The organism is Pseudomonas sp. 10S5 (genome assembly GCF_035019745.1).
Taxonomy (GTDB): domain Bacteria; phylum Pseudomonadota; class Gammaproteobacteria; order Pseudomonadales; family Pseudomonadaceae; genus Aquipseudomonas.
The window spans coordinates 1-57671 of record NZ_JASJVL010000009.1; the positions used below are offsets into that span (position 1 = coordinate 1).

Here is a 57671-nt window from a genome sequence, read left to right on the forward strand (position 1 = left end):
GAGTTGCTGAGGGGTTTTTTCTTTTGGTCGATTCGCCAGACATACCCGGCAGGAATTGGGGTCGTGTTTTTCCACAAGCGGTACTCCTGAATAACTTCGCGGACATTAGTCGTTTTAGATTGCGCAACTATTTGCGCGCTTGCTGCTTAAAATGGCGCACTCAAGACGAATGAAACCGCTATAGGCGCAACTATCCCAGCACCTAAGTCGAGGCAGTCAGTGCATAGATACATATGTACTAATAATTTGGTTGCGAAAAAATACGACGGTTAAGTGTTTATAACAAGCGAATTTATGCCATTTAAAAAGCTCCAATTTCCGTTATTTATGTGGGATATTGTCCTACGGACAACAGCGAGTTTCGAGTGTTAGGAGTATCTGTAAGAAAGTTTCGATTGTATTGTCAGATTAAGCCGACATTGAAAAGTAATAAATCCTATATGATGAATGTCGCTCTTATTGCTGGCCTAAAATCCGAGGATACCCAGAATGACATACGATAAGTGCAACCGATTTAAAGTAATTCCAACCAGCCTTATTGATACAATCCCGCCAAATGCTGATGCACTTTGGCATCGCCGCGCCTAATCAAATCGTCTCTACATCGGATGACTTATCAAGCGAACGGTATCGAACTGGTCTAGTAGGTTTTCCCGTCAGGCCGCGCTGGCCTTTGCGTTGAGCATAGCTAGCTGTGGGCGCATGCTCGGGGCGCGTGTGCCCTGAGCAAATCAGCAAACGTCCGGGCAATATACTGCCGATACAGGAGCCAAAGGCGAGGGCCTTGACGGGACAGTTGTCAATAAAAGCCCTGCATTTGCAGGGCTTTTGATGTAGCACGAAGGCCTTACAGGCGCGGGTAGTCGATGTAGCCGACTGGGCCTTTGGCGTAGAAGGTGGCTGGAACCGGCGCGTTCAGTGGTGCGTCTTGTTGCAGGCGCTCGAACAGGTCCGGGTTGGCGATGTACGGCACGCCGAACGCGACAGCATCAGCCTTGCCGCTGGACAGCCACGCATTGGCGCTGTCTTTGGTGAAGCTTTCGTTGGCAATGTAGTTGCCACCGAAGGCTTTTTTCAATTGCGGGCCGAGGCTGTCGCCGGCTTCTTTTTCCCGGGAGCAGATAAATGCGATACCGCGTTTGCCCAGTTCGCGAGCCACGTAGGTGAAGGTCTCGGAAAGGTTTTCATCGCCCATGTCATGAATGTCAGCCCGCGGTGACAAGTGCATGCCCACACGACCCGCGCCCCAGACTTCAACCACTGCATCGGTTACTTCCAGCATCAGACGCGCACGATTTTCCACGGAGCCACCGTATTCGTCAGTGCGTTGGTTGGTGCCGCTTTGCAGGAATTGGTCAAGCAGGTAACCGTTAGCGCCATGGATTTCAACGCCGTCGAAACCGGCAGCCTTGGCGTTTTCTGCGCCTTGACGGTAAGCATCGACCACATCGGCGATCTCAGCAGATTCCAGCGCACGAGGAATTGGGTAATCGGCCAGCGGACGAACCAGGCTGACGTGGCCGGCTGCGGCGATGGCGCTTGGTGCAACCGGTGCATCGCCGTTGAGGTACGAAGTGTGGGAGATACGGCCTACGTGCCACAGTTGCAGCACGATACGGCCACCCGCCGCATGCACGGCTTTAGTGATGTTGCTCCAGCCGCGGACTTGAGCGTCGGACCAAATGCCAGGCGTATCCGGATACCCGACGCCCATTGGGGTGACCGCGGTCGCTTCGCTGATGATCAGGCCAGCCGAGGCACGTTGAACGTAGTACTCAGCCATTAAGGCGTTAGGAACCCGACCTTCGTCGGCACGGCAGCGGGTCAATGGCGCCATGATGATGCGGTTTGGCAATTGCAGGTCGCCCAAAGTGATCGGGTCAAAAATGGTCGTCATGATGAATCCTCAGTGGGTAGCGGTTGCCACGTCGGGGTTAACCGATTGGCGGAACGTAAGAAAGGTCAATAGCAGTGCCATCACGGCCAGCGCTGCGGCGGCTAGCGGTACGCTGTTTAAGCCCAAGCCGTGGGCGATTACGCTGCCGCCGATCCAGGCGCCCAGTGCGTTACCGACGTTGAAGGCGCCGATATTCAGGGTCGAAATTAAATTCGGTGCGGCTGCGCCGAAGGTCATCACGTTGATTTGCAGCGCGGGGACGGCCGCGAATCCGGCGGTGGCCCAGATGAACAAGGTGATTTCAGTCGGGATCAAGGAGGCGCTGGTCCACGACAGTACAGTGGAGACCACTGCCAGGGTAATGAACACGCCAATCAACGTGCGGGGCATATTGCGATCTGCAAGCTTGCCGCCAATGACATTCCCGAGGGTCAAGCCCAGGCCGATCAGCAGTAATGTCCAGGTCACGCCGTGCGGTGTAACACCAGTGACTTCACCCAGCAGTGGCGCCATGTAGGTAAACAGTGCAAATACCGAGGCGGAAAACATTACGGTCATGCTCAGCGATAACCAGACCCCGGCACCGTTAAGGGCGGCCAGTTCGGCCCGCATGTCGAGCTTTTCTTCATCGTGTTTGGCCGGTAAAAAACGGAGCAGGCCAATCAGTGAAATTACACCGATTACGGTCACTGCGAAGAAGGTCGAGCGCCAACCAGCGTACTGACCCAGCGCTGTTCCTAGTGGTACGCCCAACACGTTTGCCAAGGTCAGGCCGGTAAACATCATCGCGACAGCCGAAGCCCGACGGTTAGGTGCAACCAAGTTGGCAGCGACGACCGAACCAATCCCGAAGAACGCGCCGTGGCAAAGTGCCGTGACGATTCGGGCAAACATAAGCACGTTGTAGTCACTGGCCAAAGCACACAGCAAGTTGCCGATGATGAAGATCACCATCAATGCCACCAGTGCGGCTTTGCGTGGAAGTTTTGCGGTCACAATGGCCATGAATGGGGCGCCGATGGCGACGCCTAAGGCGTATCCGGTGACCAGCCAGCCAGCACCGGGAATTGAAACACCCAAATCTGCTGCGACCTCGGGCAACAGTCCCATAATCACAAATTCGGTGGTGCCGATGGCGAAAGCGCTCAGGGCTAGCATAAGCAGCGAAAGGGGCACGAAGCGTCTCCTTGGAGAATTTAAAAAGTCAGAGCTGTTTGCTTAAAGCTTCGAGGAACGCTTGGATAGTTTCGTCGTTGCGCCTGAAAAAATGCCACTGGCCGACCTTTTTGGTGGTGATCAGCCCCGCACGTTGCAAGGTCGCCAAATGTGCAGAAATCGTTGATTGGGAAAGTCCGGCACGTTGGTCTATTTGCCCTGCACACACACCATGTTCTAGCGAGTGTTCCTGGGCAGGAAAAAAGTGCGCCGAATCTTTGAGCCACACGAGAATTTCGCGCCGCACAGGGTGGGCCAAGGCTTTTATTATTTCGTCGAGGTCGATAGGCATGTCGTTCTCAGATCGTGGGATAACGCTGTATCGCGATGGACCGAACTATATATCTGTATTTCGCGATATACAAATACACAGATCGACTAAGCATCTACAAAACCGGTATATCGGGTTATATCGATATAGACCTTGGGTTGATTAGGCGTAAGCTCCACCTTATGAACTACCTTGCACACCTTCATTTGGGCGGCGAACGCCCGGCGCAATTGCTCGGCAGCCTGTATGGCGATTTCGTCAAAGGACCGCTGCCGGGCCGCTTCACCCCTGAACTGGAAGCTGCCATTCAGTTACACCGCAGCATTGATACCTTCACCGACAGCCATCCTTTGGTCAAAGAGGCGATATCACGCTTTCCCGTTGCGCGACGCCGCTACGCGGGCATCGTGCTCGATGTGTTTTTCGATCATTGCCTGGCCCGGGATTGGGCGCTCTACGCGGCGCAGCCGCTGGATAAGTTCACCCGGCGGGTATACCGCGTGTTAGCGGCCGAGTCCGCATTGCCGGAACGTTTGGCACTGATTGCGCCGCACATGGAGGCGCAGGATTGGCTGGGGTCATATCGGGAGTTTGAGGTATTGGGGCCAGTGCTTAATGGTATTTCCCGGCGTCTGTCGCGGCCTGAAGGGCTGGCCGGCGCTCTCCAAGAATTGCAGGCGCTGTACCGGCCCTTGAGCGCAGATTTCGCTGAATTTTATCCTCTGCTACAGGATTTTGCTCAGGCGGCTTTGGCCGAGCGCGTTTCTTTCACCTGATCGGGCTTGGTAATGTCGCCAAACAGCGCCCGCTGCACGGCTTGTTGCGCTTGGAACGCCAAGGCGGCGCGTTCTTGCTGTTGGCTGGCGATAGGTGCTAGCAACTGGATGTGGACCTCACCCTGCTCGTTGGCGAATAAGCGGCGCAAGTGTGAGAGCAAATCGTCATCGCCAATAAATGGTGCGATGGGGCAAGTCTTTCCGTCACGCAGATAACGAATTGCCACCGGCTGCAAAGGAACACCTGCGTCGATGGCGCTGGCCAGCATCCTCCCATGGAAGGTGCGCAGGCTACGACCGTCTGTGGTGGTGCCTTCTGGAAAGATCATCAGTGCATCCTTGCCTTGCAAATGCTCGGTCATTTTTCCCAGAACCAAACGGCTATCGCCTGATCCTCGACGTATAAACAGGGTGCCGGCTTTGAGCGCCAACCAACCTGCGACGGGCCAGTTACGAACTTCAGCTTTTGACAGGAACGACAGCGGTGCGAGCATGCCAAGAAGAGGGATATCGGTCCACGACACATGGTTGCTGACCCATAGCATTGGCTCTTTTGGCAACTCGCCGCTGACTGTCACGCGAAATGGCAACGCTGCGCTCAGTCGTGCCATAAACCAGCGTGACCAGCGCTGTCGCCGTGCCATTGAGTCGCCGATGCCCAAGCGTTCGAGAATGCCAAAAACGCTCGCAATCGTCAGCCCTAAGGCGAGCACCCACAACACTCTAATCACTCGGGCATAACCGCGAACCCGGCTCATCACATGGCAGCCTTAAAGTGGCGAGCATAACGTGGGCAAAGATCGTCGCGCTTTAGCAGGATAAATACGTCGGCGACTTGGAAGTCTTCGTCCCAGCAGGGCTCGCCGCAAATTTTTGCACCCAGGCGCATATAGGCCTTGAGCAGGGGTGGCATCTCACAGATGACATTATTAGGCAGGTCCAAGGTCGGCAGCGGCTTTTTTGGTTCGGCACGCAGGTGTTCATTGCACAGGTATCGCTCGCGCAAGCGTTGCATGATCGCGTGCGCTTGAATGCCCCCGTCTTGCATCGGAATACTGGCACAACCCATTAAGTAGCTATAGCTGCCTTCGTTCAAAATTTCCGCCAACTCACTCCACAACACAGCGATGGTGCCGCCGTTGCGATAAGCCGGATCGACGCAGGTGCGGCCCAATTCTAGAATTGGTCCTTGCAGATGACTTAATCCATGCAGGCTGAACTCTTCTTCGCTGTAGTAATTGCCCAGCGAGGTAGCTGCGGTGTGATCCAATAACCGGGTGGTCGCCACGAGGCGCCCGTTGGACAGGTCGCGAACGCCAATGTGCGAGCAATGCTCGTCGTATTCGTCGATATCCAGGCCAAGTTCAGCGCCTTTAAGTTTGGCGTTGAACTCACCACTGAAGACGCTGTAGCGCAAAGCCTGGGCTTCCTGCAGCGCCTGCGCGCCGATCAAACGTTCTGCCTGAAGGCGGCGTTCGACGCGGGTGTCGCGAGTACGGGCAATCTGAGTCATGCGGCGTCTCCGTAAGCCAGCCAGGAATGCGGCCGGTGGTGTTCTATCGCATTGGGGTACAGGTCAAGGCTAGGGAGGCACGATGTCATCACCATTAAGCTTTGGTGATGCTTGTATGACAGCGACTCAAAGCCATGCAGGCCAAATTCAGGGAGGCACTAGCAGGTTGGCGGGGCTGCTCTTGGGTACACCGACTGGCCAACGAGATAGCTACAGAGGAGGGCTGACTCGTTAGAAGAGAATTCATTGCGAAAGGGGTCACACGGTTGACCCCAATAGCCGCCCGCTTGATGGAAACAATTCGTTGCTACGGTTATGCGGCCACCCGCTAGAGGACTTTCGATGAAATCACCGTGCATGCTAACTCTCATCCTGTGGCTTGTTGCTACCCAGGCATCTGGGCAAAACTGGCCGGGTGAGCGCTGGTCAGTTGCCCCCGCTATGCCAAGTCCGGCGTTGCAAGCACTCGACGATTACGCTTTTCCTCTGCGTGATGACGTTACCCGCAAAGGTATCCGCACCGACGCCTTGTTGGTGATTCAAGATGGGCAACTGGTCTACGAGCGTTATGCGGGCGTCACCACCGCCGACACGCCGCACCTGACGTGGTCGGTCAGCAAGAGCGTGATGGCCTGTGTACTGGGCGTGGCGTTTGCCGAGGGGCGTTTTCAGTGGACTGACCTGGTGGCAAAATTCTATCCGCCGTTCAAAACGCATTCCGCCGTTCGGTTGGAGGATCTGCTGCACTGGGCCTCGGGACTGGATTGGCAGGAAGACTATGAGTACGCACCCCTAAACTCGTCCGTGGTCGCCATGCTTTACACCCGAGGGCGCGCGGATATGGCGACGTTTACAGCGGCACACGGCGTTGCGAGTAAGCCGGGGACAACTTACCGCTACTCCAGCGGTGACAGCAACGTATTGTCTGCCGCATTGAAAACGATGGTCGGTGAACAGGCTTATCCAAATTATCCCTGGACCGCGTTGTTTGAGCCGCTGGCCATTCACAGCGCGGTGTGGGAAACCGACCGCAGCGGCACGTTCGTTGGTTCGTCCTACGCCTACATGACTGCGCGGGACTTGGCGCGCATCGGTCTACTGATGCAGCGCGGCGGTCGCTGGGGCGATAAACAGTTATTGCCTAAGGCGTGGGTTGAATTCAGCTTGGCGCCATTTGCTCATCTGCAAACAGCCGCAGTCAATGAAGTGCCTGGCGCGCAGTGGTGGTTGAATCGTTTGCCCGCCAGGGAGTCTGATGCCGCCAACCGTCCTTGGCCTGACGCGCCGCAGGACGCGTTTGCCGCGCTTGGCCACTGGGGTCAGGCGATGTATGTCGTCCCCAGTGCCAATCTGGTCATCGTGCGTTACGCCGATGATCGCGACGGCAGTTACCGTCATGATCAGTTGCTAAAGCGAGTGCTGGCGGCGTTCTCGGGGGAGGGTGCCCGATGAGCAATCGCAAGCCGTTCGTCCGACGTAGACCGTTTAGCAGTGCGCTGCTCTTGGCGGCGCTGCTGATGGTCGTTTTCGTATGGCAATACCGAACTGCGTTGCAGGCATTCCCGAGCATCATCAGCGCCTACACAGCTAAGGAATACTGTTCGTGCCGCTATGTAGAGGGCAACCCAGCCGACTTTTGCGCAAATTACGTAAAGCAGTGGGTGCCCAGCACTCTGTCCGATGACCCTGTACAAAAACGTGTGACCTCCGCTGGTATGGGTCGCAGCAGTAGCGCAGTTTGGAAAGGCTTACGTCAGGGTTGTCAGTTATTACCGTAGAAGTTTGCAACCTCCTATTACAGCCAGTTAAGGTTGGCGCCAACCGCGCCTAGGTAGCCTGCATGCTCAACATAATTCGCCTGTTGCTGACCCCGTTCTGTGTGCCTGCATGAGGGGAGCGATTTTTCCATGGCGCGCCGGTAACCACTTCAATCTGTTGATCGACGGTCCCGCATTTTTTCCGCGCATGATCGCCGCCATTGAGCAGGCGCAGGAGCAGGTCGAACTGGAACTGTACCTGGTGGAGGCTGGAAGTTGTGCTGATGCGGTGGTTCAGGCATTGGTGCTTGCCTCGCAGCGGGGGGTGATCGTGCGCTGTCTGTTCGATAGCTTTGGAGCGCAGGCCTTCACTTTAAACTTGCGTAAACGTCTCACTAATGCGGGCGTGATTCTGCGGTTTTATAACCGCATGCATTGGCGTCGGGGTTTGCGCAATCTTTACCGGGACCATCGAAAGATGCTGTTGGTGGATAGACAACTGGCTATGGTTGGCGGTACTGGCGTTACCGATGAGTTTTGGCATCCTGAGCGTGACACCAGCGACTGGCACGAAGTCATGGTTGAAATTACCGGGCCGATGGTCGTCGACTGGCAGGCGATGTTCGACCGGCAGTTCCATGCCAACGAACGCCCCACTGCATGGCGACCGGCGCATATTTTCGGTCTGCCTCGATTACCCAGTGTGCCGTTGACGGGCGAAGGCATGGGCCGCGTCGCTTATGCCGACGCCCGGCAGCACCGCGACATCCTGCAATCATTGGTGCGTGCTTTGAGTAGTGGCAAACGCCGCATCTGGTTGGCGACCCCATACTTTCTGCCCACTTGGAAAGTACGCCGGGCATTGCGCAGAGCTGCTGCGCGCGGCGTTGACGTGCGCCTGCTGCTGACTGGACCGCGTACCGATCATCCCTCCGTGCGATATGCCGGTCATCGTTATTACCCGCGCCTGCTCAAGTCCGGAGTGAAAATCTTCGAATACCAACCGTGCTTTTTGCACCTGAAAATGGTGCTGATCGATGATTGGGTGAGCATTGGTTCATGCAACTTTGATCACTGGAACTTACGCTTTAATCTTGAAGCTAACCTTGAGGCCATCGATCAAACGCTCGTCGTGGCAGTGGCCTCCAGCTTCCAGAATGACTTTGCCCTCAGTACCGAAGTCAGTCTCAAAGACTGGCAATCACGGCCCTTACTGCGGCGAGTGCAGCAGCGGATTTGGGGCTGGATCGACCGCTTGGTGGTCAATGTTCTGGACCGACGAAACTGATCCTTGAAGTAATGGTGCCGTTTCAGGCGCTGCAAATGGTCGGGCACATCGTCCATGCAGTTTGTCCGGGCAAGGCCAGCGGGCAGACGGTGCGCACTGCGATTCACGATTTTGAAGGCGATCAGACGTACAGCGAAAAGCCGGGTCATAACTTTAGCCTTAACTTCGACTTTGCTCAGGTCAAGGTTGAAGACTATGACGCGCTCTTGGTACCCGGTGGCCGCGCGCCAGAATACCTTCGCTTGAACGAAACCATACTGGGATGGGTACGCGAATTCGACAAAGCCGATAAGCCCATCGCATCGGTCTGCCACGGTGCGCAATTATTGGCAGCTGCCGGTGTATTGGAAGGCCGTGAGTGCAGTGCTTATCCTGCGTGTGCGCCAGAAATGCGCTTGGCCGGCGGCACATTTATCGACATCGCCGTGACCCAAGCGCAGTAGTGACGACGTTGCGCCTGGAGAATCAGTTCTGGGACATCCTCGCCGAAATCGCCCGCAACGACAGCATGACCACTAACCAATTGATCACCAAACTGTACGAAGAGGTCATGGGCTTCAACGGCGAAGTGGTCAATTTTGCTTCATTTCTGCGGGTTAGCTGCACGCGGTATTTGAGTCAGCGGCGGGTGGCGGCGCCGGAGTTGAGTGTGGTGCGGTCGGCGACGAAATGAGCGACGGATGATCATCAAGTCATAAAAAACCCGATCCTCCAAGATCGGGTTTTTTTGGCTGCACAGCGGTATTAAATCTCGACCGCTAAACTCTCACTGATCTTCTTCTGCCAAATAGCAGGGCCGGTGTTGTGTACCGACTCGCCTTTGGTATCCACCGCGACGGTAGCTGGCATATCGGTCACGTCGAACTCGTAGATCGCTTCCATGCCCATCTCAGGGAAGGCCAGTACGCGGGATTTCTTGATTGCCTGAGCGACCAAATACGCCGCGCCGCCGACGACCATCAAATACACCGCTTTATGATCCTTGATCGCTTCGATCGCGGTAGGGCCGCGCTCGGATTTGCCGATCATGCCCAGCAAACCGGTTTGTTCGAGGATCTGCCGAGTGAACTTGTCCATCCGCGTGGCAGTGGTCGGGCCGGCGGGTCCAACCACTTCATCGCGCACCGGATCGACCGGACCGACGTAATAGATGAAACGACCCTTGAGGTCTACCGGCAGAGTTTCGCCACGGTCTAGCATTTCGACCATGCGTTTATGTGCCGCGTCGCGTCCGGTGAGCATCTTGCCGTTGAGCAGCAGGGTTTCGCCCGGCTTCCAGCTTTGCACATCTTCAGGCGTCAGCGTATCAAGGTTGACCCGGCGCGCCGACGGGCCTGCTTCCCAGACAATCTCCGGATAAGCGTCCAGCGGTGGCGCTTCTTGCGATGCCGGACCACTGCCGTCTAGCACGAAGTGGGTATGGCGGGTGGCGGCGCAGTTCGGGATGATGCACACCGGCAGGGAAGCGGCGTGGGTCGGATAATCCATGATCTTCACGTCGAGTACGGTGGTCAGGCCGCCAAGGCCCTGAGCGCCTATGCCGAGTTGGTTGACCTTTTCAAACAGTTCCAGTCGCAGCTCTTCGATGCGGCTCGAGGGCCCCCGCAACTTCAGCTCGTGAATATCTATAGGGTCCATCAGCACTTGCTTGGCCATGACTGCGGCTTTTTCCGCTGTACCGCCAATGCCGATGCCAAGCATGCCCGGCGGGCACCAGCCAGCGCCCATGGTGGGAACGGTCTTGAGCACCCAATCGACAATCGAGTCGGACGGGTTGAGCATCGCCATCTTCGATTTGTTTTCCGAACCACCACCTTTAGCCGCTACGTCCACTTCCACGGTGTTGCCGGGAACGATGGAGTAGTGAATGACCGCCGGAGTGTTGTCCTTGGTATTTTTACGAGCGCCAGCCGGGTCGGCCAGAATCGATGCACGCAGAACATTTTCCGGAAGGTTGTAAGCGCGACGTACGCCTTCGTTGATCATGTCGTCCAGGCTCATGGTAGCGCCAGTCCATTGCACATCCATGCCTACGCGAACGAAGACGGTAACGATCCCGGTGTCTTGGCAGATCGGACGATGCCCCGTCGCGCACATGCGCGAGTTGATCAAGATCTGGGCCATGGCGTCGCGTGCAGCAGGGGACTCCTCGCGCAGCCAGGCTTGATGCATGGCTTGAATGAAATCTACCGGATGGTAGTAGGAAATGAACTGTAGGGCGTCGGCGACGCTCTGAATCAGATCGTCTTGCTTGATCACGGTCATGTGGCACGCTCCTCTGATAGGACGGGAACATTAATAAGCTGCGTTCAACAGTACTGCCGAGCGCTGCTGAAAAACATCTTTTAATAAGCGCGCCGGCCCACAACGCCGACGCAAAAAAGGCGCGGCAGTATAACGCGGCTCCGCTGCGCACACATCCGATTGGACACAAACCAAAGTCTGCCTGCGTACCGGCACCCTTTTTGCGTGGCAAGAGATACTTTGTATTTCCCAAGTGGAAAATTGAATAGTCATTTTTGAGTGAGAATACTAAAGTGGCAAGTGGCCGCTAGCGCGGTTGGTCATCTCTGCATGTCGTCCAGATTCGCGCTGCAAGGAATCGCAGCAAGCAATGGTCCGCAAACCTGCAGTCTTCGAATGTCATCGCAATGGGCCGCAAGCGGCTTACGGAAATAGCCGCCCAGGTGGTTTATGCCGGAACGGAAAGGAATTCCTTTGAGCACGGTGAGTCAACGAGTGACCGAGAAAGCCCTACAAAATTTGTTAATAAAGCGATTTTCCTTAGCCGCCGGCACGTACATGTTGGTGTTGATACTCGCGTGGGTGGCCATTCTTACCGACTATTACCAAGCGCCACTGAGCGAGGCCTCAGTGAGTACGGGTTTGGTTATCCTCAGTCAGGCGGTGTTGTGGCTGGTATTCCAGCGCGGCTACAATTTGCGTTTTCGCGACCCTAGTTTGACCGAACTTCAGGTGATGTTGGCGCTGGGATGGCAAACCTATTTGCAGGCCCACTTGCACAGTGCGCGGGGAACCTTTCTCGTTATGTACGTGCTCATCATGCTGTTTGGCTTGTTTCATCTACAGCCAAGAGCATTCGTGCGTTGTGTGGCATTCGTTTTTTTGAGCTTCGCTGGGCTCAATCTATGGGAAGCATTCCACCAGCTATTGCCCGATCCCGGGCTGGCTGCGTTACAGGTTCTAACGCTGTTCGTCGTACTGTTTTGGCTGAGTTTGTATGCCCGCTACGTCCAATCTTCCCAGCATCGTATGCGTCAACGCCGTTTCGCGCTTCAGGCGCATCAAGATACGTTGCGCGGGATGATGCGCCAGCTTGAAGGCTTGGTGGCGACTGACGAACTGACCGGCCTGTTTAACCGTCGCCACTTTTTACGCATGGCTTCGCGTGAACTCGACTCTATGGACACGTCATTTTCCCATGGGCTGGCTTTGATCGATCTGGATCACTTCAAGCGTATCAATGACGCCCACGGACATGCCGCTGGCGATCAGGTGCTGCAGGCGTTCGCGACCGTAGCCAATGCGTGTCTGCGTGAGGGGGACGTCCTGGCTCGCTACGGCGGAGAAGAGTTCGTGCTCCTGATCCCGCAATGCACATCCGAACACCTCACGCATTGTTGCGAACGACTACGCGAAGCCTTCTCCCGAGTAGAGTTGGTCGGGATGGTAATCCCGGATTTGAGCCTTTCGGTGGGGATGACGTTATTGGACATGGGCGATAATCTTGATGAAGCCTTGCAGCGTGCTGATCAGGCGCTGTACCGCGCCAAACGCAGTGGGCGAAATCGCTGTGCCGCAGCTTGGGAAAGTCAGGATGCCTGAATTATGTGTCGGCGATCGTAAATGGCCGGTGGCGGTGGCCAGCAATCTGTTGGATGCACTCAACAGCGCCGGCGTTGCGGTCCCCTACAGTTGCCGTGCGGGCCGTTGCCACGCATGTCTGGTGCGATGTTTAAGGGGTGAGCCCGCTGACGCTATGCCCGATGCGCTGGAGGTGGGTAAGCGACAACAGGGGTGGCGATTGGCGTGTCAATGCACGGTTGTTGAAAACCTGACCGTGGAAGTCTTTGATCCACTGCGTGATGGTCTGCCTGCCAAGGTCGACAGCAGTGTCTGGCTCAGCCCGGCCGTTTTGCGTTTACGCCTGATTCCCGAGCGTCCCTTGCGTTATCGCGCCGGACAGCACCTGGTGTTGTGGGCGCCCAACGGTGTCGCACGTCCCTATTCGTTGGCGAGTCTTCCGGAAGAGGACCGATATCTGGAGTTCCACCTGGACTGCCGTCAACCTGGGGCTTTTAGTGACGCGGCGCGTCAGTTGCAAGCAGGCGATCCGATGCGCTTGGGTGAGTTGCGCGCAGGCGCGCTGCAATACGACCCTGACTGGCAAAGCCGTCCGTTATGGTTGCTGGCAGCAGGCACCGGACTGGGGCCGATTTGGGGCGTGCTGCGCGAGGCTCTGCGTCAGGAGCATCAGGGCGCAATTCGGGTCATTCATTTAGCCCATGATGCCAGCGGACATTATCTGGCCGGTCCGTTGATGGAGCTCGCTGCGGGCTATCCGCAGGTGCAGGTTCAGCTGATTGCGGCAGATGAACTGCCCGCCGCGTTGGCCGCATTGCAAGTCGTATCGCGGCAAACCATGGCGTTGCTGTGTGGTTCGGCTATCAGCGTCGAGCACTTCGCCAAGCGTCTGTATATGGTGGGATTACCCCGCAGTCAGCTGTTGGCGGATGTGTTTCTCAGTCGCGTGTGAAGTTCGGTTTCAAGGTAATGGGCTGCGTCTGATAAATCTGTGGCAGGGGAGTTGCCAAACTCCCCGTATCGGTCTACCTGACTTACCCCTTAAGTTCCCACAAAAAAACCCCAACTCGCGAGAGTAGGGGTTTTCTTACTCCGCCGAGACAGTCTTAGACCATGGGATCGCCCACGTGCAGAATCTTCATGCCGTTGGTGCCGCCGATGGTGTGATAGCTGTCACCTTTGGTCAAAATGACCCAGTCGCCTTTTTCGACCAATCCGCGTTTAAGCAGCTCGTCCACTGCCGATTGGCTGACTTTGCCGGGCTCAAGCGCCCCCGGGTCAAACGGTACGGTATAGACGCCACGGAACATAGCCGCCCGAGCTTGGGTTTCTCGGTGGGGGGAAAACGCGTAGATCGGCACCGAGGAACGAATTCGCGACATGATCAGCGGGGTGTAACCGCTTTCGGTTAGGGCGATGATCGCTTTTACACCGGGGAAGTGGTTCGCCGTGTACATGGCGGCCAGCGCGATGCTCTCGTCGCAACGCTCGAAGGTGGTACCAATGCGATGGCTGGAGGATTTGCCGGTCGGGTGCTTTTCAGCGCCGACGCAAATCCGCGCCATCGCCTGGACCGCCTCGATTGGGTAAGAACCGGCAGCGCTTTCGGCTGAAAGCATTACTGCATCGGTGTAGTCCAACACGGCGTTTGCTACGTCAGATACTTCGGCGCGAGTCGGCATCGGGTTATTGATCATTGACTCCATCATCTGCGTTGCCACTATCACCGCTTTGTTGTGGCGACGTGCGTGCAAGATGATGCGTTTCTGAACGCCCACCAGTTCTGCGTCTCCGATCTCGACGCCGAGGTCGCCGCGAGCAACCATCACCGCGTCACTGGCTTTAATCAGGGCATCAAGGGTTTTATCGTCGGCCACGGCTTCAGCGCGTTCAATCTTCGCGACCAACCAAGCAGTTCCGCCTGATTCGTCACGCAGCTTTCGCGCGTATTCCATATCGGCAGCGTCGCGTGGGAATGAAACGGCCAGGTAATCCAGCTCCATTTCCGCAGCGAGCTTGATGTCGACTTTGTCTTTTTCAGTCAAAGCGGGCGCGGTCAGACCACCGCCGCGACGGTTGATACCCTTATGGTCGGAGAGCGGTCCACCGATCAGCACGGTGCAATGCAAGGCATCGACGGTAGTGCTGTCGACACGCATGACCACGCGGCCATCGTCCAGCAGCAACTCATCGCCAACGCCGCAGTCTTTGACCAGATCCGGGTAGTCGATGCCAACGATTTCTTGGGTGCCTTCATTGAGAGGGTGAGTGGTGGAGAAGGTGAACAAATCACCGACTTTCAGCTCGATCTTCTTGTTGGCGAATTTGGCGATACGGATCTTGGGGCCTTGCAAGTCACCCAGCAGTGCGACGAAACGACCATGCTTGGCGGCAATCGACCGAACCAGAAGGGCGCGAGCTTTGTGCTCGTCGGGCGTGCCGTGGGAGAAGTTCAGGCGGGCAACGTCCAGACCTGACAGGATCAATTGTTCGAGGACTTCCGGCGAATTACTGGCCGGGCCAAGGGTGGCGACGATTTTGGTGCGACGAACGGTCATGCACAGTCTCCTTAGTTGAAGCGCAGCGTGAGGCTACTACTGTCTTGGTCTGTAGTCATTGTTCCTTTGCACTACCTGCAAACCGGAATACAGGGCAAAAAACAACCTGAAGAAAATCCCGGTAGGGTCGATACACTGCAGAGCACAGGAGAGACCCATGCGAACTTTAATCGTTTTTGCGTTGATGGCGAGTGTCGTCGGCTGTACCCGCTGGTCCATGGACGAGCACCTCAATAGTGCTTACCGCTCGTATGCTAGCGGGAATTGCGATAGCGTGATGATTGAGTTGTCTCAGGTTGAGCGCGAAAGCCGCACCCGTCGTTACATTCAGCCTGAAGTTTCGATGTTACGCGGCCAATGCTTGGAGCGTCAGAAGCTGTATGTCGATGCCGCGCAGACTTATCAGTTCATCATTTCCGAATACCCGAGCAGCGAATATGCATTCCGAGCACATGCACGACTGGATACTTTGCAGCAGCTTGGGCATTTTCATCAGGGGGAATCTGGTCAAACGACCCCTTCCGCACTTTAATTGCACCCAATTGGATGGACGGTCACCCTTTTGAGTGGCTGCGTGTCGGCCTTGAGCTAGGATTAAGGTCAGGGAGTTAAGACACTGCCGTCAAGCGCACAGTTGGCCATGGAGCGGCGCAGTTCCCACGCGAACAAGCTTTTCAATATACATTCCGCACAGGTGGAGCGATGGCGGAGTTGGAAGGCGCTGGGGAATGAAGAGGGAGGTTTTGCATGGGTAGCGACGATGCTACACGCCCCACGCGAAATCACATCGCACTAGCGCAACCATGCTTAATGGTTATTCATGGCGACCGTCAGACATGCTAATCGAACGACGCATCGAGCGTCACCAGTTGCCGTGCTATCTGCAGATTTTCAATCGGTACACGGACAGGCCGATGGGCTATTTAGGCAACGTTTCTGAGCACGGCTTGATGTTAATCAGCAATTTGCCAATTTTGGTCGGCGCTGATTTCGAGCTGCAGTTGAAGATCCCGGGCAGCGAAGGCGCGCTCAGACTTATTGATCTGACTGCAGGTTGTCTTTGGTGTCAGGAAGATGAAACACCAGGTAATTACGACTCCGGGTTTTCATTACGGGCCTTACCCGTCGAGTACATGTATTTGGTCTTGGCCTTGCAGCAGTACTTTAGTTTCCATTCTGAAAACGCTTCGGCTTGATTGCATAATGGTTTGCGCGCTGGCATTGAGCTAGAGCGTGCCAGCTTTTTTCCAGCCCAGGTACTTGCTAATCAATTGCGCCCCGAGTTCTGCGGGGCGCGCATCCACTACTGGTATGCCATGGGCGATCAATCGTTCGTGCAAAGTGACGCGGGCGTTGAGAACATCAACGGTGCCGCAGTAAGCCAAAGCGTCTTGCAGCGTGTGGATAGGGGTTTGGCGCACACTGTCGAGCAACTCTTCGCGCAGGCTGGCGACCAACACCCTGTGGTGCTGGCTTAGCTGTTTGACGGCGCCAAGCAACTGTTCATCGTCTTCGTCAAGCAGGTTAGTAACCAGAATCACCAGCGCACGACGTTTTTGCCGGCCGACTAGTTGACGAACAGCGACGCTGTAGTCAGCGGCCCGTTGAGTGCTTTTCAAATCGTAAACACTGTTAAGTAAACGATTCAGTTGGTTGGTGCCTTTGGCTGGTGCCAGGTAGCGCTGTTGCGCGGCAGCAAAGGTTGAAAGACCTACAGCGTCGCCTTGGCGTAAGGCGATGTAACTAAGCAGCAAGCAAGCATTCAGCGCATGGTCAAAATGCGCCAGATCACCATCCTGACTGCGCATGCGTCGGCCGCAGTCGAGCATGAAAATAATGTTTTGGTCACGGTCGTCCTGATATTCGCGGGCGATGGGTGTGCGTTGGCGAGCCGTAGCTTTCCAGTCAATCTGACGCAAGCTGTCGCCTTCGCGAAACTCACGCAGTTGATGAAACTCCAGACCCAAACCGCGGCGTTGGCGTTGATGCACCCCCCGTTGGCTCAGCCAGTTATCTAATGCCAATAACTGGCCCCCGTAAATGCGTGCAAAGTCGGGGTAGACGCGGCTTGTGTCGGTGAGTGGTACGTAGCGGCGTGTCATCCATAAGCGCAGCGCACTGGGCAGCTGTATTTCGCAGCGTTTGAAGTCAAAACGCCCTCGATTCAGGGGCCGCAGCCGGTAGTTTAATTCGCTGTATTCTCTGGGTCGCAGCGCAATCTGCTGTGGCAGATTTTCGAAGTTCAAGCCTTCGGGTACATGATCAAACACATGCAGGGTCATCGGTTGCGAATAATCATGTTCGATATTGATCCGCACATCGCTCCAACGTCCTAACGCTAAACTGCCTGGCAATCGGCGCTGTAAGCGCGGCGAGGGTACTCGCAAAAGTTTAAGGGCATCAATCAAGCTGATTACCATCATGGCGCAAAGCAATCCCCCAAAAATCGACGAAATGCTGGCTGGCAGGTCGACCCCCACAGCGGTCAGCGTACCAATGAGCACTGCTAGCCCGGTCAATCCGCCCAGCCAAAACAGCTGCAGGCGAGAAGGTTTTAGTGTCTGTTTCACAGGCGCGGAGCCGGAACCTGATCAAGCATTTGCTTGAGTACTTGGTCCACGGACAGGCCCTCGATATCCAGTTCCGGCAGTAGCCATACGCGGTGGCGTAACACCGCCAATGCGCAGCTTTTGATGTCATCCGGGATTACGAATTCGCCACCACGCAACAATGCTCGGGCTCGCCCGCCACGAACTAACGCAATGGACGCACGTGGTCCGGCACCGAGGGCCAATCCTGGCCAACTGCGGGTGGTACGCACCAGGCGCACGGCGTAGTCCAGCACCTGTTCATCGATTGGCAACTCACTCGCAATGCGTTGCAGTATCAAGACATCTTTGGCTTGCAACAGAGTGCGCGCAGGGTGCACCTCCAGCATGTCAGCTTTGGTTGAGCGAGTTACTTGGCGAACCATGTTCAGTTCTTCGGCCGCCTCCGGGTAATCCATGCGCAATTTGAGCATGAAGCGGTCGAGTTCAGCCTCAGGCAGCGGATAGGTCCCTTCTTGTTCGATGGGGTTTTGGGTAGCGAGCACCATAAACGGTTGAGCTATGGGTAACGCACGACCTTCGAGGGTGACCTGACGTTCCTGCATGGCTTCGAGCAAGGCGGCCTGGGTTTTCGCCGGCGCGCGGTTGATCTCGTCGGCCAGCAGCAAGTTGGTAAATAGGGGGCCTTTGCGCAGTTTAAATTGTTCAGTTTGGATGTCGTATACGGCGTGGCCGGTGACGTCGCTGGGCATCAGGTCTGGAGTGAACTGAATGCGCGCGAAGTCGCCGCCGAAGCAACGGGCGAGGGCGCGCACTAGTAAGGTTTTGCCTAGCCCCGGGACGCCCTCGATCAAAACATGACCGCCCGCGATCAATGCAGTCAATACGTCGTCTATCACCGCAACCTGGCCGATCACGACCTGTTGTAATTCGTAACGAAGTGCCTGGGCCAAGTGGCTGGCACGTTGGCGTTGTTGAGCCTGATTACTCGCGGCAACCGGGGGTTCGGCGCTGCTTTTCGGGTCCGTTGATTGTTCGCTCATAAGGCATTCCTGAGTGTCTGCAGGTGGGCAACCTGGCGGGTGAATTCGGTAGCGGACAGCCGTTTATTGGGCCGTGGGCGCAAGGCTTGACCGATAGCGCTGGTCGGTTGTTGTGTCAATCGTGCAAGCACCTGCCATTGATCGGCGACACTCAGGCGTTCGAACCCAGGATGCCGTTGTCGGGCACGACGCAATATGTCCTGTTGCAATCCACTCAGCAGGACGTATTGGCCCCCGCTCCGAAGGAGGAAGTCGGCACTGGCCCGCAGATGCTCAACCAACTGCCGACGCGCCCTTGACTCAGGTGCTTGTAGTGGGCCGTGGCGCATACCTATATGCCACAGCAGCAGCCCGGTCATCAGCGCCAATGTTATGATCGCCTGCGGGAAGTAGCGCAACAGCAGGCTGAATAGATCACCGTGTTCTACCTGCAAAAGCATCGTCACCGCGCTGTGCTGTGTCAGGTACCAGAGCAGCCAAGCGTTGTCAAAATGGTCGATAGCGTTATTTTTCCAGAGGTCGCTGTCGGTCAATACAGTGATCAAACCGTCGCCGTAAACCAGTTGCATCATGTGCGTCGACCCATCGCTGTTGGCCCAAGTCTGTGTGTGGTCCTTCGGGTCTTCCAGGTGAAAGCGAGTGTCGAAACTGAAATATGCCGGATCGCTCTCGTTTTCTAAATAAAGCTTGGTCAATTGAGGTGATTCGGAAGGCGGGGGCGAGGCAAGCAATAAGTCGCTGGAAGGTTTCAATGGATTGCTGTTTCTGTGGTCCGGCGCTTGGAGATTGGCGCTGAGGACCTGATGAACCTGCACACGGTCCAACAGCAAGTCGCCGCTACGGCCTTTGTGCTCATCCCACAATTGTTCGGCGATGAATAGCAGATGACCGCCTGATTTGGTCCAGTTCAGCAGCTGGTCAACCTGTCGAGGCGTCATGTTTTCCCGGCTGGCAAGCAACAGCAGTGTGCGCTGATCCGAACGAGCGTCAGGCAAATTTGAAATGACGTGGGTCACGTTGACAGGCACCAAGCGTTGTCGCAAAAACTGTTCGGCAGCCAGATAAGGGTTAGCGCGGGCTGCCGGAGATGGACCGTGATCGATGACCTCGCTATAGCGCTCAAAATGCGAGAAAAAATAGCGCCCGGCTAGCGCAATTATGGCAAGCGCCAGTAGCCCGATAACCCACATTTTGCGCTTGGTCATCGACGCTTCTCACTCCCGGATCGGCGCCCGAACAGTTGGCGCCACCCTTCGCATAACTCGTGTTGTAAAAGCACATCAGGCACCTGGTGCCCGTAAGCGAGATTTTGCCAGTGAGCGGTCAGGGTCAGGCTGAATTCGTTGAGTCGGCTCAAGTTGAGATGCGCGACCTGTTGTAAAACTTCGCCTTCGGTGTCGGCGTTTTTCAGGGGGAGGTGATAGTCGATCAATAAACGGCTGAGCAGCGCTCGATACAGCAGCCCCAGTGCTTCGCGGGGTTGGTCTGGCCACAAGCGTTCCGCGGCGGCCGCCACATCATCTGGCAGGCTATCAGCGTTAACTTGCAAACCAAAAAGCTGTTGCGCTTTAACGCGTTGAATCGGTCGGACGGCTTGGCGGGGCACAAGAGTGCGGAACCAGGTCCGATAACGCCAAAGCAACACGCTGACCACGACCATAGCCGCTGTCCAGAGCAGCACTTGAACCGCATGGGCAAACAGTCTTGATGCTTGCTCGGCCCAATTTATCAGACGTAACAACCACTGGCTGGGCAACACTGGCTTCTCAGCCGACGACGGGGCTTTGATCAAGCGCCAGCCGTTGATGGTTACCGGATTCTTGAACGGGGGCTGGGCCAATTGCGCCTTGATGCTGTCGCGTGCGGCGCTGCTGGTTAGCATTTGATGAGTCAGTCGCGGGCTGTCGGGTCCGGCGACCGTTTGGTTCGGGGCCCTATCGTCCGACGGTGGCAGTGGGCAACTGTAACTCTGTTCGTCCGCCCAGGCAGAAGGCGCGCCCGCTGAGAACACCAGACCCACGCCGATCAACAAGACGTAAGCGCTGCCGATCAGGCGTTGGCGTAAACGCCGCAGGACCAATTCAATGTCCCAGGCTTCCAATTCGGTGCGGCGGTTCAGGTACAGCGTAAAACCACAGACCACATAAATAGGCTCCCAAAAAACCAGCACCAATGCATAAAGCGCATTGCTCAGATGTTCAAGCCATACCCAATTTTCTTCAACGCCGATCAAACTGCCCCAGCTCCAATCCAGGCGAATCTGTTGTGGGATCAATAAATAAAAGACAACCATCAAACCTAACCACAACGTCGTTTCCAGCGTGCTTCCGATGGATGTCAACCAGCGTGCGGCGCGAAGACTGCGACGGCTGAGAACGCTTATGCGCTGCTGGCGTGCCAGGCCGGATAAGCCCTCCAGTTGCAGCACGGGCAATTTGAAACTGCGACTCATGCTTAGCCGCCGCCAGGTCAAGCTGGCAAACCATTGCGGTTTTAAAAGTCGTAGCCAACCTTTCAATGCTTGTTCAAGACTAGGCGTCGAGCCAAATAGCGCTTGAGACACAATAAATAAAGGCAAGCGCTCGAAGATCGGTTTGAGCCACCAAAACGACAAGATCGCCAATGCTGGATAATCCCAAAACACTAGACTGAGCAGGGCAAATATAGGCAGCGTAACGATGGCCCAGCTACTCATCAGCAACAGGCGGTGTTTGCGCGCCAAGAGCACCCCTAGATCAATGGCTTCCCATGAGTTACGTGGGCGGATCGCAACGCTGGCATCAGTTAGGCGCATGACGACTCCGACCGGCGAATACCAGATAGGTCGCGACCACTGTCCATAGCACGGCGCCGATCAGGTATTTAGTCAGGGGCTGAAAGCTGCTCAAGGATGACCAATAGGCTTCGACAAAGGCGGCGATCAGAAAAAAAAGCATCGCACCGCACATCAGCCGCACGCTGGTTTTTGCCGCCATACGCAACGCCTCGCTGCGGGTCAAAGCGCCCGGCGCCAGAAGCGCCCAGCCCAGTTTCAGCCCGGCAGCCCCGGCCAACGCGATTGCGCTTAACTCAAACGCACCATGGCCAATAGCGAACGACCAAAATGTTTGCCCAAAACCGATGCCGGTGAGATGGCCGGCCACCGCACCTATCATCAGCCCGTTGAATAGCAAAAAGAACACGCTGCCCAGACAAAACAACAATCCCGAGGCAAAGGTCTGAAATGCGATGCCGATGTTGTTCATGATGTAGTAAGTGAACATCATCCAGTCTTCACTGGAACCGCGTATTGCTGCTTCACCGAGGCGGCGGGCTGTGGGGTCGTACATGCTTTCCATATCTGTCAGTTGTTCAGGACTGACGACGCTGTACACCAGATCGGGAAAAAAATACACCAATAGGCCCATGGCAATCAGGCTGCCAAAAAACAACGCACTCGCGGCCAGCACGAAGCGCCATTGTTCTCGCACTAATCGAGGGAATCCCGCGAGGATGAAACTCAGAATTTGCGGACCAAGTTGACTGCGGTGACGATAAAACTGTTGATGGCCGCGCGTCGCCAGTTGTTGCAAAAAATCAATCAGGTAGCTGCTGTAATTACGCTCGTGGGCCAAGGCCAGTTGTTGACAGAGGCGTCGATAGTCGCTGGCGAATCTGGCACAGGCGCTGCTGTCGGGTTTGCCGCGTTCAAGTGTTGCCAGCAGATCAGCAAAGCGTTGCCAGTCCGGTCGGTAGCGAGTTTCAAATTGATTCTGCTTCATGGTGACCCCAGCAAACCGCGAGCGATGCCATTTAGCTGGGCAACCGCTTGATCCGCAGGAATCTGCAAGGGTGACGCAACAATCTCCGCCAGTTCCTGGATGCGTTCGCAAGACAGTTGGGCTTGACGCTCAGCGAACTCCAATAAAGCTCGCTGCTCCTCCAATTTCAGGAATAAAGGTGCCGTCTGCGCAACCGCATTGGGTAAAACCGGGTCCCGGATGGGTGCGTCGCGATAAATCACAAATGACCCCGCGGCCAGATCGCCCAAGCGTTTGAACTGAGAGTGTTGCAGGCTACAGACGGCGCCGAGGCCGTAGCCGAATGGCAGCATGTCGACGAAACGCAGCAGGTTGCGAGTTAAGGAGGACGCCCAACCGATGGGTGTACCGTCGTCGTGGACGACGCGAAGGCCCATGAGCTGCTTTCCGGGGGTTCGTCCTTGATTTAAAACCTCGAATAGCACCATATACCACCAGTTTCCAACAAACAGTACAAGCATGCTCAAACCCTTGCCGAACGTACTGAATAGACTGAAAAACAGGAACAGCCCGCCGATTACAAATATACGAATCAGCAGATCAATGCCGAATGCAAGCGAACGTGGCACCAGCCCCGCAGGGCGCAAGAGCAAATCAAAGCCTTCCGGGGTTTCAATTTGCGCGCGCGTATCCAACGGCTCTGTTGACGCTGCAATCCTTGGCGAGGCGGGCAGGTAGGGCATTTTCAGAGCGTGCTTTCTTATAACAAAGCCCGATGCTAGCCAGCGCGGGCCGGTGAAGCAACCAGACTCTTTAATTCGAGCGAAGCAATTCCGGAATAAGCACTCGTTCCGGTCATAGGTTATGTATCTGAATTTGACGATTAACCTTTTACGCCTTGCTCGGCCTACACTTTGTCGGTCTTTTGCTCAGGAATAGACTGTGACCTCCAGCATCTTTTGGTACGACTATGAAACCACCGGTATCAACCCCCGCAATGATCGCGCGTTGCAGGTTGCCGGTATCCGCACTGACGCTGAACTCAATGAGATTGCGGCGCCTATTAATCTGTATTGCCAGCCCAGCGAGGATATTTTGCCGCACCCTGCTGCTTGCATGATTACGGGCATCAGCCCGGACAAGCTAGCGGAAAAAGGGCTGACTGAGGCCGATTTCATGACCCGGGTCCACGCTCAGTTGGCTGTGCCAGGTACATGCGGTGCCGGTTACAACACGCTGCGTTTTGACGATGAAGTTACCCGCTACAGCTTATACCGCAACTTTTTCGATCCTTACGCCCGAGAATGGCAAGGTGGAAATAGCCGCTGGGATTTGATCGATGTGATGCGAACTGCCTATGCGTTGCGCCCTGAAGGAATTGTCTGGCCCGAAGAAGATGGGCGCATTACGCTGAAGTTGGAACGACTGACCGCAGCAAACGGCATTGATCATGGTCAAGCGCACGACGCACTCTCCGATGTGCGCGCTACCATTGCGTTGGCGCGTCTGGTCCGCGAAAAACAGCCAAAACTGTACGATTATCTATTTGAGCTGCGCAGTAAGCAGCGGATACAGGATCAGGTCCGGCTGATGCAGCCCTTGGTACATATCTCCGGGCGTTTTTCTGCGGCGCGTCACTATTTAGGGGTTGTACTGCCCTTGGCATGGCACCCGAAAAATCGTAACGCGCTCATTGTTTGTGATTTGCATTTGGACCCTACGCCGCTGCTAGAGCATGACGCCGATACATTGCGCGAGCGCTTATATACCCGCCGTGACGATTTACTAGAGGGAGAGTTGCCGGTACCGCTCAAAATACTGCATATAAATCGCTGTCCGGTAATTGCGCCGCTCAGCGTGCTGCGAGCAGAAGATCAACAGCGTCTGCAATTGGACATGACGAACTATCACCAGCGTATGCAGCGCTTAATCGAGGGTCGTGAACTTTGGCAGGATAAGCTGAAGGTGGTTTATGGCCGAGAAGACTTCACGCCAAGTGAAGATCCAGAGCAGCAGTTATATGATGGGTTTTTAGGTGATCGTGATCGTCGGCTTTGTGAGCAAGTGCGTATTGCGCAACCGGAACATCTTGCCCGTGATGAATGGCCTTTCGATGATGAGCGTCTTCCTGAATTATTATTTAGATACCGCGCGAGAAACTTTGCAGGCACCTTGACTGCCAAGGAGCAAGATCGCTGGCACGCCTTTTGTCGGCAACGTTTGTCAGATCCTAAAAGTGGCGCGCCAAATACGTTACAAGGTTTCACCGATGCTCTGATCGCCGCCTCCGTTAGTGCTTCAGAGGAGCAGCTTAGAATTTTAGGCAAATGGCAGGACTATGCTCAGCAACTTAGGATTCGGTTCAATCTCTGACCGCTTGCTGGTGCGAGTTTGAGGTGTTTTGTTACAAATGCGGGTAATAAAAAAACGCCAGAGAGCTGGCGTTTCTTGCGACGCGTCAATACTAGTGACGTTATTGCTTAGCCCAGAAGTGTGGCCCAGCCTTCAACAACATCGCCGCCCCATTTGGCTTTCCACTCTTTCAGAGTTTTGTGGTTGCCGCCTTTTGTTTCAATGACTTCGCCGTTATGCGGGTTTTTGTACTGCTTAACCTTACGGGCGCGCTTGGTGCCGGTAGGCTTAACAGCGCCGCCACGTTGAAGCTTGCCGCTTTTTGCTTCTGGATCTAGCAATGCACTGATGTCACGCAGCGATTTTTGATATTCGCCCATCAAGGTACGCAGTTTGCCTTCGAATTCCAGTTCAGTTTGCAGTTTGTCGTCTTGGGACAGATTCTTCAAACGGGCTTGCAATTCTTTGATGGCTTCTTCTGTGGCGCGGTATTCGATGATCAAGGACATGAGGGTTACCTAATGTTGTGGCGTGACAGGGAGACAGTGATGCAATAATAGTCAGACACTTTGATCAAGTAAACATTAAAGAAAAGTTTTAGTGCATTTATTTAAGAATTGAGCTTATGCAATGGGTGCGATAACACTAAATAATTCTCCCCCAGCCCCTAAAGAACAGGCGGTTATTGCCATTTTCTATCGTGTTGTGTTGCTGTCGCTATCAGCGTGGCCCATCGGAGAATGTCAGCAATCGTTACCTACGCAGAAGATAATTGTTGGGCTGCGTCATACAAGCCAAGAGGAAGACTGTAGTTTTTCCTCGTAATCGCTAGAATGGTCGCCTTTGCGAAGTTCTGGAGTTTCCCCCTCATGCGCACTTTTCGCCTGGTGATTGCTTGCCCTGATCGCGTCGGCATCGTTGCTAAAGTCAGTAACTTTCTGGCCTCCTACAACGGCTGGATAATCGAGGCTAGCCATCACTCAGATAATCTCAGTGGCTGGTTCTTTATGCGTCACGAGATTCGGGCGGATACATTGCCTCTTGAACTTGAGGCTTTTCGCGAAGCATTTGGGCCGATTGCTGAAGAGTTTTCCATGTACTGGCGCATCACTGACTCTGCTCAGAAAAAGCGCGTAGTACTGATGGCCAGCCGTGAATCCCATTGCCTGGCAGATCTTTTACATCGTTGGCACACGGACGAACTGGATTGTGAAATCGCCTGCGTGATTTCCAATCATGAAGATCTGCGCAGCATGGTCGAGTGGCATAAGATTCCTTACTATCATGTGCCAGTAAGCGCTGCTAATAAGGAGTCGGCATTCGCCGAAGTATCGCGTTTGGTCAAGCATCATCAAGCGGACGTGGTGGTGCTAGCGCGGTATATGCAGATTTTACCGCCGCAACTGTGCCAAGACTTCGCGCACAAAGTAATCAATATCCACCACAGCTTCTTGCCGTCGTTCGTGGGCGCTAAACCCTATCATCAAGCTTCATTGCGCGGAGTAAAACTGATCGGAGCGACCTGCCATTACGTTACAGAAGAGCTTGATGCCGGCCCAATTATCGAACAGGACGTGGTGCGCGTGAGTCACCGCGATAGCATCGAAAACATGGTCCGTTTCGGCCGCGACGTTGAAAAAATGGTCTTGGCTCGCGGTCTTCGTGCTCACTTGGAGGACCGCGTGCTGGTGCACAACAACAAAACTGTGGTGTTTGATTAAGGCGTGATTATCCCGTCTTCGCAGGAGCTGCCGAAGGCTGCTATAAGGTTGGCATCGCAGCCATCGGCTTCTACAGAATTTCATGTGACCGACCCTTTCGACAAGGCCACTTCAAGCGCTCCACCGACGTTAGGCGAAGGCTGTCTAAGTCGTTACGATCCCGAGGGGCTAGGGCCGAATGACGGCACTGAATTTGAGGGCGCAGCGCAGTTGTGGCAGCAGTTGCAGGACGCACGCTTGCCCGAAAAACCGGAAAGTGAATAGTCGTCAAGCATCTCTAACACGCAGCAATTTATTGATCAGTGGCCGGCTGATGAGCAGAAAAAATACTGGGCCACCAGCGATGAGATAAAAGTAATAAGTCACGATGCGCCAGACGACGATCGCCGCAGCCGCAGTGGAATTACCGACCATTGGAGTTAGAAGTGCGGCGGAGGTTAATTCAGCTGCGCCCGCACCGCCTGGCAGTAAGCTCAACTGCCCGGCACTCAGTGAGAGCATTTGGATCAGAAAGCTCCAGGCCCATTGAACATCTGTCCCCAGTCCGCGCAACGCCAGATACAGTACGCTGTAGCGTAATCCCCAATGCAGGCAAGTCAGGAGGAATACCAGCGCCAGTCTTTTTTTTGGCATTTTCAGGGTCTCGGCCAACGCGTCACGAAAATGCAGCAGCTTTCGCGCCCAGCGACGTCGGGTCAGCGATTTGGTGCTTAGGCGCTTGAGTAAAAGACCGTTGAACTTGATGATGTGGCGATAATAATGGGCCAAGCCAATACACGCGCAAAGCCCGACCAGCATCAGTGCGGCACTGAGGCCGAGCATCCATTCCAGCTTCTGGCTTAGCGTATGAAACAACGCATAAAAAAGCATGCCCACCAGCGCGCACAGAAAAAACAGCAAATCGCTGAGTTGATCGGTGGCAAATACTGCACTGCTTTTCGCAGAACCTATGCCGTTTCGCGAAAGGAGTGCCATCAAGGTCAGCGGTCCACCGCTACCTCCTGGGGTAGCGCAAATCGCAAATTCGGTAGACATGACGACGCCTATGCTTTTCATTGGGGTTATTTCTCTAGCCTGATTGCCTAGAAGAAGACGCAAGCGCAGCGCGTTTAGCACCCAGCACAGCAAAATCATGCCGAACATGGCAAGTAACAAACCCAGTGGAAAATCCCTCAGACGCTGGATAGTTTCACTGCCTCCCAGCACCAGCGGTACTAAGATAGCCGCAAGCAATGCGGCGAGCAGCAAGACGGCGCGTTTCACGCTATGGACCTTGGGGCATTGTGGTGCGTGGCTATCCAGTCAGCTTTAGTCATTGGCGTGCGGCCCCCGTCAATCAACCGTTGCAGCAGTTTTAGCCAGTAATTCCGGGAAAAGGGGTGGCGCATGTCGACTGGGTGCAGTCCAAGCCGGATCACTTGAGCCTTCTGGAACATAATTTCTAGCCGATCACTAACCAGTTTCGATACACCTCGCCGCCACGCGCTGCGAGCGCTCCAGACCATCCCTGGCGCTGCAATCTCGGAAAAGTCAGGCAGTTGAAAAAGATTTTGTGAGTCGCTGGTGTAGGAAAAATGCATTGCACGCAAGGCTTCCCGTGTCCCGTCACTCATTAACCAAGCCGGTGCAACGAATCCGTGAAGTGGCCAACCAAGACGCTCAAAAAGCTCAACGCCGGCTTTTAATCGAGCGAGAGCGTGATCGTGATCAAGCGCATAAAACTCGCCTTCCCATGTAAGAATACGGCGCATGAAATACTCACGCGGCGTCTTTGGGGGTGGACTATCGTCACAGTGGTAGTAACCGTGCAGCGCCAGTTCGTCGCCACGAGCCACGCGACTTTCCAACACCCGCTGAAAATGAAGGTCAATACCCAGAGGGTTGCGCTTGTGGAAGTCCGGAACCACTAGCCACGTCATAGGTATGCTACCCAGAGCATCGATGGCTTCAACGAACGGTTGATAGTCGGACCAAGTCTCGGGTGCCACGTCGTGCAACACCACAAGCACTGCGGGATGGGTGTCAGACATGGACAAGTGCCGGTGATCGAGTGCCGAGCACCGCTTGATAATGTTGGAGCAGTCCCGAGACCACTGTGTCCCAGGCATATTGCTGTTCAACGTAGCTGCGCGCTTTAGCGCCTATTTGTGCGCTGTCGTGGCTAAACAACTCTTGTACAGCGCTAGCCATCGCAGCAGCGTGGTTAGGTTGACAGAGTATGCCGCACGTTTCGGGAACAATTTCAGTGAACGCGCCGGCAGCCACCGCCACCACCGGAATACCGCTTGCCATCGCTTCAAGGATAACCAATCCAAAGGTTTCCTGATCCCCAGCGTGCAACAGCGCGTCGGAACTGGCCAGAAGGCGAGCGACTTCACTGGCTGGACGGAAATGATCAATCACCGATACGTTCTGTGGAACCACCGCTGGCATGTGTGAGCCGACCAGTAGCAAATGATACTTGCTCCCCAGTTGCCTCATGCAATCCAGTAGTACAGGCACATTTTTTTCACGTGAGCCTCTGCCCGCAAAGATCAATAGGCGCGTGTCCTCGGAAAGTCCCAATTCAACCTTCAGGCTGGGATCACGCAATGTTGGCGAGAAGGTCAAGAGATCCACGCCCAATGGTTGAACGTGGACATTTTGTACGCCCAAATTTATTAATTTATTGGCCATAACTCTGCTAGGGGCAAGTACCCGATCAAAGTTGCTGTACAGCTTACTAACGTACGCTTCGACATTGGTCCCGATCCAACTGCCAATGCGGTTGCTGACGAGCAGTGGCAAATCGGAATGGTAAAAGCCGATGACAGGCACATCTAATTGGCGGCGTGCGTCAAGTGCAGCCCATGCCGTTAGATAGGGGTCTCCAACTTCAATCAGATCTGGTTGTAAATCTTGCAGGACGTTTCGCCATGGTGCTAGGCGAAGCGGAAATCGGTATCCATTGCCGAACGGTACTGCGGGCGCGGGCACTTTATAAATCCCGTCTTTATGGCTTAGGCTGGGACCTGGAATAAGGAGGCTATGACGAACTCCCGGATAGCGTCCCAAGCGCCGATGTTTAGCATCTAGATAAGTGCGCACGCCACCGCTGGCAGGGGCGTAGAACATAGTCATGTCAGCGATATGCACGGTGATTATCCCTCCGTTTTGTCGTCGTCCATTAGGTTGACCACTGTCAGGAATAGATGTTCGGTTCATAAAGAAAGATCCTGAGGCCCGGTCTTGAGGCTTTTAATCCGCCATAAGGATTAGGGGAGTAGATTGCTGGCCGGGAGAGCTGGCGCAGATTTTTTGCGGGGGGTGGAAAGAACTAAGCTGAAGGCGATGCTTTTAGGGTCATCTGCCCCCGGGTCGCGGGGGCAGAGATCCAATGGAAGTGAGTCAGGTCAACGCTTTAGACGCAAGCCAGAACAAACCTGCGGAAAGGGCGACAGTTGCTGGAAGAGTCAGAACCCATGCCAATAGAATGTTCCTTACGGTGCCGCCTTGCAGGCCGCTTTTGTTAGCGACCATAGTTCCGGCGACGCCCGACGACAGAATATGAGTGGTCGAAACCGGAAGCGCCCAAATGTTTGCCAGGCCGATGGCTAGGGTTGTAGTGATTTGCGCGGACATGCCTTGAGCATAGGTCATCCCCTGTTTGCCTATTTTCTCGCCGATAGTCAGCACCACACGTTTCCAGCCGATCATCGTGCCGAGGCCTAGCGCCAGAGCGACCGCAAGAATCACCCAAAACGGCGCGTATTCAGTCGTAACGGTCAGGTCTTTGCGAAGCTTCTCCAGATCTGCTTTTTCACGCGCCGGCAGTTCCGGCATCTTGCTAACTTTTCTGGCGGTGTCATCCATGCACAGCAGATAACGACGAACTTCAATGCGGTTCTCAGCCGAGAGGGCGTGGTAGTCAGTGACACCTTTAAGGGTGTCCAACAACGCGTTAATTGTCGGCTCACTTTGCTCTGGGTTGCAGCTGGAGCTAACCGGCAGATCGCCGTCCTTCGATTTGCCCAGTGCTAGAAATTCACCTAACGTCGCGTTGTTACGCTGATAGAACTGGCTCAGATGCAACGTGGCATCGCGGGTGCGTTCTATCTGGTAGGTCGTGCTGCTTAGGTCGAGCACGAATTGAGCCGGTACGATACCGATCAATACGAGCATGATCAGACCAATCCCTTTCTGTCCGTCATTGGAACCATGCACAAAACTGACGGCCATGGCGGAAACTACCAATACAAGGCGATTCCAGAACGGAGGATGCTTTTTGTCGTCAAGTTTGCGACGTTGATCGGGCGTTTTGTGCATCTTCGACAGCGGACGCCACCACTTCAAACTTACCAGCAATAAGGCTGAAACGAAGAAGCCAGCCACTGGCGAGAAGACCAGCGAGGAACCAATATCGATTACTTTTTGCCAGTTAATACCGTCAGCTAGCGGAATGTTATTGATGATCGCATTTGCTAGGCCTACACCGAGAATTGAACCGATCAAGGTGTGTGAGCTGGAGGCCGGTATTCCAAAATACCAAGTACCGAGGTTCCAGGTGATGGCCGCTGCGAGCAATGAGAACACCATGGCCAGACCGTGCCCGGCATTTACGTTGATCAGTAATTCGACAGGCAGTAAGTGGACAATGGCATACGCCACGCCAACACCGCCCAGCAATACACCAAGAAAGTTGAACGCGCCGGACAGGAAAACCGCCAGGTGCGGCGCCATGGCTTTGGTATAAATGACTGTCGCGACTGCGTTAGCAGTGTCATGAAAGCCGTTAATGAACTCGAAGGTGAGAACGAAGGCCAGAGCGAGCAGCAAGCTCACAACTACCCAAGCGTCCAGTCCGCTGAAAAAATCGATCATGAAGGTTTTATGACTGTGCCGTAAGGGGGCGCGATTATGCCAGAAAACCCTAAAAATCGATGCACCTGATGCTCATCGCTTACATTCTTAAATAAAATCGATAAGTACAGCTACCGCCTGACAGGCTATCGGAAAGATAGCTGAACGTTTTTACATGCACTGGACAATAAGCCGGGCACTGCGCCGACATAATAGGGCAGCACCGTAACCCACCAAGACTGACTTGGGTCTAAATAGCTAGGGTTCTTCTTTAAGGTCTTTTTCCATTTTATGCAGTTCTTGCTGGAAAGCTTGATCGAGAAGGCTGGCTCTTTTGCGCCAAGGCTTACGTTCCGGCTCTGGTTGTGCGGCGTAGGTGGTGACTGCCCCGCCGTATACATCCTTGTAACGTTGTTCCTGGCGCTCAAGTTCCGCGCGCAGTTCGTCTTTCGTCACAGTTTTACCTAATAAAGTAGAATTTATTCTGGTGAAAACGCAGAGCTTGGAAAGTTGTTACACAAGATATATCCGGTCCACAGGGCTATTAAACGGCGTAGTCCTTGCCCGGTAATTGTGTAAGCACTTTCTGTAGCTGCACGCGGCTACGGGCACCAGAAAGAACAGCTGTCGTAGCGACAGTTACGAGTTGCAAGCGCGTTGGCTAACAAAATTCGACATCTGCTTGCGAACCGAATCTTGCGCAAACATGGGCAGGGTTCAGATGGATTCACGCTTAGCGCGGAAAATGCACAATCGCTGCAGGGCATAATAGCCAGTCGAATGACGGATACTATCTCCAAGATAAGGGGCGACGTCAACTCTATGTGCACGTTGGGTACGAGACGTCATTTATTTGTGCGGCATTTCTTTGTATGGCAGTTCCCGGCTCCTCTATTTGCAGTATCGATGGAACTTTATAATTGAACGTCGACTTTTGTTCAGATGGTGGCCGTCAGGCGTTGATGATTTATGACTTCGCTCACCACAAAGGGCCATAAAGAAACCGAACATCGAACGGGGTGTGATGGGATATGACGCAAAAAGTAAAACGGCCTCGCTTCGTGGGCGAGGCCGTGCCTAGGGACTTCTCGTGGGTACCTGACCAGTATTTCCAAGAAGTCACTTTGGTGGCCCGTGAAAGGTATAAGGATATTGTGAGCGGGTCAATTGCGATTATCGGCCGTTGGTTCGATAATCGCACAACGGTAAAAGAGTAGACGCAAAAAAAGGCCCCAAAGGCTATCAAACCTGCCTCCAACGGCCATAAAAGCGGTGTTTAGCATGAATGACCAATTACGAAATTCTTTTGCTTCGCTGGCACCGCCCATCGTTGCATCTCCTGCCAAACGAATTCAGGCGCTCACGGGCGATCCTGACTTTATGACGTCTTTGGCCCGAGGACTGGCGGTGGTTCATGCCTTTCAAGAGCGAAAGCGCCAATTGACTATCGCCCAAATCAGCCACCGCACGGAAATTCCTCGCGCCGCTGTGCGCCGTTGCCTGCACACCTTGATTAAGCTCGGGTATGCAACCTGCGATGGTCGTGTCTATTCGTTGCTGCCTAAAGTGTTGACCCTGGGGCATGCCTATTTATCGTCCACACCGCTGGCTATTTCGGCGCAACCTTATCTGGATTGCATGAGTGATCAGCTCCACGAAGCCTGCAACATGGCCACCCTCGAAGGCGACGACATTCTTTATATCGCTCGCTCGGCGACGACCCAACGATTGATCTCGGTGGATTTATCGGTAGGCGGGCGTTTGCCGGCTTATTGCACGTCTATGGGCCGGATTTTGCTAGCTGCGATGGACGACGCGTCGTTGCAGGAGTATCTCGATCATGTCGATTTACAACCCAAAACCAGTCGTACAGTGTCCACTCCTGAAGCGCTGTTGGAATGTCTGCAGCAGGTTCGCCAACAAGGTTGGTGCATCGTTGATCAGGAATTGGAGCAGGGGCTGCGTTCGATAGCAGTCCCGGTGTATGACGCTTCGGGGCAGGTATTGGCTGCGCTTAACGTCAGCACCAGCGCTGGACGAGTAGTGCGTCGCGATCTGGAACAGCGTTTTTTGCCAATTATGCTTGATGCGAGCCGAGACCTGAGTACTCAGCTGTTTACTTGACCGCATGTTTCAACGTCGATCTCTCCCCACAAGCTGGGCGATCAGCGAACACTTAGTCGATTATCGGATTGTTAGCACCCTTGCGTCAGCATAACCTGATGCGAAATCCAGCGCCGTTGTTTTGCGCTATGTAAGTGGTGTGATGTTGAGTTAAGGAGTACTTCCATGGCAGAAATTCTGTCTTTGCACGATGCCGTGAAGCAATTCATCAACGATGGCGACATTGTAGCGCTGGAAGGATTCACTCATCTGATTCCCAGCGCGGCCGGTCATGAAATTATTCGTCAGGGCAAGAAAGCTCTAACGTTGGTTCGCATGACACCCGACCTGATATACGACCAGTTGATCGGCGCCGGTTGTGCGAAAAAACTGATCTTCTCGTGGGGCGGTAATCCAGGTGTCGGTTCTCTGCATCGACTACGAGACGCGGTCGAGAAACAATGGCCACATGAGCTTGAGATTGAGGAGCACAGCCACGCCGACCTTGCTAACGCCTATGTTGCGGGCGCCTCCGGTCTGCCGTTTGCAGTGCTCCGAGCTTATGCTGGATCGGATTTGCCGAAGGTGAATCGTTATATCAAAACCGTGACCTGCCCCTTTACCGGTGAGGTATTGGCGGCAGTTCCGGCGGTGCGTCCTGACGTCACTGTGATTCACGCGCAGAAGGCCGACCGCAAAGGAAACGTGCTGCTGTGGGGCATTCTCGGCGTGCAAAAAGAAGCGGCGTTGGCGGCCAAGCGCTGCATCGTCACCGTCGAAGAGATCGTCGACAACCTGAATGCGCCAATGAACGCTTGCGTATTACCCACTTGGGCCTTGAGCGCGGTGTGTCTGGTACCGGGAGGTGCGCATCCGTCCTACGCGCATGGTTACTACGAGCGGGATAATCGTTTCTACCAAGCGTGGGACGCCATTGCTCGAGACCGTGAAAGCTTTAGTGCGTGGATCGCTGATTACATTCATGGCACCGCTGACTTCGATGAATTCAAAGCCCGGTTGGCCGGTGCACCAGGGACAAAGTCATGACTTACACGACCAATGAAATGATGACTGTCGCTGCGGCCCGTCGATTGAGAAATGGTTCAGTATGCTTCGTGGGTATTGGTCTGCCGTCCAAGGCGGCAAACCTGGCCCGGCTTACTTCTGCGCCAGACGTTGTACTGATTTATGAGTCCGGCCCGATTGGCGCCAAGCCCAGCGTTCTGCCGTTGTCGATCGGTGACGGGGAATTGGCGGAAACCGCTGATACCGTCGTCTCCACAAGCGAGATTTTTCGTTATTGGCTGCAAGGCGGCCGAGTCGACGTCGGTTTTCTAGGCGCGGCTCAAGTCGACCGCTTCGGCAACATCAACACCACGGTGGTCGGCGACTATTACCATCCGAAAGTACGCTTGCCGGGAGCGGGCGGGGCACCGGAGATTGCCGGTTCGGCGAAATCGGTGTTGATCATTCTCAAACAGTCGGCACGAGCGTTCGTTAACAAGCTCGACTTCATCACCTCTGTCGGTCACGGCGAAGGTGGTGATTCGCGCAAAAAACTGGGGCTGCCGGGCGCCGGCCCCGTCGGCATCATTACTGACCTGTGCATCATGGAGCCCGAACTTGTTACCCATGAATTCGTGGTCACCACGCTGCACCCAGGCGTCACCCGGGAGCAGGTGATTGCAGCCACCGGTTGGGACGTGCGCTTTGCCCAGAGCGTCGTAATTTCTGATGTTCCTTCCAACGTCGAATTAACCGCCCTGCGTGATCTGGAGGCGCGAACCGCTGCCGCTCATGGCCAGACGCCGGGAGAAGCATAATGCGTGACGTTTATATTTGTGATGCGATTCGTACGCCCATCGGCCGATTCGGCGGGGGCCTTGCAACGGTGCGTGCTGACAATTTAGCCGCTGTACCGATCAAGGCGCTGATGGAGCGCAACCCATCTGTGGACTGGCGACAGGTTGATGAAGTGTTTTTCGGTTGTGCTAACCAAGCCGGCGAAGATAACCGCAACGTGGCGCGAATGGCTGCTTTGCTGGCGGGCTTGCCGGAGAGTGTTCCTGGCGTCACGCTTAACCGACTTTGCGCGTCTGGGATGGACGCTGTTGGCAGTGCGTTCCGAGCCATCGCCAGCGGTGAGATGGAGCTTGCGATTGCGGGCGGTGTCGAGTCGATGTCCAGGGCGCCCTTCGTCATGGGCAAAGCGGATGCGGCGTTCTCTCGTGACATGAAATTGGAAGACACCACGATTGGCTGGCGCTTTATCAATCCGCTAATGAAGGCTCGATACGGTGTCGACTCAATGCCACAGACCGGCGATAACGTGGCCGAGGATTTCGCAATCTCCCGCGCCGATCAAGACGCCTTCGCGTTACGCAGCCAGCAAAAAGCAGCTATCGCTCAGGCGGCGGGGTTTTTCGACGAAGAAATAGTGCCGGTGCGTATCGTCCATAAAAAAGGTGAAACGGTTGTGTCGCAGGATGAGCATCCTCGTGCCGATACCAGCCTTGAAAGGTTGGGCAAACTCAACCCCATCAATGGCGCTGACAAAACCGTTACGGCGGGTAATGCATCTGGCGTTAACGATGGCGCGGCAGCAATGATTCTGGCCTCTGCCGACGCAGTAAAAAAACACGGATTAACCGCACGTGCCCGTGTCTTGGGCATGGCCAGCGCGGCAGTCGCCCCTCGGGTTATGGGCATTGGCCCGGTGCCCGCTGTTCGCAAATTGGTCGAGCGTCTAGGGCTGTCAGTTACCGATTTCGATGTCATAGAACTCAACGAGGCGTTCGCCAGCCAAGGGCTGGCGGTGTTACGTGAATTGGGCATTGCCGACGACGCACCGCACGTTAATCCAAACGGCGGAGCTATTGCGTTGGGTCATCCACTGGGCATGAGCGGCGCGCGCCTAGTGCTGACAGCGCTACATCAGCTGGAAAAAACCGGCGGCCATAAAGCCCTTGCAACGATGTGTGTGGGGGTCGGCCAAGGGCTGGCGCTAGCCATCGAGCGCGTCTGACTACTGCCTCGGCGAACATCCAAAATCTGGCCTGCTTCAATTAAGGAGCAACTAGTTCTGGATGAATGTGTTTTGGGGCGTGGGTCGGTAACAGAATATGTCTAGAATGGGGCCGTGACCCCTCAGAGTGAGCTACTAATGACAATAACAACTACAGCTATACCCGAGCCTGCACATTACACCCCGGAAGAACGCAAAAAGCGGATCTTCGCCATCGTCGGTGCCTCTTCGGGCAACCTGGTTGAGTGGTTCGATTTCTACGTGTATGCCTTTTGCGCGATCTATTTTGCGCCTGCGTTTTTCCCTTCTGACGATCCGACTGTTCAACTGCTCAACACAGCAGGTGTGTTTGCTGCGGGCTTCTTGATGCGTCCGATTGGTGGCTGGTTGTTTGGTCGAGTGGCCGACAAGCATGGCCGCAAAAACTCGATGATGATTTCAGTACTGATGATGTGTGGTGGTTCGTTGGTCATTGCCTGCCTGCCAACCTATGCCTCGATTGGCGCTTGGGCACCCGCGCTGTTGTTGGTGGCTCGGCTGTTTCAAGGCTTGTCCGTCGGCGGTGAGTACGGCACTACGGCGACCTACATGAGCGAAATTGCCCTTAGAGGGCAGCGTGGCTTTTTCGGATCATTCCAGTATGTAACTCTGATTGGCGGCCAATTGTTGGCGGTGTTGACGGTGGTGATCCTGCAACAGTTCCTCGACTCTAGTGAGCTGAAGGCTTACGGCTGGCGAATTCCGTTTGTGATTGGTGCCATTGCTGCATTGATTTCATTGTTCTTGCGCCGCTCGCTTAAAGAAACCAGCAGCGCAGAAATGCGTAATGATAAAGATGCCGGCAGTATCTCGGCCTTGTTTCGCGATCATAAAGCAGCATTCATTACCGTACTGGGCTACACGGCCGGTGGCTCGCTGATTTTCTACACCTTTACCACGTACATGCAGAAATACCTGGTGAACACGGGCGGCATGACCCCGAAAACCGCCAGCTACATCATGACCTGTGTGTTGTTCCTCTATATGTGCATGCAACCATTGTTCGGCATGTTAGCGGACAAAATCGGCCGTCGTAATTCGATGTTATGGTTCGGTGCGCTCGGCACCCTATGCACTGTACCGATCCTGATGACCCTGAAAACCACCACCAATCCATTCATAGCCTTCTTGCTGATTACCTTTGCGCTGGCGATTGTCAGCTTCTATACCTCGATCAGTGGCCTGGTGAAAGCGGAGATGTTTCCGCCAAAAATTCGTGCGTTAGGTGTTGGGCTTGCTTATGCAGTCGCTAATGCTATTTTCGGCGGCTCAGCGGAATTTGTCGCGCTTTCACTGAAAAATCAGGGCATGGAGAGCAACTTTTATTGGTACGTGACGGTCATGATGGCGGTCGCATTTCTGTTCAGCTTGCGACTGCCTAAACAGCCGGTGTATCTGCATCACGACCATTGATCTATCTGCGCGCGCTCGTCCGGGCGCGCGTCATTAAGACACTGGGTTCTAACGAAGTGTCCGAGGGAGGCCGCTATGGGATTTTTACAACTCGCCGACGGTGATTTGCATTACCAACTCGAAGGTCCAGAAGGCGCACCGGTACTGGTGTTATCCAATTCCTTGGGCACAAATCTGCAGATGTGGGACACCCAGATGCCAACCTTCATCAAGTACTTTCGGGTGCTGCGCTACGACACCCGTGGGCACGGACGCTCGCTGGTCACCCCCGGGCCCTACAGCATCAGGCAATTAGCTATTGATGTGTTGACGTTGCTCGACGGACTGTCGATCCCCCAAGCGCATTTTTGCGGCATATCCATGGGCGGGCTGATCGGGCAGTGGCTGGGGATTCATGCCAACGAACGCTTGCGCAAACTTGTGCTGTGCAATACCGCCGCGAAAATTGGCGGCCCGCAGATGTGGGAATCGCGCATTGCAACCATACAGCGTGATGGCGGATCGGCCATGGCCGCCTTGCGTGACGAGTCCGTCGCACGCTGGTTTACCCCGGGATTTGAGGATGCCTACCCGGAAAAGGTAACGCCCATCACCGACATGCTCGCTGCCTCCTCGCCGGAAGGTTATGTCGCTTGCTGCGCTGCTGTGCGTGACGCGGATTTCAGTGATCAGTTAGGTTCGATCAGCGCGCCGACATTGGTGATCTCAGGCATCCTGGACCCGGTAACGCCACCTGCAGGCGGGCGATTTCTCAACGAGCACATTCCGTACTCTTTGCTCGAAGAAGTTCACGCAGCGCATCTTTCCAACATCGAAGCGGGGGATGTGTTCACCAGTCATGTACGGGAGTTTTTGTTAGGTTGAGTTTCAAGATTGATCCGGGTGCAATTAGTACCGCGGTTTTTGCGGCAACAGCGCTGAGGGTTCCTGACTCAATGCCCCATTCGGTAATTCCGCGCCCGCCGGTTACCGAATCGGCATAACGGGTTCAGGATGAAAAAAAACCCACCAAACGGTGGGTTTTTTATGCGCAGTCGAAACTAGAAGAGTCTGGTTTCTGGAACGTCGCCTGTAGTGGGTTTGTTTTGGTTAGCGGTTTGTTCGTACCAACCGCCACCTAAGGCTTTGTACAGATTAACTTCGCTGGTCAGCTGCGAGAGACGGTCACTGATCAACGATTGCTGCGCAGAAAACAACTGGCGCTGGGCATCAAGGAACGTCAGGTTGCTGTCGATACCGATGCGATAACGACGTTCAGCCAAACGGTAGTAGTCCCGGTTAGCGGTGACCAGATCGCGTTGTGCTTGAAGTTGCTCGTTGTAGGTTTGGCGTGATGCCAAGCCGTCAGAGACTTCTTGGAACGCTGTCTGAATCGTTTTCTCGTAGTTGGCGACGCCAATGTCTTTTTGAATCTTCGAGTAGTCCAAGCTTGCACGTAGACTGCCTGCGTTGAATATAGGCAGGCTGATTTGCGGCTGGAACAACCAAGTACCCGACCCACCCTTGAACAGACCCGACAAGTCCGCGCTGCCAGTACCGGCGCTGGCCGTCAGGCTGATGCTTGGGAAGAACGCTGCTCTTGCCGCGCCGATATTAGCGTTGGCCGCTTTGAGCTGATGTTCCGCCTCAAGGATGTCGGGGCGACGCTGCAACAAGTCCGACGGTAAGCCTGCTGGCATTTGCGCAAGAATATCGCTAGCGAGGGGTTGGTTCGCTGGCAGATTGGCGGGCAACCCGGTACCCAATAGCAGCGTCAGGCTGTTCACATCTTGCGCAACCAGACGTTGATATTGCGCAAGCTTGACACGAGCGCCTTCGACTGAAGTGCGCGATTGCGCCAAGTCGAGCGCCGACGATACTCCGACTTCGCTAGTGCGCAAGGTAAGCTTATAGCTCTGCTCGAACGCCTTAAGTGTGTCTTGAGTCAGCTTGAGTTGTTCCTGGTCAGCAACCCAGGTCAGGTAGGCGTTGGCTACGTTGGCCACCAAGCTGATCTGCGTGCTACGGCGGGCTTCCTCACTGGAAAAATACGTCTCAAGTGCTTGCTGACTAAGGCTGCGAATGCGACCAAACAGATCCAGTTCGTAAGCGCTGAGGCCCAACGTTGCTGAATACTGACCGCCTACAGCAGCTGTTCCGGTCCTTGATAAATCTGCAGGAGTTCGCGTACGAGAGGCGCTTCCGTCGGCCGAAATCGCCGGATATAGGTCTGCGCGCTGAATGCGATATTGCGCGCGATAACCGTCTATGTTCAGCGCCGCGACACGCAGATCACGGTTATTGACCAGTGCAGTCTGGATCAGTTGTTGCAGAGCCTGATCCTTAAAGAACTGCCGCCAGCCTTGTTCGGCCGCTGCGACATTTGCTGATTCATTTGGCGAATAGGCAGCACCCTGCGGGTATTGCGCCGCGACAGGTACTGCAGGCTGCATGTAATTAGGAATCAACGAGCAGCCGCTAAGAATGAACGCAGTGACTGCCAGCGAGATCAAGGACTTGCTCATTGGCTCGCCTCATCGTGTGGAATTTTTTTCGGTTTGCTCTTGAACAGCGACGATACCGAAACGAAGAACAGGGGCACCCAAAAAATCGCCAGAACAGTCGCCGTGATCATCCCTCCGATAACCCCTGTACCGATCGAGTGCTGACTGCCGGAGCCTGCGCCTGTGGAGATCGCCAACGGGACCACGCCGAGGATGAACGCTGCAGAGGTCATCACAATCGGTCGTAGACGCATCCGGCAGGCTTCGATCGCGGCCTCGGTATAGCTCTTACCTTGTTCATGCAATTCCTTTGCGAACTCGACGATCAAAATGGCGTTTTTCGCCGATAGACCTACCGTTACCAACAAGCCCACCTGGAAGAACACGTCGTTGGACAACCCTCGCAAGCTGGTGGCCATCAACGCACCGATAACCCCCAATGGCACCACGAGCATGACGGCGATCGGAATCGACCAGCTTTCATACAGGGCCGCTAGACACAGAAACACAATCAACAGCGAAAGTGCGTACAGCGCCGGCGCCTGGGAACCAGACAAGCGTTCTTCATACGACAGACCGGTCCAGGAATAGCCGATACCTGCCGGAAGTTGCTTGGCCAGACGTTCAACCTCATCCATGGCTTGGCCGGTGCTGTAACCCGGTGCCGGAGTACCGAGTATTTCTTCAGCCGTTACACCGTTATAGCGCGACAGTTTGGGTGAGCCGTAAACCCAGCTTCCCGAGGCGAAGGAGGCAAAAGGAACCATGGTGCCGGTCGCGCTGCGTACGTACCACTTCTTCAAATCTTCAGGCGTCATCCGCGCGCTGGCCTCGCCCATAATGAACACTTTCTTGACTCGGCCGCGGTCGATGAAGTCATTGATGTAGCTGCCACCGAGTGCAACCGACAACGTAGTGTTTATGTTCGTCATCGTCACGCCCAAGGCGTTAGCGCGTTCGTCGTCAATCACCAATTGGTATTGCGGCTCATCGTTCAAACCGTTGGGCCGGACACCTGCCAGGATTTTGCTCTTGGCCGCCAGACCGAGGAACTGTCCGCGTGCTTCCATTAATTTGGTATGGCCCACGCCGCCCTGGTCCTGGAGATAGAAGTCGAAGCCGGTCGCGTTCCCCAGTTCAAGAACCGATGGAGGAACGACGGCGAAGGTCATCGAGTCCCGGAAGCTGAAGAAGTGTGCCTGAGCACGCTTGGCCAGTTCGAACACAGTGTTTGCGGACCCTGGACGCTCATTCCAAGGCTTCAACAGGATAAATGCCAAGCCGGAGCTTTGACCGCGGCCGGCAAAGTTGAAGCCGTTGACGGTGAACACCGATTGCACCGATGACGATTCGGAGTCGAGCAAGTAGGAGCGCATTTTGTCGAGAACGACCTGAGTACGTTCTGCCGTCGAGCCTGCCGGGGTCTGAACTTGGGCGAAAATGACCCCTTGGTCTTCTTCAGGGAGGAATGCGCTCGGGATGCGGGTGAACATCCAGATCATGCCAGCGAAAATTAGCGCATAGACCAAAAACGCCGGAATCTTGTGCTTGATCATATTGCCGACACCGCGCTCGTAACTGAGCACGCCGCGGTCGAAGGTGCGATTGAACCAACCGAAGAAGCCGCGTTTAGGCTTACCGTGTTTCTCTGGGTCGATCGGCTTAAGCATGGTTGCGCACAGTGCCGGGGTGAAGATCAGTGCGACCATTACCGAGAGCGCCATGGCGGACACAATGGTGATCGAGAACTGCCGATAGATCACACCGGTAGAGCCGCCAAAGAATGCCATCGGCAGCAGAACCGCCGACAACACCATCGCGATACCCACCAATGCACCCTGGATTTGGCCCATGGATTTTACGGTGGCGTCCCTGGGCGAGAGATGCTCCTCGGCCATTACGCGCTCAACGTTTTCGACCACCACAATCGCATCGTCCACCAGCAAGCCGATGGCCAACACCACGCCGAACATCGTCAGGGTGTTGATGGTGAAACCGGCGGCTGCAAGGATACCGAATGTTCCCAGCAGCACGACCGGGATGGTCATGGTGGTAATGAGCGTGGCGCGCAAGTTCTGCAGGAACAGGAACATCACCAGGAACACCAGGACGATCGCCTCAATCAAGGTGTGAACAACCCCGTTAATCGATTCGGTGATCACTGGCGTGGTGTCATACGGATAAACCGCGCGCATGCCTGGCGGGAAGAACGGTTCGAGCTGAGCAACCGTTGCCCGGATCGCTTTAGAAGTATCCAGTGCGTTGGCACCCGTTGCCAGTTTGATGGCCAGACCAGAAGCAGGTTTTCCGTTGAATTGCGCGCTGACGCTGTAGTTTTCTCCGCCAAGGGCGACATCGGCAACATCGCTCAACCGAACCTGGGAACCATCGAGGTTGACTTTGAGCAGGATGTTCTTGAACTGCTCAGCGGTTTGCAGACGGGTTTTGCCGATGATCGTAGCGTTTAGTTGCTGACCGGGGAGTGCTGGAAGGCCGCCGATTTGCCCCGACGAAATCTGCACGTTCTGCGCCGCAACTGCCGCTGATACATCCACCGGCGTAAGTTTGAAGTTGTTTAGTTTAGCCGGGTCAAGCCAGATACGCATCGCGTACTGGGCACCGAAAACCTGGAAGTCACCGACCCCGGAGGTCCGCGAAATAGGGTCCTGCATATTGGAAACAATGTAATTGGCCAGGTCGTCCCTGGTCATACTGCCGTCGTCAGAGACCAAGCCTATAACAAGCAGAAAGTTTCTCACGGCCTTGGTTACACGAATACCCTGTTGCTGCACTTCTTGTGGAAGCAAGGGCGTCGCCAGGTTCAACTTGTTCTGCACCTGAACTTGAGCGATGTCCGGGTTGGTGCCCTGGTTGAATGTCGCGGTGATGGTCATGCTGCCGTCAGAGTTACTCTCTGAGCCGACATAACGTAGATTATCAATACCGTTGAGCTGCTGTTCGATTACCTGAACCACGGTGTCTTGCACGGTTTGCGCAGAGGCGCCTGGGTAAGTTACCGAAATCGCGATCGCGGGTGGTGCAATGGCTGGGTATTGGTTGATCGGCAGTTTGGCAATGGCCAATGCCCCGATCAACATGATCATCAGGGCGATCACCCATGCGAAAATTGGTCGGTCGATAAAAAATTTCGACATGATTACTCCCCTTTACTGCTCGCGGCTTTATCAGTGGCCGGTGCAGGTGCCGGGTTAGCAGGGGCGACGTTAGTTGCCTCAGTTGCTTTGACTTCCACGCCAGGCTTGACGTACTGAAGGCCTTCGGTAATTACTCGATCACCCACTTTAAGGCCACTGTCAATCAACCACTGGCTGCCCGCAGTCGTCGAGGCCGTGAGCTGACGCAGTTCAACTTTGTTGTCCGCGTTAACGATCAGCGCTGTTGGGGAGCCTTTTAAATCACGGGTTATGCCCTGTTGTGGTACCAGAATGGCTGCCGAGTTTATGCCCGCCTGCAATTGTGCATGGACGAACATACCCGGCAGCAATGTGTGTTTGGGGTTAGGGAACTTGGCGCGCAGGGTTACGGAACCAGTGGTCTGGTCGACCGATACTTCTGAGAATTCCAGTTTGCCTTCAAGTGGGTAGGCGCTGTTGTCTTCCAGAGTCAATTTGACCTTGGCAGCGTTATCACCGGCTTTCTGCAATTTGCCGCTATCCAGTTGACGACGCAGTGCCAGCAGGTCTGCGGACGACTGGGTAACATCGACGTAGATCGGGTCAAGTTGTTGAATCACCGCCATGGCATTGGTCTGGGCATTGTTAACCAACGCACCTTCAGTCACGGCAGAGCGACCAATGCGACCCGAAATAGGTGCAAGTACCTTGGTGTAGCGCAGGTTAATTTCGGCGGTTTGCAAGGCTGCCTGGGCTTCAAGGCTGCTGGCCCGCGCCGTGTCGAATTCTTGACGGCTTACAGCTTGCTCGTTGACCAACTGCTTGTAGCGATCAGACAACGACTTGGCCGACTGTAAAGTCGCCTTGGCGCTGGTAGCTGTAGCTTCGTAGATAGCTGGATCGATCTGGTAGAGCTGATCACCTGCTTTGACGTCGCCGCCTTCAGTGAACAATCGCTTGAGAATGATGCCATTGACTTGGGGACGAACTTCGGCGATGCGAAACGCAGTCGTTCGCCCCGGAAGATCGGTTGTCTGGGTGTAAGTCTGAGTTTTCACGGTAACTACGCCGACCTGAGGAGGGGGTGGGGCAGGCGCCGCCTCTTGCTTTTGATTACATCCGCTCAGCAGTGATGCCAACGCGATTGCAGCCACCAGAACGGAAACAGCTGGCTTGAAATGCATGAAGATCCTCGGGTCAGGAGCGTAAGTAGCTCGAGAAAGTGAAAAAAGGTTTCGGCTAGATAATTAGGTTGCTAATGAATATACTTACGTTCATGGTTGTTTGTAAATACCCGTCCTGAGTTGTCTGATAGGGCGAGCTGGAAATTGTAGGCCCGGGACAAGGCAATACAAAGGCTGCCCGGTAAGGTCTTTCGCTCAGAGCTATAGGCCAAAGATAAATTAATTGAGGTTTTACTGCCATGGTCCGACGCACGAAAGAAGAAGCTCAGGAAACGCGGAGCCAAATTCTGGAAGCTGCCGAGAAAGCCTTTTATGAGCGAGGCGTAGCCCGCACCACGTTGGCCGATGTAGCAGCCCTTGCAGGTGTGACGCGAGGCGCTATCTACTGGCACTTCAGTAACAAAGCCGATCTGGTTCAAGCAATGCTTGACAGCTTGCATGAGCCCCTCGAAGAAATGGCCCGCGCCAGCGAAAGTGAAGATGAAGTAGACCCGCTGGGCTGCATGCGCAAGCTTCTGATAAATTTGTTTCAGCAAGTTGCGCTTGATCCGAAAACTCGTCGCATCAATGAAATTTTGTTTCATAAATGTGAATTTACCGATGAAATGTGTGATTTGCGTCGTCAGCGGCAAATTGCCGCGCTTGAATGTAACGACCGTATGGGCCTCGCTTTAACTAACGCCGTGCGTAAGGGCCAAATGCCAGCTGCATTGAATACGGTCCGTGCATCGATCTGTCTGCATGCCTATGTTGATGGCATTCTTGGTCAGTGGTTACTAATCCCGGACAGCTATAACCTGAGTAAAGATGCCGAGGTGCTGGTCGACACCGGCTTGGACTTGCTGCGGCTGAGTCCTGCCCTGCGCGGCTGACCATATGGGTTAGGGCGCTATCGGAATGAATATAATTGGATAGCACCTCGCCTGTACTTATAGCGTTGTACTCCTCATTTTAATAGTTGATTTGCAAAGTACTAACGTCTCGTTTTTGAGGCGTCGGTCCGTCGCTGTTGTTAATGCTTTGGTTTGGTTCTTGATGTTTTTCTAACTTTGCCCTACGGATATCGAAGGCCGCCCCTCGCAAGGTTGTTGAGGCGGGACCAATGAATGCTTCGAAAGTCTGCGTAAATTTGTGCCCTGCGAGTAGGACGATTCTTTATCGATGTAGCTGATTTCCCAAACTAATTTCGGTGTATTGCCCCCTTTTTAAAGACCGTTCAGTCTCCGCAGTCAGAAAATAAATGATTGTGGGGACCGGGTATGTCGGAAAAGACCTTGGATGACGTGAAGGCTTTGAATAGGCTGGCTGATCAGGCAGAAAATTTCGCGTTAAACTCAATTCAGGGTCTACCGATCGTTCGGCTTGGGTTGATTGCCACGCTGTACTTCAAGCGCGGGGACACGGCGGAAATCAAGTCACGTGTAACTGACTGTTTTAGCAGATTTCGTAAAGAATTCAGGTGTTATTTAAGCTGCCAGCTCTACAAAAAACAGCGCAAGCTGACTGCCAGTAGCTTTGCGTACTGCCGTAACAAAATACTTGAAAGTTCGCCAGATGATCAATTTGTGTGGTCTATCGGCAGTGCCACCTTGCAGCAGGTAGCTCAATATCGACTATTTGTAATGAATACCCCTCGCAGCCAATCTTCAATAGACCGCTCGTGTTTGAAGATGGTATTGCCATGGTCAATCCTGCTTGAGCCCGATGGCGCTCGACGTTACCAAGAATGGCTCAAGTATTTGTGCAATCAAGTGCGTGCTGAGCATGGCTACGGTGGCTTAGCCTGTACGCTTCCCTATGACGGTCAGCAATATTTTTCGCAGGAGTTCTTATTGGCAAAACAGTACATCGGCTTAATAGTTGATCCTTCGCCCCACATAGAAAGTTTAAGACTGCTGGACCATATCAAGGGCGTGAGTTGGTACACGGTGCTGGGAAGTCGATTTGTCAGTCAGCTGGGTGGGAACGACGCGTTAAGACGTCGGCTGAGTGGTCGCAGCGACATTGTTTTCCAGTCATACGATGACGGTCTGATTATTCGTGCGGGGCAATTACCGAGCTTGGGCGGATCGGATGGAGAAACGCCAGCTGCTTATGTCGAAATTAATAAAGCCGTCAAACCGATTCGTGTGCGAGCTACAGGGTGTCTTCATCCTTATTCAATTTTGGGCGAAACCTTCGGAGAAGCGGCTTCTATCGCTTGGCACGCTCGGTTCGATGAGCAGCCGCCGGCACCACTGGATGCTGGCGAAACCTGTACGCACACGGGCTATTGGTCAAGTAATGCTAAGGCACGTTCGCGGGGTTTATTTCATACGGGCGACATCATGCCAACTTTTCCACACTTGAAAGGGCGGACTCAATGGTTTTGGGTGGGAGCGGCTGAATGAGCGTTCGCTCCGCGATTGGCGAGTTAGGGGTGGCATTGCCGAAGTATTTCGTCATCCAAGGATCCCAAGTTGCTTCTTCGGTATTGGGATACCCATTGTCTTCTGCTTCTTTCAAGAACCTGAGTAACTGCTCTCTATCACCGTCGGGGTACATCGAGCGTTCAACGTCAGATTGCGCATCGCAGAAAGCGATGATCGCTTTATAAGGAATACCGTCGCGGTTGCTGTTTCTGGTCATGTATTCGAAGTCTTTTCTCTGCTGCGTGCGTGACGCCAAGTAGCGTTCGGCAGGGGTATGGTTGCCGGTTTCATCGTAGAGGATGTCGCATAATTCCTCTCTCGAAAGTGAGTCATAAGGGTTGCCGATTTCGGTACGGGTGGTATGTGAAATAAAAAGAAAAGAAGCGACTTGCTCCGCTTGTGCCAGCCTATCGTGGGAGGTGTCCAACGGTTTTTGCATCAGCAGCGGTGATGTTTGTCCTTGACTGTTTACTTGATTGATAAACCCGACTTTCCAGCTCGACGCTCCGTGGGTGCGATGCCAGATAGCTTGAAGTTCGGACTTCGATCGCGGTGTGTTTACTGCTGATTGTTCGTGGCGGTACAACCCGTGGGCTTCAGGTGAAAGGGTTACTGACGCAGTGTTATCACTGCTGGAATTTTGCCCTGAGGATGTTTGCGTGGCTGATTCGTAACTTGGCTGATCCCCCCGAGTAACGGTGGTTGGAATGATGAATGTTGGAATATTTGAACTAACTGGCATCGACATGAAAAAGCTCCCTGCTGGATAACGCTCGCCCGTGAATACGCTCAACTGCATTCATGCCGCAGCAGGGGCGGACTCAGTGGTTTTGGCTGGCAGGGGTTCAATGAGCGTGCACTGCGCAACGAGCGAGTTAGCATCAGACTTGCGGAAATATTTGCTCATCCACGGGTCCCAGGTTGCTTCTTCGGTATTGGGATACCCATTGTCTTCTGCTTCTTTCAAGAACCTGAGTAGCTGCTCCCTATGACCTTCGGGGTACATCGAGCGCTCGACGTCTGATTGCGCATCGCAGAAAGCGATTAGCGCGCGATAAGGAGTACCGTCGCGGTTGGTGTTCCTGGTCATGTATTCGAAGTCTTTTAGCTGCTGGGTGCGTGACGCCAGGTAACGTTCGGCGGGGGTATGGTTGCCGGTCTCGTCATAAAGGATGTCGCATAATTCGTCTCTCGAAAGAGATTCGTACGGGTTGCCGGTTTCACTGCCAGTGGTATGTGAGAAAAGCATAAATGAGGCGGCTTGTTCCGCTTGAGCCAACCTGGCGGGGGATGTGTCCAACGGCTTTTGCATCATCAGCGGCGATGCTTTGCCTTGACTGTTTACTTGCTCCATAAAACCAATTTTCCAGCTCGAAGCTCCCTGAGTGCGGTGCCAGATAGCTTGAAGTTCGGCTTTTGACCGGGGCGTTGTTTTTACGGATTGTTCTTCTTGGTATAACCCCTGCGCTTCTTTGGAAATGGTTACTGACGACGTGGTTTCACTCTGGGCGTCATGCGCCAGTGCCGTTGATGTTTCTCGTGTATTTCCCGTTTGGTCAAAACGGACAAGAAACTGCGGAGGGTAAGACGTTGCGGCAGTCGCGTTGGCGGAAATCGTCATGAGATAGCTCCCTGCTTTTTAAGGCAGGGCACCTGCAGGCAAGTGCCCTGCAGGTGTGTTATTGAATGGTGAAGTTCACGGTGTAGTTAAACGGAATGCCCAGTGTCGGAAGTGAGATCGAGGCAGTACACGTCGCGCGCGATGAGCCGATGGATTCGCCGGCTTTTTTCCAGGTCGGAATATGTCCGCGCATTGATGGCATTGCTAAATGGGACGCCGTGAATCGGCATTTCTTAGTCCCGGCGGTGTAGGTGAAGCGTATGCCCGATGCCTGATAGCCGAAGCTGGTCAATGTGAAATTTGTGCTCCTGCCTCCATCAATTTGGCCGGGGGGCGGCGTGACACTTCCGGAAAATTGCCCAGGGCCAAACACTGCCGACGCAGACGTCCGGTTATTAACGAAAATCTTCGTTTCCGTATTAGCACTGGCCGCCACACTGCTAACGCTCGCCACCAACCCCAAAAAACCAGCCAATACTGCTTTCTTTGCACACTTCATAACGGTCAAATTCCTATCTATCAAATTGATCCATAGCGACCACAATCGGTCGTTTCATCACTCTGTAAATCCTTCCCCTCATCAATCGGCAGCGACGAAAAACCCTTAATACGGACGTTTCCGCTTCGGGTGTGGGACGTTTCTTGATAGGGCTGATGGGCATAAGTGCGGCTTACGTCTAAGCTCTGGCAACTTCAATAATAAGAATGGGGATGCGGTATGAAGCGACTACGGATGAGTGCGATGCTCGGCTGGTTGTTGTGTCTGTGCTTAAGCAGCCAGGCATGGGCAGCTGAAGCCGCCGATGACGGGCAGGCAGCCAAGGATTTGTTGATCAAGGCGCTGGCCGAATACCAGAAGCAAGGTGACAACGCGTTTGCCGAGTTCAGTCGGCAGGGGGAGTTCGTCAATGGCGAACTTTATGTTTTCGTGGTTGATGTGAACGGTGTGATGCTGGCGAGCGGCGGACCGTCGGCGGTATTGATCGGGCGGGACGTGATGCCCACGCTGAGCCCGGATCTACAGAACGCCTTTAAAGACATTCTCAGCACGCAAGCCAACGGCATCCAGGAAGCCGAATACCGCTGGCAAAACCAGAACGACGGCAAGGTCGAACGCAAGCGCGTTTATTACAAGCGTGTGGGTGATCGGGTACTGGCGGTGGGTTATTACCTGCCACGGGCCTCGGCCGAACAAGCCAAAGCGCTATTGGAAAAAGCCTCTGCCGCGTTGGTCAAAGACGAAACCGGTACCATCAACAATATCAACAGCCTGAAAGGCGGTTTCCTCCAGGATGATCTGTACGTATTCGTCGTCGATTTGAATGACCACCGCTATGTCGCCCACGGCACTAACGTGCGGTTGGTTAAAACTGACTTCAGCAAGGTCAAGGATCCGGAAGGCAAACCTGTCGGCGAGTCGATACTGGCGCTCATCAACAAGCAAAACGATGGCGAGTATGATTATCGCTGGCGTAACCCGGTGACCAGCAAAATCGAGAACAAGCACGCTTACGTGCGCAAGGTCGGCCACTTCCTGGTGGCGGTGGGTTATTACAGCCGCTGATCTAGTAGAAAATCATCAGATCGCCCTCGCTTGGCGATCTGATGGGGGCGGGCTTCACGCAGTGCTCTTGTCACCGTGGGCCCGACCACGCAGTAGTTTGTTCGGCATCGCGATAGCGGCGACCAAGCCCAGCAGTGAAATCCCTGCGCTGATCATCAACAGATGGCGAAACGTTAGCGATAGCTCCCCTCGTAAAATCTCCAAGGCCGGGCCACTGGCCGCATTCAAGCTGTCCATCAGCAGATTGCCCGAACTGGCTGCTCCCACCGGTCCGCCATTGAGCTGACCAATCCCGGAATTCTGCAACATCGCCAGCAACAGTGCTGACATCAGCGCAATGCCCACCGCGCCGCCCAGTGAGCGGAACAAGTTGGTAGTACTGGTCGCAACGCCCATGTCGGTGGGATCAACTGAGTTTTGCGTGCCCACCAGTGACGTCGGGAATTGTAAGCCGCAGGCGAAACCGGTCAACACCATTAATACGCTGGTGATCAGAACCGACTGCGGCGGTGTGAACGCCATGCCCAGCACCACGAAGGGCATCATCAGTGCGCCGGCGAGAATCAACGGTTTATAACGCCCTGTCAGCGATGTTCTACGTCCGCCAAAAAAAGCGCCCATCGGCATGCCAATCGCCAGCGGCAACAGGTGCAACGCGGCTGCGTCTGCGCCGCCACCGGTTACGGTCTGGAACCGCAATGGCATCAGGACGATTAATGAGATCGATTGAAAACTGGTAAAAAACATGGTGCACCAACACAGCACCGCCGTGCGGTTGGCAAACAGATGCATCGGTAACAAAGGCTCCCGTGCTCGGCGCTCGTACCAGACGAAGGTTGCCAGTGCGAGCAGCGCTACGCCGAGCAGCACCAATACTTCGGGGTCGTGCCAGCCATGGCCTTGACCGATCTCGGTGACGCCCAGCAGCAGGGCGCTTAAACCAATGATCATCAAGACCGTGCCTAAGTAGTCGATGATTGGCGTGCGCTGCGGAACGGGCAAACCGATCAATGTCCGTCGGGCGATCCACCAGGCGCTCAGCCCCAGCGGTAAGTTGATCAAAAATACCCAGCGCCAAGACAAGTATTGCGTCATGACGCCGCCCAGTACCGGACCGGCGACACTGGCTACGGCGTACATACCGCTGAAGTACCCTTGATAACGCCCGCGTTCACGCGGCGGCACGATGTCGCCAATGATCGCTTGGCTGACCGAGACCATTCCCCCGGCGCCAATCCCCTGGATGATCCGTGCCAGCACCAATTGCTCCATGCTCTGAGCCATGCCGCAGAACAGCGACGCCAAGGTAAATAGCCCGAGGCCAAACAGCATCAGGTTGCGTCGACCGTAAAGATCGCCGAGCTTGCCGTAGATGGGCACGGCAACGGTCATCGCGACCATATAGGCGGAAATCACCCAGGCGAGGAGATCAAAATCGTGGAACTGGGCGGAGATTGCCGGCATCGAGACCGCAACAATGGTCTGATCAAGCGCGCTAAGAAAGACCGCCATCATGAGCGCGAATAGCACGCTGCGGATAGCAGGTTTGGGTTGGTTCAGACTGGTCAAGATAGCGCCCAACTAGCAGTGAAAACCTGCCGCAAAGGTCGGCAGGAAGAGGCTGGTCAGTCTAATCCGATAGCACGCTATTCGATAGGGCCGTATGCAATGAGGTAGAACGAGAAGGCGGCCTACTTGAGGCTCAGTCCAGCAAAGGTCGCGTCTTGAGGCGCGCAGTGGTTGGCGGTGCAAATGGAGAAACGCGGCGCTTGCCGGGCTTCCTCGATTCTATAAGCACCAGCGGCGTAAATGGCCAAGACGACAGCGACTGAAAGTACGGCCATGGTTCTTCTTTTTGTAATTATCATGTTGCCCACCTCTATCCGACTTTAAAAACGTGTTTTTAAAAGGATTAAGTCAAGTGTAGGACAGTTCTCGTCTGCATGCAGTTTGCGTCTAGTTATCGCTAATTTACTGAGAGCCTGCGCGACCAATAGTCATATAGGTAGCGTGCATGCTTAGCGTAGCCATTCGTTCTCGTCTTTGAAACGTTCTGAAAAAAAATCCACAAGACTGCGCAAGGCCGCCGGCATGTGCTTGCGCGATGCATAGACCGCATAAAGTGTGAGATTGCGTGGGGGTGCATCGGGCACTAGTTGAATCAACGTACCGTTGCGTAAGAAGGTACCTGTCAGATAAGTCGGCAGCATAGCCACCCCTGCACCAGCTAACGTAGCCCGCACCAGCGCCGATGAGTCGTTGGTGCTGAATGACCCTTGAATGGGCACGGCAATCTGCTCACCATCCTGCTCAAAATGCCAAAGCCTGGTGCCGAAATAAGTATGTGTCAGGCAGTTGTGGGCGCTGAGATCCTCTACCCGTGCTGGGGTGTTATGTTCGCGCAGGTAGCCTGGCGAAGCACAGATCACCGATCGAAGAACAGTCAAGCGGCGGGCGATCAGATTCGGGTCCAAGTCGTTGCTGGCGCGAATGGCCAGATCGATACGTTCATCAACCAAATTCACGGTTCTGTCCATTGACTGCATATCGATGCTGACGTCGGGGTGCAGCCGGAGGAATTCACTGATCGCATCGGCCAGATGCGCGTGACCAAATGAAGTGCTGACGCTAATGCGCAACTTGCCGCGCAATGGCTGCTCCGCAGCGCTCACGCTCGCTTGCATGTCGGCTGACAGGTCCAGTATCTGCCGGCAGCGTGGCAGGGTGTCGTTGCCCGCAGCGGTCAGGCTAAGTTTACGTGTAGTGCGGTGCATCAGCCGTGCACCAACCCATTCTTCCAGCTCGGCCAGATAGCGAGAAATGGCTGGGCGCGAGAGGTCCAGAAAATCCGCTGCCGCAGACTGGCTGCCCAAATCCGCCACCGTGACAAACACCTGCATTGCAATCAAACGATCCATAATTTGCCCGATCCATGAAACAAACTATGTTCAAGCATGGCATTTTTTTAAACTAATCGCGCCGCTAAGCTTTGTTCATTCCATTAATCCCACGCTTATTACGGAGAGTCACCATGAGCAAGATCGCAATTATCGGCGCTACCGGTCGCGCTGGCAGCCAGCTACTGGAAGAGGCTCTGCGCCGTGGTCATAGTGTTACAGCTATTGCTCGTGACGCTTCATCGTTGGCTGGACGTTCAGGCGTCGTTACAAAAAATCTGGACGTTAATGATGGCAAGGCCTATGCCGAAGCCGTTGCTGGACATGATGTGGTTATCAGTTCCACGCACTTTTCTTCGGTGTCGGCTGGCACAACCATAGAGCCGGTAAAACGCGCAGGCGTTCCTCGGTTGTTGGTGGTGGGCGGCGCGGGTAGCCTGTTCGTAGCGCCAGGCGTGCGGGTGATCGACACACCTGATTTCCCTGAAGAATACAAAGCCGAGGCCGCTGCCGGAGTCGCATTTCTGGAGGTGCTGCGTCAGGAAAAAGATCTGGACTGGACCTTCTTGTCGCCATCGGCACTGTTCATAGAAGGCCCACGTACTGGCGTCTTTCGGCTAGGTGGAGACGATTTGCTGGTGGATGCCAACGGCAATAGTTCGATCAGTTTCGCGGATTTTGCCATCGCGATGCTCGACGAAATCGAACGGCACAATCATTCGCGCCAGCGTATTACCGTCGGTTATTAACGCGGTTTGCGGTCGGACCCAACGTGTTAGCGAGGCGTATTAATCGCTCCGCTCAGCCGCTTGAGTCAGCAACCAGTCGATCAGTTCGCGCAGCTGTGGTGAAGGGGCAGAGCGATCCGGATAGACCAAGTAATACGCAGCGCCGGTTCGCACCTTAAGGTCGAAAGGCATTACCAGCCGACCAGCGCTGAGGTCTTCGCCGATCAATGCCCAGTCGCCAATGGCCACGCCAGTGCCTTGGGACGCCACCGACATAGCCAGGTCAAGCGTGTCAAAGTGCTGGCCCTTTGCGATGTTATTCACCGTGGTGCCGGCGGCCTTGAGCCAGGTTTCCCAATCGCGCTGATCACGGGTCGGATGCAGCAACATGTGCTGCTCCAGATCGGCCAATGTATTGAGCGGGATCAGCCCGCTCAATAATTGTTGCGAACATACCGGCGTCAGTTGCTCGTCGAACAGGTGATGCGCCACCACCGAATTGGCCGGGGGGGCGCCGTACACCACGGCGGCATCAAACTCCTCTCGGCGAAAATCCACCGCATGCTGAATAGTCGTGGTCAATTCCACCGGCACCTCTGGGCGCTCTTTTTGCCACTGCAATAAGCGTGGCAACAACCAGCGCATCATGCAGGTCGGTGCCTTCAGTCTTAAGGTTTCGCGTTTCGCACCGACTTGTTCTACGGCTTCGTCGATCAACGAAAACACCTTCTGAATTCGTGGGAACAAGTCGCTTCCTTGAGTCGTCAGGCTCAACCCTCTCGCTTGACGCTGAAACAGTGCATAGCCCAAATGACTTTCCAGCCCGGAAATCTGCCGACTCACCGCGCCTTGGGTGATGTGCAGCAGTTCGGCGGCCCGCGTGAAATTGCAACACTGGGCCGTAACCAGGAAGGTATGCAGGGCAGGCAGGGGAGGAAGGCGTTTCATTTGGCGCTCAGGCATGAAGTGAGGACATGCCTAGCATGACATTTTTTGCCTTGTCACAGATATGGCCGCACGGGTCCAATTGCGGCTCATCTGTAGCCTGTCCCGCAGCCGTAAGCGTCGGGATGTTTTTGCAGCTCCAAACAGAAGGAAGGCGGACAAACATGGCAACGTGCGGCGAAGTATTGGTCAAATTGCTCGAAGGCTACGGTGTCGAGCAGGTCTTCGGCATCCCCGGTGTGCATACCGTCGAGTTGTACCGTGGGCTCGCGGGCTCATCAATCAACCATGTCACGCCGCGTCATGAACAGGGCGCTGGCTTCATGGCCGATGGTTATGCGCGCACCAGCGGTAAGCCCGGTGTGTGTTTCATCATCACCGGCCCTGGCATGACCAACATCACCACGGCCATGGGCCAAGCCTATGCTGACTCAATTCCGATGCTGGTTATCTCAAGCGTGCAATCGCGCAATCAGTTGGGCGGAGGACGCGGAAAGCTCCATGAGCTGCCATCTCAGAGCAACCTGGTCGCTGGCGTCGCCGCGTTTTCCCACACGTTAATGTCGGCGTCGGAATTGCCTGGGGTATTGGCCCGGGCGTTTGCGTTGTTTCAGGCCGGACGTCCGCGGCCGGTGCACATCGAGATTCCGCTTGATGTATTGGTGGAAAACGCTGACGACCTGCTCAATAGTCCACCAGTCAGTATTAGCCGCGCCGGTGCCGCCCCGGCTGCCGTTGCACAGATGGTCGGCCTTCTGGCTGCCGCGAAACGACCGCTGATTCTGGCCGGCGGTGGCGCTATCGACGCCGCCTGCGCACTGACACAGCTCGCCGAGCTGCTGGATGCTCCGGTCGCATTGACTATCAACGCCAAAGGTATGCTGCCCTCACGTCACCCGTTATTGATCGGCTCGACCCAATCATTGGTAGCCACGCGGGCGTTGGTGGCCGAGGCCGACGTCGTGCTGGCCATCGGTACTGAGCTGGCCGAAACCGACTACGACATCACCTTCGCTGGAGGTTTTGAAATTCCTGGTACGTTGTTGCGGATCGATATCGATCCCGACCAAACCGTGCGCAATTATCGGCCGCACGTTGCGCTGGTCGCTGATGCCGATACCGCTACGCAGGCGTTGCTTAGCGGACTGACGGCCACAGAACTGGCCACACGCCGTGCAGATTGGGGCCAGCAGCGCAGCGCCGTATTGCGCGAAACACTTGAAGCGACATGGGACGAAGCCACTCGCGGGCAGACGTTTTTTTTGCAAGCGTTACTCGATATTCTTCCGGACGCGGTAATTGTCGGCGACTCCACCCAGCCGGTGTACACCGGCAACCTGACGCTCAATCTTGAGCAACCACGGCGCTGGTTCAACTCATCGACCGGCTACGGCACCCTCGGCTACGCCTTGCCCGCCGCCATTGGTGCGTGGCTTGGCCGTGGGTCTGACGCGAGCAACCGGGGCGCAGTGGTGTGCCTGATCGGCGACGGCGGTTTGCAATTTACCCTTGCCGAATTGGCCAGCGCCGTCGAAGCGCGCACGCCGATTATCGTGTTGCTTTGGAATAACCAGGGCTACGAAGAAATCAAAAAGTACATGATCAATCGCGCCATTGAGCCGGTGGGCGTCGATATTTATACCCCTGATTTTGTTGCCGTCGCCAAAGCGTTGGGCTGTGCTGCCCAAGCCGTTTCTGGTGTTGAACAACTGAAAGCGGCCTTGCGTGCAGCGGATGACCGTCAAGGTCCGACCCTGATCGAAATCGACCAGACACAGTGGATGAACGGGTTGAAATCATGCTGAGCGCCCAACACGGTCTCTACATAAATGGACACTGGTTGTCTGGCAGCGAAATGCTCTCAGTGATCAATCCGGCCACGGAAGTGCCTTTGGCTATCGTAGCCGGCGGTGATGAAACGTCGGTTGAACACGCCGTGCAGGCGGCGCAATCGGCGTTTGCAGTCTGGTCGCAAACCTCTGGGGCCGCTCGTGGCGCGGTGTTGCGCAAGATCGTCAGCGGGGTGCAAGAACGCCGCGAGCGCTTGATCCAACTGCAATCGCTCAACAACGGCAAACCATTATTCGAGGCGGCCATTGATGTCGATGACGTGATCGCGACCTTCGAGTATTACGCCGTTCTTGCCGACGCGCTGGACGCAGATCAAGACAGCGCCGTGCCGTTGCCCAGCAACGACTTTTCAGCGCGCTTGCGTCATGAAGCGTGCGGCGTTGTGGCGTTGATCGTGCCCTGGAATTTTCCGATGGTCACCACTGCATGGAAGCTAGCCCCGGCCCTGGCGGCCGGATGTTGCGTGGTATTGAAACCGTCGGAAGTCACGCCGCTGCCAGAGCTGGAGCTGGCCGATATCATCGCTCAATGCGGCTTACCTGCGGGTGTCTTCAACTTGGTCTGTGGCACCGGGCTTGGGGTCGGGGCGCCCTTGGCGGCGCATCCTGGCGTTGCGAAAATCTCCTTCACCGGCAGCAACGCGGTGGGCGTTCAGGTGATGCAGCGCGCCGCTGAAACAGTGAAGGGCGTCAGTCTGGAATTGGGTGGCAAATCCTCGTTGTTGGTGCTGGCAGATGCCGATGTTGAGTTGGCCGTCGAGCTCGCTAGTGGCGGCGGATTTTTCAACGCCGGGCAGATGTGCTCGGCCACCAGCCGGGTATTGGTCGCCGAGGAATTGGCTGACGTATTCCTGGAAAAACTCAAAGCGCGTGCCAACGCTATTCATGTTGCTGACCCCTTTGACCCTGACGTCGAAATGGGCGCGTTGG

Annotated in this window: 52 protein-coding genes and 2 pseudogenes (1 of these 54 running past the window's edge); 25 read left to right on the plus strand and 29 right to left on the minus strand. The window is 54.9% G+C overall.

What is annotated here, in order from left to right; all coding sequences use genetic code 11:
- Window positions 1–847 precede the first annotated feature (847 nt).
- From QN378_RS11420 to QN378_RS11430, 3 genes are read right to left on the minus strand one after another with little or no spacing between them, the layout of a single operon-like run.
- Entirely contained in the window at window positions 848–1897 is a 1050-nt protein-coding gene (locus tag QN378_RS11420) for an alkene reductase (RefSeq protein WP_322205306.1), read from the minus strand.
- A 9-nt stretch (window positions 1898–1906) separates the two neighbouring features.
- Window positions 1907–3073: an MFS transporter gene (locus QN378_RS11425; protein ID WP_323550774.1), complete on the minus strand. Its 1167-nt coding sequence runs from the start codon at window positions 3071–3073 to the stop codon at window positions 1907–1909.
- Window positions 3074–3101: 28 nt separating this feature from the next.
- The gene (locus QN378_RS11430) at window positions 3102–3404 is read right to left on the minus strand and encodes a helix-turn-helix transcriptional regulator (RefSeq protein ID WP_322205304.1); all 303 of its coding nucleotides are present in this window, start codon (window positions 3402–3404) and stop codon (window positions 3102–3104) included.
- Window positions 3405–3565: 161 nt separating this feature from the next.
- Here QN378_RS11430 and QN378_RS11435 point away from each other — a divergent pair, with 161 nt between their 5' ends.
- The gene (locus QN378_RS11435; protein WP_322205303.1) at window positions 3566–4159 is read left to right on the plus strand and encodes an ACP phosphodiesterase; all 594 of its coding nucleotides are present in this window, start codon (window positions 3566–3568) and stop codon (window positions 4157–4159) included.
- On the opposite strand, the gene QN378_RS11440 is transcribed toward QN378_RS11435, so the two are convergent.
- Together QN378_RS11440 and olsB are read right to left on the minus strand one after the other, a co-directional pair.
- Complete coding sequence (locus tag QN378_RS11440; protein WP_322205302.1) at window positions 4123–4917, minus strand: lysophospholipid acyltransferase family protein; 795 nt, start codon at window positions 4915–4917, stop codon at window positions 4123–4125. The genes QN378_RS11435 and QN378_RS11440 overlap by 37 nt on opposite strands.
- Window positions 4917–5672: an L-ornithine N(alpha)-acyltransferase gene (gene olsB, locus QN378_RS11445; protein ID WP_322205301.1), complete on the minus strand. Its 756-nt coding sequence runs from the start codon at window positions 5670–5672 to the stop codon at window positions 4917–4919. Before olsB ends, QN378_RS11440 begins: the two co-directional genes overlap by 1 nt.
- Window positions 5673–6029: 357 nt before the next feature.
- Here olsB and QN378_RS11450 point away from each other — a divergent pair, with 357 nt between their 5' ends.
- From QN378_RS11450 to QN378_RS11470, 5 genes and pseudogenes are all read left to right on the plus strand, one after another.
- Entirely contained in the window at window positions 6030–7124 is a 1095-nt protein-coding gene (locus QN378_RS11450; protein ID WP_323550775.1) for a serine hydrolase, read from the plus strand.
- Window positions 7121–7450, plus strand: coding sequence for an amidase (locus QN378_RS11455; protein ID WP_322205299.1), 330 nt, complete (start codon window positions 7121–7123; stop codon window positions 7448–7450). Before QN378_RS11450 ends, QN378_RS11455 begins: the two co-directional genes overlap by 4 nt.
- Before the next feature lie 109 nt (window positions 7451–7559).
- Window positions 7560–8717 (plus strand): phosphatidylserine/phosphatidylglycerophosphate/cardiolipin synthase family protein, encoded by a 1158-nt coding sequence (locus tag QN378_RS11460; RefSeq protein WP_323550776.1) that lies wholly within the window; start codon window positions 7560–7562, stop codon window positions 8715–8717.
- Between the two features lie 11 nt (window positions 8718–8728).
- Window positions 8729–9154 (plus strand): annotated as a pseudogene (locus tag QN378_RS11465) (DJ-1/PfpI family protein); the annotation flags it as partial.
- Between the two features lie 2 nt (window positions 9155–9156).
- Window positions 9157–9390, plus strand: a pseudogene (locus QN378_RS11470) (ribbon-helix-helix domain-containing protein); the annotation flags it as partial.
- A gap of 71 nt (window positions 9391–9461) precedes the next feature.
- Here the strand turns inward: QN378_RS11470 and QN378_RS11475 are convergent.
- Window positions 9462–10982 (minus strand): fumarate hydratase, encoded by a 1521-nt coding sequence (locus tag QN378_RS11475; protein WP_322205297.1) that lies wholly within the window; start codon window positions 10980–10982, stop codon window positions 9462–9464.
- Window positions 10983–11456: 474 nt separating this feature from the next.
- Here QN378_RS11475 and QN378_RS11480 point away from each other — a divergent pair, with 474 nt between their 5' ends.
- Complete coding sequence (locus QN378_RS11480) at window positions 11457–12563, plus strand: GGDEF domain-containing protein (protein WP_322206924.1); 1107 nt, start codon at window positions 11457–11459, stop codon at window positions 12561–12563.
- Window positions 12556–13494, plus strand: coding sequence for an iron-sulfur-binding ferredoxin reductase (locus QN378_RS11485; protein WP_323550777.1), 939 nt, complete (start codon window positions 12556–12558; stop codon window positions 13492–13494). Before QN378_RS11480 ends, QN378_RS11485 begins: the two co-directional genes overlap by 8 nt.
- Before the next feature lie 154 nt (window positions 13495–13648).
- Here QN378_RS11485 and pyk read toward each other — a convergent pair whose 3' ends face one another.
- Window positions 13649–15100: a pyruvate kinase gene (pyk, locus tag QN378_RS11490; protein WP_322205295.1), complete on the minus strand. Its 1452-nt coding sequence runs from the start codon at window positions 15098–15100 to the stop codon at window positions 13649–13651.
- A gap of 157 nt (window positions 15101–15257) precedes the next feature.
- Between pyk and QN378_RS11495 the strand changes: the two genes are divergently transcribed.
- Complete coding sequence (locus tag QN378_RS11495) at window positions 15258–15632, plus strand: tetratricopeptide repeat protein (protein ID WP_322205294.1); 375 nt, start codon at window positions 15258–15260, stop codon at window positions 15630–15632.
- A gap of 304 nt (window positions 15633–15936) precedes the next feature.
- On the plus strand, window positions 15937–16296 hold the full coding sequence (locus QN378_RS11500) for a PilZ domain-containing protein (protein ID WP_322205293.1): 360 nt from the start codon (window positions 15937–15939) through the stop codon (window positions 16294–16296).
- Window positions 16297–16326: 30 nt separating this feature from the next.
- Here QN378_RS11500 and QN378_RS11505 read toward each other — a convergent pair whose 3' ends face one another.
- The 6 genes from QN378_RS11505 to QN378_RS11530 are packed head-to-tail and all read right to left on the minus strand — an operon-like array spanning window position 16327 to window position 23175.
- Window positions 16327–17670, minus strand: a complete 1344-nt coding sequence (locus QN378_RS11505; protein WP_323550778.1) for a DUF58 domain-containing protein — start codon at window positions 17668–17670, stop codon at window positions 16327–16329.
- Window positions 17667–18692, minus strand: a complete 1026-nt coding sequence (locus QN378_RS11510) for a MoxR family ATPase (protein ID WP_322205291.1) — start codon at window positions 18690–18692, stop codon at window positions 17667–17669. The genes QN378_RS11505 and QN378_RS11510 overlap by 4 nt, the downstream gene beginning before the upstream one ends.
- A complete protein-coding gene (locus tag QN378_RS11515) occupies window positions 18689–19897 on the minus strand; it encodes a DUF4350 domain-containing protein (protein WP_323550779.1) in 1209 nt (402 codons plus the stop codon). Before QN378_RS11515 ends, QN378_RS11510 begins: the two co-directional genes overlap by 4 nt.
- The gene (locus QN378_RS11520) at window positions 19894–21486 is read right to left on the minus strand and encodes a DUF4129 domain-containing protein (RefSeq protein ID WP_323550780.1); all 1593 of its coding nucleotides are present in this window, start codon (window positions 21484–21486) and stop codon (window positions 19894–19896) included. Before QN378_RS11520 ends, QN378_RS11515 begins: the two co-directional genes overlap by 4 nt.
- Window positions 21473–22453 carry a stage II sporulation protein M gene (locus QN378_RS11525; protein ID WP_322205288.1) on the minus strand — a complete coding sequence of 327 codons (981 nt, stop codon included), beginning with the start codon at window positions 22451–22453 and terminating at the stop codon, window positions 21473–21475. The genes QN378_RS11520 and QN378_RS11525 overlap by 14 nt, the downstream gene beginning before the upstream one ends.
- Window positions 22450–23175 carry an RDD family protein gene (locus QN378_RS11530; RefSeq protein WP_323550781.1) on the minus strand — a complete coding sequence of 242 codons (726 nt, stop codon included), beginning with the start codon at window positions 23173–23175 and terminating at the stop codon, window positions 22450–22452. The genes QN378_RS11525 and QN378_RS11530 overlap by 4 nt, the downstream gene beginning before the upstream one ends.
- A gap of 199 nt (window positions 23176–23374) precedes the next feature.
- Between QN378_RS11530 and sbcB the strand changes: the two genes are divergently transcribed.
- Window positions 23375–24805, plus strand: coding sequence for an exodeoxyribonuclease I (gene sbcB, locus QN378_RS11535; protein ID WP_322205286.1), 1431 nt, complete (start codon window positions 23375–23377; stop codon window positions 24803–24805).
- 107 nt (window positions 24806–24912) lie between these two features.
- On the opposite strand, the gene mvaT is transcribed toward sbcB, so the two are convergent.
- On the minus strand, window positions 24913–25293 hold the full coding sequence (gene mvaT, locus QN378_RS11540; RefSeq protein WP_322205285.1) for a histone-like nucleoid-structuring protein MvaT: 381 nt from the start codon (window positions 25291–25293) through the stop codon (window positions 24913–24915).
- Between the two features lie 360 nt (window positions 25294–25653).
- Between mvaT and purU the strand changes: the two genes are divergently transcribed.
- Both purU and QN378_RS11550 read left to right on the plus strand, forming a co-directional pair.
- The gene (purU, locus tag QN378_RS11545; RefSeq protein WP_322205283.1) at window positions 25654–26505 is read left to right on the plus strand and encodes a formyltetrahydrofolate deformylase; all 852 of its coding nucleotides are present in this window, start codon (window positions 25654–25656) and stop codon (window positions 26503–26505) included.
- Window positions 26506–26589: 84 nt separating this feature from the next.
- Window positions 26590–26769: a hypothetical protein gene (locus QN378_RS11550; RefSeq protein ID WP_322205282.1), complete on the plus strand. Its 180-nt coding sequence runs from the start codon at window positions 26590–26592 to the stop codon at window positions 26767–26769.
- 3 nt (window positions 26770–26772) lie between these two features.
- Here QN378_RS11550 and QN378_RS11555 read toward each other — a convergent pair whose 3' ends face one another.
- The 5 genes from QN378_RS11555 to QN378_RS11575 all read right to left on the minus strand — a co-directional run bounded on the left by QN378_RS11555 (window position 26773) and on the right by QN378_RS11575 (window position 31800).
- The gene (locus tag QN378_RS11555) at window positions 26773–27768 is read right to left on the minus strand and encodes a lysylphosphatidylglycerol synthase transmembrane domain-containing protein (protein ID WP_322205281.1); all 996 of its coding nucleotides are present in this window, start codon (window positions 27766–27768) and stop codon (window positions 26773–26775) included.
- Window positions 27765–28535 (minus strand): polysaccharide deacetylase family protein, encoded by a 771-nt coding sequence (locus QN378_RS11560; protein ID WP_323550782.1) that lies wholly within the window; start codon window positions 28533–28535, stop codon window positions 27765–27767. The genes QN378_RS11555 and QN378_RS11560 overlap by 4 nt, the downstream gene beginning before the upstream one ends.
- Window positions 28528–29640 carry a glycosyltransferase family 1 protein gene (locus QN378_RS11565; RefSeq protein WP_323550784.1) on the minus strand — a complete coding sequence of 371 codons (1113 nt, stop codon included), beginning with the start codon at window positions 29638–29640 and terminating at the stop codon, window positions 28528–28530. The genes QN378_RS11560 and QN378_RS11565 overlap by 8 nt, the downstream gene beginning before the upstream one ends.
- A 252-nt stretch (window positions 29641–29892) precedes the next feature.
- Window positions 29893–31365 (minus strand): inorganic phosphate transporter, encoded by a 1473-nt coding sequence (locus QN378_RS11570; RefSeq protein ID WP_322205279.1) that lies wholly within the window; start codon window positions 31363–31365, stop codon window positions 29893–29895.
- 237 nt (window positions 31366–31602) lie between these two features.
- Window positions 31603–31800, minus strand: coding sequence for a hypothetical protein (locus QN378_RS11575; RefSeq protein ID WP_322205278.1), 198 nt, complete (start codon window positions 31798–31800; stop codon window positions 31603–31605).
- An 825-nt stretch (window positions 31801–32625) separates the two neighbouring features.
- On the opposite strand from QN378_RS11575, the gene pcaR reads away from it, so the two are divergent.
- The 6 genes from pcaR to pcaD all read left to right on the plus strand — a co-directional run bounded on the left by pcaR (window position 32626) and on the right by pcaD (window position 38788).
- Window positions 32626–33468: a pca regulon transcriptional regulator PcaR gene (gene pcaR, locus QN378_RS11580; RefSeq protein WP_322205277.1), complete on the plus strand. Its 843-nt coding sequence runs from the start codon at window positions 32626–32628 to the stop codon at window positions 33466–33468.
- 165 nt (window positions 33469–33633) lie between these two features.
- Window positions 33634–34494 (plus strand): CoA transferase subunit A, encoded by an 861-nt coding sequence (locus tag QN378_RS11585; protein ID WP_322205276.1) that lies wholly within the window; start codon window positions 33634–33636, stop codon window positions 34492–34494.
- The gene (locus tag QN378_RS11590; protein WP_322205275.1) at window positions 34491–35270 is read left to right on the plus strand and encodes a CoA-transferase subunit beta; all 780 of its coding nucleotides are present in this window, start codon (window positions 34491–34493) and stop codon (window positions 35268–35270) included. Before QN378_RS11585 ends, QN378_RS11590 begins: the two co-directional genes overlap by 4 nt.
- On the plus strand, window positions 35270–36472 hold the full coding sequence (gene pcaF, locus QN378_RS11595; protein ID WP_322205274.1) for a 3-oxoadipyl-CoA thiolase: 1203 nt from the start codon (window positions 35270–35272) through the stop codon (window positions 36470–36472). The genes QN378_RS11590 and pcaF overlap by 1 nt, the downstream gene beginning before the upstream one ends.
- Window positions 36473–36610: 138 nt before the next feature.
- Complete coding sequence (locus tag QN378_RS11600) at window positions 36611–37924, plus strand: MFS family transporter (RefSeq protein WP_322205273.1); 1314 nt, start codon at window positions 36611–36613, stop codon at window positions 37922–37924.
- 75 nt (window positions 37925–37999) lie between these two features.
- Window positions 38000–38788 (plus strand): 3-oxoadipate enol-lactonase, encoded by a 789-nt coding sequence (pcaD, locus tag QN378_RS11605; RefSeq protein WP_322205271.1) that lies wholly within the window; start codon window positions 38000–38002, stop codon window positions 38786–38788.
- A gap of 176 nt (window positions 38789–38964) precedes the next feature.
- Here the strand turns inward: pcaD and adeC are convergent, their stop codons facing one another.
- Genes adeC through QN378_RS11620 form a run of 3 tightly spaced genes read right to left on the minus strand, consistent with a single transcriptional unit; the run spans window position 38965 to window position 44725 of the window.
- The gene (gene adeC, locus QN378_RS11610; protein WP_322205270.1) at window positions 38965–40428 is read right to left on the minus strand and encodes an AdeC/AdeK/OprM family multidrug efflux complex outer membrane factor; all 1464 of its coding nucleotides are present in this window, start codon (window positions 40426–40428) and stop codon (window positions 38965–38967) included.
- Entirely contained in the window at window positions 40425–43562 is a 3138-nt protein-coding gene (locus QN378_RS11615) for an efflux RND transporter permease subunit (protein ID WP_323567459.1), read from the minus strand. Before QN378_RS11615 ends, adeC begins: the two co-directional genes overlap by 4 nt.
- Window positions 43563–43564: 2 nt before the next feature.
- Window positions 43565–44725: an efflux RND transporter periplasmic adaptor subunit gene (locus QN378_RS11620; RefSeq protein WP_322205268.1), complete on the minus strand. Its 1161-nt coding sequence runs from the start codon at window positions 44723–44725 to the stop codon at window positions 43565–43567.
- Between the two features lie 239 nt (window positions 44726–44964).
- Here QN378_RS11620 and QN378_RS11625 point away from each other — a divergent pair, with 239 nt between their 5' ends.
- Window positions 44965–45597, plus strand: a complete 633-nt coding sequence (locus tag QN378_RS11625; protein WP_322205267.1) for a TetR family transcriptional regulator — start codon at window positions 44965–44967, stop codon at window positions 45595–45597.
- A 387-nt stretch (window positions 45598–45984) separates the two neighbouring features.
- A complete protein-coding gene (locus QN378_RS11630; RefSeq protein ID WP_322205266.1) occupies window positions 45985–47115 on the plus strand; it encodes a DUF3396 domain-containing protein in 1131 nt (376 codons plus the stop codon).
- Here the strand turns inward: QN378_RS11630 and QN378_RS11635 are convergent.
- From QN378_RS11635 to QN378_RS11645, 3 genes are read right to left on the minus strand one after another with little or no spacing between them, the layout of a single operon-like run.
- A complete protein-coding gene (locus QN378_RS11635; RefSeq protein WP_323551062.1) occupies window positions 47051–47884 on the minus strand; it encodes a hypothetical protein in 834 nt (277 codons plus the stop codon). The genes QN378_RS11630 and QN378_RS11635 overlap by 65 nt on opposite strands.
- A 51-nt stretch (window positions 47885–47935) precedes the next feature.
- Entirely contained in the window at window positions 47936–48757 is an 822-nt protein-coding gene (locus QN378_RS11640) for a hypothetical protein (RefSeq protein WP_322205264.1), read from the minus strand.
- A 58-nt stretch (window positions 48758–48815) separates the two neighbouring features.
- Window positions 48816–49256, minus strand: a complete 441-nt coding sequence (locus QN378_RS11645) for a hypothetical protein (RefSeq protein WP_322205263.1) — start codon at window positions 49254–49256, stop codon at window positions 48816–48818.
- A gap of 219 nt (window positions 49257–49475) precedes the next feature.
- Between QN378_RS11645 and QN378_RS11650 the strand changes: the two genes are divergently transcribed.
- Window positions 49476–50321: a cache domain-containing protein gene (locus QN378_RS11650; protein WP_322205262.1), complete on the plus strand. Its 846-nt coding sequence runs from the start codon at window positions 49476–49478 to the stop codon at window positions 50319–50321.
- Between the two features lie 54 nt (window positions 50322–50375).
- On the opposite strand, the gene QN378_RS11655 is transcribed toward QN378_RS11650, so the two are convergent.
- From QN378_RS11655 to QN378_RS11665, 3 genes are all read right to left on the minus strand, one after another.
- Window positions 50376–51890, minus strand: a complete 1515-nt coding sequence (locus QN378_RS11655) for an MDR family MFS transporter (RefSeq protein WP_323551063.1) — start codon at window positions 51888–51890, stop codon at window positions 50376–50378.
- Window positions 51891–52012: 122 nt separating this feature from the next.
- Window positions 52013–52165 carry a hypothetical protein gene (locus QN378_RS11660; RefSeq protein WP_322205260.1) on the minus strand — a complete coding sequence of 51 codons (153 nt, stop codon included), beginning with the start codon at window positions 52163–52165 and terminating at the stop codon, window positions 52013–52015.
- Window positions 52166–52339: 174 nt separating this feature from the next.
- Entirely contained in the window at window positions 52340–53239 is a 900-nt protein-coding gene (locus QN378_RS11665; protein WP_322205259.1) for a LysR family transcriptional regulator, read from the minus strand.
- 113 nt (window positions 53240–53352) lie between these two features.
- Here QN378_RS11665 and QN378_RS11670 point away from each other — a divergent pair, with 113 nt between their 5' ends.
- Window positions 53353–53967: an NAD(P)-dependent oxidoreductase gene (locus QN378_RS11670; RefSeq protein ID WP_322205258.1), complete on the plus strand. Its 615-nt coding sequence runs from the start codon at window positions 53353–53355 to the stop codon at window positions 53965–53967.
- 39 nt (window positions 53968–54006) lie between these two features.
- Here the strand turns inward: QN378_RS11670 and QN378_RS11675 are convergent, their stop codons facing one another.
- A complete protein-coding gene (locus tag QN378_RS11675) occupies window positions 54007–54894 on the minus strand; it encodes a LysR substrate-binding domain-containing protein (RefSeq protein WP_322205257.1) in 888 nt (295 codons plus the stop codon).
- 161 nt (window positions 54895–55055) lie between these two features.
- Here QN378_RS11675 and QN378_RS11680 point away from each other — a divergent pair, with 161 nt between their 5' ends.
- A complete protein-coding gene (locus QN378_RS11680) occupies window positions 55056–56696 on the plus strand; it encodes a 5-guanidino-2-oxopentanoate decarboxylase (RefSeq protein WP_323550813.1) in 1641 nt (546 codons plus the stop codon).
- Window positions 56690–57671: the 5' portion of an aldehyde dehydrogenase family protein gene (locus QN378_RS11685; protein ID WP_323550814.1), read on the plus strand. 461 nt of this gene lie beyond the right edge of the window; 982 of the gene's 1443 nt are visible here — the first part of the coding sequence; the start codon lies at window positions 56690–56692; its stop codon lies off the right edge, out of view. The genes QN378_RS11680 and QN378_RS11685 overlap by 7 nt, the downstream gene beginning before the upstream one ends.

Bases quoted from the DNA above. Each gene is read 5' to 3' on its own strand.
- QN378_RS11630 (WP_322205266.1), top strand. From the start codon at position 45,985: ATGTCGGAAAAGACCTTGGATGACGTGAAGGCTTTGAATAGGCTGGCT.
- pyk (WP_322205295.1), bottom strand. From the start codon at position 15,100: ATGACCGTTCGTCGCACCAAAATCGTCGCCACCCTTGGCCCGGCCAGT.
- QN378_RS11645 (WP_322205263.1), bottom strand. From the start codon at position 49,256: ATGAAGTGTGCAAAGAAAGCAGTATTGGCTGGTTTTTTGGGGTTGGTG.
- QN378_RS11510 (WP_322205291.1), bottom strand. From the start codon at position 18,692: ATGAGCGAACAATCAACGGACCCGAAAAGCAGCGCCGAACCCCCGGTT.
- QN378_RS11625 (WP_322205267.1), top strand. From the start codon at position 44,965: ATGGTCCGACGCACGAAAGAAGAAGCTCAGGAAACGCGGAGCCAAATT.
- QN378_RS11600 (WP_322205273.1), top strand. From the start codon at position 36,611: ATGACAATAACAACTACAGCTATACCCGAGCCTGCACATTACACCCCG.
- QN378_RS11485 (WP_323550777.1), top strand. From the start codon at position 12,556: ATGCCTGAATTATGTGTCGGCGATCGTAAATGGCCGGTGGCGGTGGCC.
- mvaT (WP_322205285.1), bottom strand. From the start codon at position 25,293: ATGTCCTTGATCATCGAATACCGCGCCACAGAAGAAGCCATCAAAGAA.
- QN378_RS11525 (WP_322205288.1), bottom strand. From the start codon at position 22,453: ATGAAGCAGAATCAATTTGAAACTCGCTACCGACCGGACTGGCAACGC.
- QN378_RS11420 (WP_322205306.1), bottom strand. From the start codon at position 1,897: ATGACGACCATTTTTGACCCGATCACTTTGGGCGACCTGCAATTGCCA.
- QN378_RS11520 (WP_323550780.1), bottom strand. From the start codon at position 21,486: ATGCGCCTAACTGATGCCAGCGTTGCGATCCGCCCACGTAACTCATGG.
- QN378_RS11665 (WP_322205259.1), bottom strand. From the start codon at position 53,239: ATGGATCGTTTGATTGCAATGCAGGTGTTTGTCACGGTGGCGGATTTG.
- QN378_RS11560 (WP_323550782.1), bottom strand. From the start codon at position 28,535: ATGTCTGACACCCATCCCGCAGTGCTTGTGGTGTTGCACGACGTGGCA.
- purU (WP_322205283.1), top strand. From the start codon at position 25,654: ATGCGCACTTTTCGCCTGGTGATTGCTTGCCCTGATCGCGTCGGCATC.
- QN378_RS11585 (WP_322205276.1), top strand. From the start codon at position 33,634: ATGGCAGAAATTCTGTCTTTGCACGATGCCGTGAAGCAATTCATCAAC.
- QN378_RS11670 (WP_322205258.1), top strand. From the start codon at position 53,353: ATGAGCAAGATCGCAATTATCGGCGCTACCGGTCGCGCTGGCAGCCAG.
- pcaR (WP_322205277.1), top strand. From the start codon at position 32,626: ATGAATGACCAATTACGAAATTCTTTTGCTTCGCTGGCACCGCCCATC.
- QN378_RS11640 (WP_322205264.1), bottom strand. From the start codon at position 48,757: ATGACGATTTCCGCCAACGCGACTGCCGCAACGTCTTACCCTCCGCAG.
- QN378_RS11620 (WP_322205268.1), bottom strand. From the start codon at position 44,725: ATGCATTTCAAGCCAGCTGTTTCCGTTCTGGTGGCTGCAATCGCGTTG.
- adeC (WP_322205270.1), bottom strand. From the start codon at position 40,428: ATGAGCAAGTCCTTGATCTCGCTGGCAGTCACTGCGTTCATTCTTAGC.
- pcaD (WP_322205271.1), top strand. From the start codon at position 38,000: ATGGGATTTTTACAACTCGCCGACGGTGATTTGCATTACCAACTCGAA.
- QN378_RS11440 (WP_322205302.1), bottom strand. From the start codon at position 4,917: ATGAGCCGGGTTCGCGGTTATGCCCGAGTGATTAGAGTGTTGTGGGTG.
- QN378_RS11500 (WP_322205293.1), top strand. From the start codon at position 15,937: ATGCTAATCGAACGACGCATCGAGCGTCACCAGTTGCCGTGCTATCTG.
- QN378_RS11635 (WP_323551062.1), bottom strand. From the start codon at position 47,884: ATGTCGATGCCAGTTAGTTCAAATATTCCAACATTCATCATTCCAACC.
- QN378_RS11590 (WP_322205275.1), top strand. From the start codon at position 34,491: ATGACTTACACGACCAATGAAATGATGACTGTCGCTGCGGCCCGTCGA.
- QN378_RS11570 (WP_322205279.1), bottom strand. From the start codon at position 31,365: ATGATCGATTTTTTCAGCGGACTGGACGCTTGGGTAGTTGTGAGCTTG.
- QN378_RS11650 (WP_322205262.1), top strand. From the start codon at position 49,476: ATGAAGCGACTACGGATGAGTGCGATGCTCGGCTGGTTGTTGTGTCTG.
- QN378_RS11615 (WP_323567459.1), bottom strand. From the start codon at position 43,562: ATGTCGAAATTTTTTATCGACCGACCAATTTTCGCATGGGTGATCGCC.
- QN378_RS11430 (WP_322205304.1), bottom strand. From the start codon at position 3,404: ATGCCTATCGACCTCGACGAAATAATAAAAGCCTTGGCCCACCCTGTG.
- QN378_RS11675 (WP_322205257.1), bottom strand. From the start codon at position 54,894: ATGAAACGCCTTCCTCCCCTGCCTGCCCTGCATACCTTCCTGGTTACG.
- QN378_RS11515 (WP_323550779.1), bottom strand. From the start codon at position 19,897: ATGACCAAGCGCAAAATGTGGGTTATCGGGCTACTGGCGCTTGCCATA.
- QN378_RS11455 (WP_322205299.1), top strand. From the start codon at position 7,121: ATGAGCAATCGCAAGCCGTTCGTCCGACGTAGACCGTTTAGCAGTGCG.
- QN378_RS11435 (WP_322205303.1), top strand. From the start codon at position 3,566: ATGAACTACCTTGCACACCTTCATTTGGGCGGCGAACGCCCGGCGCAA.
- QN378_RS11450 (WP_323550775.1), top strand. From the start codon at position 6,030: ATGCTAACTCTCATCCTGTGGCTTGTTGCTACCCAGGCATCTGGGCAA.
- QN378_RS11475 (WP_322205297.1), bottom strand. From the start codon at position 10,982: ATGACCGTGATCAAGCAAGACGATCTGATTCAGAGCGTCGCCGACGCC.
- QN378_RS11495 (WP_322205294.1), top strand. From the start codon at position 15,258: ATGCGAACTTTAATCGTTTTTGCGTTGATGGCGAGTGTCGTCGGCTGT.
- QN378_RS11530 (WP_323550781.1), bottom strand. From the start codon at position 23,175: ATGCCCTACCTGCCCGCCTCGCCAAGGATTGCAGCGTCAACAGAGCCG.
- olsB (WP_322205301.1), bottom strand. From the start codon at position 5,672: ATGACTCAGATTGCCCGTACTCGCGACACCCGCGTCGAACGCCGCCTT.
- QN378_RS11680 (WP_323550813.1), top strand. From the start codon at position 55,056: ATGGCAACGTGCGGCGAAGTATTGGTCAAATTGCTCGAAGGCTACGGT.
- QN378_RS11460 (WP_323550776.1), top strand. From the start codon at position 7,560: ATGAGGGGAGCGATTTTTCCATGGCGCGCCGGTAACCACTTCAATCTG.
- pcaF (WP_322205274.1), top strand. From the start codon at position 35,270: ATGCGTGACGTTTATATTTGTGATGCGATTCGTACGCCCATCGGCCGA.
- QN378_RS11660 (WP_322205260.1), bottom strand. From the start codon at position 52,165: ATGGCCGTACTTTCAGTCGCTGTCGTCTTGGCCATTTACGCCGCTGGT.